Origin of the sequence: Streptomyces sp. NPDC005494 (assembly GCF_042872025.1) — a bacterium.
Classification (GTDB): Bacteria; Actinomycetota; Actinomycetes; order Streptomycetales; family Streptomycetaceae; genus Streptomyces.
Genome location: NZ_JBIAJR010000003.1, coordinates 225,743 through 283,413 on the forward strand (window position 1 = coordinate 225,743; position 57,671 = coordinate 283,413).

Sequence of the window (57,671 nt, forward strand, 5' to 3'; positions counted from 1 at the left end):
GACGCGAAGAAGCGGGCGGGGGAACTCCTGGAGAGGTTCAACCTCGCCGACGCGGCCGACCGCACCGCGAAGACCTACTCCGGGGGCATGCGCCGCCGCCTCGACCTGGCGGCGGCGCTCGTCGTCTCCCCGCCGGTCATGTTCATGGACGAGCCCACCACCGGACTCGACCCGCGCAACCGGCAGCAGCTCTGGGAGGTCATCCAGGAGCTCGTCGCCGGCGGTACGACGCTGCTGCTCACGACGCAGTATCTGGAGGAGGCCGACCGCCTCGCCCACGACATCTGCGTCATCGACCACGGCAAGGTGATCGCCCGCGGCACCTCCGACGTGCTCAAGGCCCGCACGGGCGGCGAACGCGTCGAGGTCGTCGTCCACCAGCCCGACCAGATCGACCCCGCCCGCTCGGTGCTCGCCACGTACGGCAAGGGCGAGATCTCCGTGGCGGAGCACACCCGCAAGCTGACCGTCCCGGTCACCGGCGGCGCCAAGCTGCTCGCCGAGGTCATCCGCGAGCTCGACACCCACGGCGTGGAGATCGACGACATCGGGCTGCGCCGCCCCACGCTCGACGACGTCTTCATCTCGCTCACCGGCCACGCCGCCGAGCTGGAGAAGAACGGCCGCGACGCATCGACCGAGGCCGCCCAGGGCCGGAAGGAGGACGGCAGGTGACCACCACCGTCCCGCACACCCCGGCCGTGACGCCGCTCAAGTCCCGGAGCGCGATCAGCCGGTCCGTCGCCGACTCCCTCGTCGTCGCCAAGCGCAATCTGATCCGCATGGCCAGGATCCCCGAGATGGTGATCTTCGGCCTGGTGCAGCCCATCATGTTCGTGGTGCTGTTCACGTACGTCTTCGGCGGATCCATCAAGGTGGGTGACTCCACCTCCCCGCAGGCCTACCGCGAGTTCCTCATGGCGGGCATCTTCGCGCAGACCGTCACCTTCGCCACGGCGGGAGCCGGCGCGGGCATCGCCGACGACATGCACAAGGGACTCATCGACCGGTTCCGGTCCCTGCCGATGGCCCGGGGCGCCGTTCTCACGGGACGTACGATCGCCGACCTCGTGCAGACCGCGCTCACGCTCGTCGTGCTCGCGATCGTCGCCCTCATCGTGGGGTGGCGCACCCACGAGAACATGGGCAAGGTGCTGCTCGGCTTCCTGCTGCTGCTCCTGCTCGGCTACGCGTTCTCCTGGATCGGCGCCTTGATCGGGCTCGTCGTCCGGACCCCGGAGGCCGCCACGTCCGGCGGGCTGATCTGGCTCTTCCCGCTGACGTTCATCTCGAACGCCTTCGTGGACGCCAACCAGATGCCGACGTTCCTGCGCGTCATCGCGGAGTGGAACCCCTTCAGCGCCACGGTGCAGGCCTGCCGTGTGCTGTTCGGCAATCTGCCGCCGGGCTTCGTGACCCCGGACGCCTGGCCGATGCAGCACCCGATCCTGGCCTCGGTCATCTGGTCCGTGGTCATCGTCGTGGTCTTCCGCACGCTGGCGGTCCGTAAGTACCGCTCGGCGACCGCCTGACCCCGCGCACGACGGAGCCCCGGCCGCACCTGCGGCCGGGGCTCCGTCGTCGCGGATCAGCCCTGGTACGGCTTCGCGGAGATGATCTTCACGGTGGCCTTCTTGCCGTTCGGCAGCTCGTACTCCGCGTCGTCGCCCACCCGCTTGCCGTTCACGCCCGTGCCGAGCGGCGACTGGGGGGAGTACGTCTCGATGTCGGTGCTCGCGTACTCGCGGGAGGCGAGCAGGAAGGTGACCGTGTCGTCCGGGTCGCCGTCGAAGGCGATCGTCACGACCATGCCGGGCTCGACCACGCCGTCGTCGGCGGGGGCCTCGCCGACCTTCGCGTGCTCCAGGAGCTGGGTCAGCTGACGGACCCGGAGCTCCATCTTGCCCTGCTCCTCCTTCGCGGCGTGGTACCCGCCGTTCTCGCGGAGGTCACCCTCCTCACGGGCCGCCGCGATCTTGACGGAGATCTCCGTGCGCGCGGGACCAGACAGGTACTCCAGCTCCGCCTTCAGCTGGTTGTACGCCTCCGGCGTGAGCCAGGTGACGTTATCGCTGGTCTGGGTCACAGGGTGCTCCTCGTCGGTGCTGGGAATACAAAGCAACGCCCTACCCCAAGCATGCGCTGCCACGGGTGGGCGAAACAACGAGCCTAACAATTCCGCGCGAAAAGGGGGAGAAGGTAAAACGTCACACGCGCGTCCGCGCAGGTCGGCGGGGGCGCGTGCGGGGCGGCGGCGGCGCGCTCCCCGGTGGTGCGGTCAGCCGCCGGCGGTGCAGGCGACGAGCTCCACGGCGGTCGCCCGGGAGGTGGTGCGCAGGGACACGACCTCGTCGATCCGCTCGGTGCGCGCCTCGAAACGGAAGTCCGCGCGTCCCACCTCGGCGCCGTCCTCGCTCAGGGCGCGGAGGGTGCAGTGCCCGTCGGCGTCCCGCTCCTTGCGCACCTCGAGGTGGGCCTCGGCTCGGCTGTCGGAGGCGATCCGGGACTTGATGACCTCGGCGCTGATGTCCTGGCCGGTGACGTAGTCGTAGCCGAACCAGCCGATCATGCCGACGAAGGCCACACCCAGCACGGAGCCGATGATCTTCAGCTTGCGGTCCGCGCGCCGGTCCCGGGACCGGCCGTAGCGCTCCTCGGGCAAGGCCTCGCGCACCGCCGCCATGATCGTTCCTCCAGTACAGGGGATCGTGGAATTTTCCACCCCCCGGTTCAGTCACTATAGAAGCCGACCCACGCGACCGATGACTGAGGACCGAGTCTTGACCGAGCAGCTGAGACTGATGGCCGTGCACGCCCACCCCGACGACGAGTCGAGCAAGGGCGCGGCCACCATGGCCAAGTACGTGTCCGAGGGGGTGGACGTCCTGGTCGTCACCTGCACAGGGGGCGAGCGGGGATCCATCCTCAACCCGAAGCTCCAGGGGGACGCGTACATCGAGGAGCACATCCACGAGGTGCGCAAGAAGGAGATGGACGAGGCCAGGGAGATCCTGGGCGTCAAGCAGGAGTGGCTCGGCTTCGTCGACTCGGGTCTGCCCGAGGGCGACCCGCTGCCGCCCCTGCCCGAGGGCTGCTTCGCCCTGGAGGACGACGAGACGGCGGCGGGGCGTCTCGTCGCGAAGGTGCGTGCCTTCCGGCCGCAGGTGATCACCACCTACGACGAGAACGGCGGCTATCCGCACCCCGACCACATCAAGACGCACACCATCTCGATGATCGCCTTCGAGGGGGCGGCGGACACCGAGAGGTTCCCGGAGCCGGAGTTCGGCCCCGCGTGGCAGCCGCAGAAGCTCTACTACAACCAGGGCTTCAACAAGCCGCGCACGGTGGCCCTGCACGAGGCGCTGCTCGCCCGCGGGCTGGAGTCCCCGTACGGCGACTGGCTGGAGCGCTGGAAGGAGTTCGAGCGCGCGGAACGCACGCTGACCACGCACATCCCGTGCGACGACTTCTTCGAGATCCGCGACAAGGCGCTGATCGCGCACGCCACGCAGATCGATCCGGACGGCGGCTGGTTCCGCGTCCCGATGGACGTCCAGCGGGAGGTCTGGCCGACCGAGGAGTACGAGCTCGCCAAGTCTCTGGTCGATACCTCCCTCCCCGAGAGCGACCTCTTCGCGGGCATCCGCGACAATGCCTGATATGTACGCGACCCAGGCACTGACGCAGCTCGTCCCGCTCGCCGCCGATGAGCTCGACAAGAACAAGGTGACTCCCGGCGTCCTCGGCTTCCTCGTCTTCGCGGCCCTGGCCGTCGGGGTCTGGCTGCTGATGAAGTCGATGAACCGCCACATGGGCAAGGTCAACTTCGAGGAGGCTCCCGACCCGGAGGCGAAGCCGGACCAGGAACCGGCGGCCACCGCAGGCGGCCAGGCCCCGAAGAGCTCCGCGGGCAAGGGCTGACACGGCGGGGCGGGGCGAACAAGCCCCGGCCCGGCGCCGCCGCCCCGCTCCGGGCCCCTCAGGGGCGTACGCCCACCGGTACCCCCATGACCTCCCGGGCGTGCCGGGACGGGGTCAGGCCGAGGCGCCAGGCCTGCCAGCCGTCGTCCAGGTCCACTCCGCGGTTCAGGACGACCCGGAATGCCTCCGCGCAGTCCTCCAGCTTGGCGTCCCGCAGCGGGTGGGCCGCCTCCAGCAGGTCCGACAGCTCCTGCTGGGCCACGGCCGTGCCCACCTCGCTGCCGCCGGGTGAGGCGTACGGCAGGAGGGTGCACCGCAGGAACGCCGCCCAGTCGCCGCCCCGGACGTCGCCGTACGAGGCGAACAGGGTGATCGCCTCGCCGCACAGCTCCAGCGCCTGGGCGGCGCGGTTGTTGCCGCCGTCGATCAGGGCCAGCTCCAGGCAGGTCCACGCCTCCCCGTGTGCCACCCCGATGCGCCGGAAGTCGGCCCGGGCGTCCACGAGGAGCTGCCGGGCGAAGCCGGAGTTGCGCAGGTTGCCGGTCTGCGCGGCGCGCTGGTCGCGGGTGACCCGGCCCGAGTGGTGGCGGGCGCACGCCAGCCCGTAGACGTCCCGCATCCGCGAGAACATCGTGCGGGACCGCTCCAGTTCCCGTACCGCCTGGTCGGTGTCGCCGTCCTCCTCCAGCGCCTGCCCCAGGTAGTAACGCGTCCAGGCCTCGCCCCGCGCGTCCTCGTTGCCCCGGTGCCGGGCCAGGGCCCCGCGCAGCTGCTCCACGGCGGGCGCCGTGCTGCTGACGTCCCCGTCCATCAGCCGGGCGCGGCCCAGCTGGGTCAGGGCCCAGGCCTCCCCGCGCTCGTCCCGGGTGCGGCCGTACAGGTCCAGCGCGGTGGTCAGCTCCTCCTCGGCCCTGGCGACCTCGCCCATCCGCAGACAGACCTGGCCCAGCTGGAAGTGCGACCAGGCCTCGCCGTGCAGCGACTCGCCCTCGCGGTGCAGGGCCAGCGCGGTGTCCAGCAGCGTCAGGGCCTCGGACAGATTGGCCCGGTCCCGCTCGACGGCGGCCAGGGCGTGCAGGGACCAGGCGCGGTCCTCGGCCTGTTCCGGTGACGCCTGGAGGCCGATCGCCTCCCGCAGCCGCGCCGACGCCTCGGCCAGATTGCCCTGGTGGTGCAGGGTGATGCCCAGGGAGCAGAGCGCCAGCGCGGCGCCCGCGTCGTTCTGGGCCTCGCGGTAGAGGCCGACCACGGAGGAGAGCGTGGTGCGGGCCTTGTCGAGCTCGCCGAGCTGCCGGGCCGCGATACCCGTACGCCACTGGACGGACCGTTCCAGGAGTCCCTGGTCGACGGAGCGCGTCAGCTCGCTGATCTCGCCGAGGCGGTACAGGTCGCCGCGCAGCAGGCAGTAGTCGCACAGGGCGCCCAGCAGATGGAGCACCGCCCCCTGGTCGACGCCCTCCGCGTGCCGGAGCGCCGAGGTGATGAAGCTCGACTCGTCGTCCAGCCAGCGCAGAGCCGCGTCCAGCGAGCTGAAGCCGTGGGAGCCGAACTGCCCCGCACGGGTGGACATCTTGCCGTCCACCATCCGGATCACCGCGTCGGCGAGCTCCGCGTAGTTCTGGACGAGCCGCTCCTGCGCGGCGGTACGGTCCGCCGCCGGCTCCTCGTCGGTCAGCCTCGCCAGCGCGAAGGCCCGTACGAGGTCGTGCAGCCGGTAGCGCGCACCGCGCACATGGACCAGCAGCCCGGCCCGGGACAGCGTCTCCAGCAGCCGGCCCGCCTCCTGTTCGTCCGAGGACAGGAGGGACGCGGCGGCCGCCGCTCCCAGGCTGGCACGCCCCGCCAGGGCGAGCCGGCGCAGCAGCCGTCGGGCCGGCTCGGGCTGATCGGTGTAGCGCAGCCACAGGGCGCGCTCGACGGGCTCCACCGGGCCGTACGCGCCGAGGGCGGCGGCCAGTTCGGCGCGGGTGCGCGCGCCGAGGGCGGAGCCCGCGACGCGCAGGGCGAGCGGAAGCCCACCGCACAGCTCGACGACGGCGTCGGTCGAGGGGTAGTCGTACGGACCGGCCTCCTCGTCCTGCGCCGCTTCGCGCAGCAGCTCCTCCGCGCCCGCCGAGTCGAGACCGCCGACGGGCAGGTGGTACACCCGCGCGGGGACGTCCTCGGGCAGTTCGAGCGGCTCGCGGGCCGTGACGAGCACCAGGCTGTCGGAGCGCTCGGGCACGAGGGTACGGACCTGCGCGGCGTCGGTCGCGTCGTCCAGGACGATCGTGACGGGGGTGCCCGTCAGGTGCTGGTGGTAGAGCTCGCTCAGGCGCCGTACCTGCTGCTCGGCGGAGGACCGCTCCCGGAACAGGAGCTGCTCGCGCGGGGCGCCCAGCCGGTTCAGCAGGTGCAGCAGGGCGTCCCGGGTCGGCAGCGGGCTCTCGCCCGCCACGTCACCGCGCAGATCGACCACGCACGCCCCCCGGAACTGGTCCTTGAGCGCGTGGGCGGCCCGCACGGCGAGAGCGGTGCGCCCCGAGCCCGGAGCGCCGTGCAGGACGACGACGGTCGGCCTGGTCTCCGTGGCGGCGCGGGCGGCGTGCACCCACCTTGTGATCTGGGCCAGTTCGGTCCTGCGGCCCGCGAACGAGCCTTCCGCCGACGGCAGGTGCCCGAAGGACTGCTCCAGGAGCGAGCGGGTGCGGGCAGCCGCGCTGCGGTCACCCCCGCGCAGCTGTGCCACCACGGACGCGGACGCCTTCTTGGGGGTGCGGGTCGCGGCGGTCAGCACCCGCTGCTGGTCGAGGAACGGACGGATGCCCCGTACCTCCAGGGCCGTCAGCCACTGGAGCCGCAGCTGTTCGGGGCCGCCGGGCTGGTTCAGCTCACCCGCCCTGCGGTGGGCCGCGGGCCAGTGCGAGGCGGTCACGCGGGCCACCGTCGCCGTGGTCCCCGCGACGGCGACGACGGCGCCCGCGCCCAGGGCCAGCCCGGTCGCGGTGCCGAGCGCCAGGTCCGCGCCGAAGGCGGCGGCCGCCGCGACTCCGGTCACCAGCAGGGGAGTTCCCAGGGTCGCCCGGCTGAACCGCGCCGACAGCGGCTGCCGGCCGGCCCCGGCGGCGTCCAGCGCCTGGGTGTACGCGGCGTACTCCTCGGCCGCGCCCGCCGCCATCGTGTCGAGCGCGCCCCGCCCACGCGCCAGCAGCGCGCCGGAGTCCGTCCGGCCGCCGGTGCGCCGTGCCTCCTCCTCCACGGCACGTACCAACAGCCTTTCGGCTTCCGCCCGATGGCTGTCCCGCATGCGTCCCCCTCGTCCCCGGCCTCGGCCTCGACCGGAACCACTGTGTGGACCGTCCAGTGTCCCCGGTCCGGCGCTCCGGCGACAGGGAGTCCACGAGACTGTCCGTCGAACGGGCCGTGGGGGAGGGGGAGTACCGGACCGCGAGGGATCGGGCGAGGCGCGAGGGACGGCGCCCCGGGCGGGCGCCGCGACGGGTACACCCCGGGCGGCGCGGACGGGCACCACATGGCGTGGTGCCTGTCCAGTAGATGATCTCCATCTCGTCGATCCGGGACGGCGAGATTTTGAAGAACATGAACCCGCCCGGCTCCAGCTCGTAAGTGATCCCGAGCGGCTCGATCATCAGCGTGAACCCGGCGGTCGGATCAGCGTCGACCTTGATCCTGCTCATATGCCACTCGCTCCGCTCCCCGGGCGCACGAAGGTTCCGACAAATACGGTGAGCCGCCCACACGTGTGGGCGGCTCACCGTTCTTCTCTGCCAGGTCGGGCGACGAGCTAGGGAGCCCCTATGCGCAGAAATTCAGCATAGATCTGATGCAGCAGAACTGCATATCGATGATGGGCGTCGACAACCTCTCGCTCTTCGGCGGCCATGCTTTCACCGAATCGCTCCAGGCGAGAGATGACCTCCTCAAGCAACCCCATGACGTCCGCCCGGCTCGGCCTGAATATCCCCTCTTCGACGAAAAGGATCACCTGGGTCACATGTTCGTCGGCGAGAGCCAGATCGCCATGAATGAGTGCAAGGTTCTCTCCTGCGCGCAACAGATTCTCACCGCGGCGTAGACCGGGAAACGGCAATGATCGCCAGAGGGCGTAGCGCTCCATGAAATCCGACAACGGCTCGTCCTCTCGTCAGTCGGCGCCATACCAGAAGGTTACGGCCTTGCCGCCGGGGCCGATGATCCCGCCCTTACCCGTCTGGGGGTCCACGTACTTTATCCCGCGCGAACCGTCCGCCAGTGTCTCCAAGCTGGCGTTGAGCCCCCTCTTCCCTCCGGGCTGGGCAATTCCCGCCGCCCAGTCCTGCGCATCCTGGAGGTACTGCTCGCGCGTGACACTGCGCCCCTTTGCATGCTTGTCCCAGTGGTATTCAAACTGATCCTGGGAAGATCTGCCGCTGGGGTTATGGAAGACGTCGTCGATCTTCTTGGAGCACAATCCCGAATTGTGCACCAGTACGGGCACTGTGCCGGCGAGCACATAGTACGTATGCAGGTGCGCGACGGTGAGGTTGTGGACCGTGGCCGGCCGCTGGAGGGCGTGCACCGATGCGACGCGGACGGTCCCGCCGCTGCGGGTGCGCAGGTCCTGGCCGGCCGCCAGCTCGCCCGCGTCGATCCAACGGCCGAGGGCCGCGACCCAGAACGGGTGGCCGGCCGTCGCGGTGATCCGTACCGGTTCGCCGTCCACGGTGAGCGTGACGGTGACCAGGTCCTTCAGGCCCGAGCCCGTGATCTCGGCCGTGACCGTCCTGGCCACGGTCTCTCCGGTCTCCGGGTCCGTCGCCAGGACCTGGTCGCCGACGCGGACGTCCTCGATGGGCTTGCTGCTGCCGTCCGCCATCAGGACGCGCGTGCCGGGGACGAAGCTGTTGCAGGCCTTGACGACCTTCAGGCCCTTGAACACGCGGGCCCAGGGCAGGTCGAGTGCCGCCGAGCCGCAGGCCTTGAGGCTGTCGCCTCCCAGGCACTTCTTCCAGGCGTCGACGTCCGGTGCGACGAGAGCCACGACGATCCTGTCGAACATCGTGACCTCGTGCTCGATGATGCCGAGCGCCTCGGCCGCGCCGCAGAACGAGTCGGTGCTGGCGTGCGGTGTGAAGCACTTGCGCTCCGCCCAGGCCTCGATGCGCTCGCTCTCGTCGTACTGCGGGAGCATCGCCTCCAGTTCCCGTGCCGACGGCACCCGGATGTTCTCGATCCAGATCTCGCCCTTCTTCTCCGTGACGTTGACCGTCGTGGCGGGCGAGGTGTCGGACTGCTTGCCCGTGCCCTGGTCGTTCTTCTTGCCGCCACCGGTGTAGTAGAGGATGTCCTGGCCGTCGTCGCTGTAGCAGGCGTACGTGGTGCAGCCCGGGCCGTGGCCGTTCTCCGGCGCCCACACCGAGTCGGGGTTGTCGACGCTGCATCCGTCGCAGTACAGGCCCGTCGGGTCGGAGAAGGTGAGCGGGTTGTTGTTGCCGTAGGTGTAGCCGTTGATCTGCTGCGGGTCGGTCAGGTCCATGATCGGGTCGACCGAGAGGAAGCGGCCCGTCGCCGGGTCGTACTCGCGGGCGCCGAGGTGGGTCAGACCGGTGGCGGCGTCCTGGGTGCCCCCGACGAACCCCTTGGTACCGGGCCAGTCGGCCGGTTCCGCACCTCGGCTGCCGCCGAAGGGCAGCGAGCGGCGCTGGCTGAGCTTCTGCGTAGCGGCGTCGATGGCGAGCAGGGCCGTGCCGTGGTGGTCGGCCGTCGTGAAGGTGACCTTGCCGGCGTCGTCCTGGACGGCCAGGTGACCGCCGCCGAGGTCGATGTACCGGGTCGCCTTCGGCGTGGTGGCACCCTTGGCGACGGTGACCTCGGTGGAACCCAGATAGAGGGTGCTCTCGGTGGGGGTACGGGCGATCAGCCGGTTGCCGTCGGCGTCGTAGAGGTACTCGGTGACCTTCGGTGAGCCGCCCTCCACCGGCTCGGTGACCTTGGCCAGGCGGCCCTCGGCGTCGTAGTCGAGGTCCTGGGTGGTGCCGGCGCCCAGGGTGCGGGTGTCGGTGTTGCCCGCAGCGTCGTAGGTGTACGAGTCGCCGGCGGTCACCCCGCCACCGGAGCGGGTGACGGTCTTCAGACCGTGCGGGCGGACCGCGGTGGCGCCGGGGGCCGGGTAGCCGTAGATGCTGGTGACGTCCTTGGCCGCGTCACCCGTGACGTCGTGCTCGGTCTCGGTGCTGCGGTTGCCGGTCCTGTCGTAGCCGTACGACGTCCAGTACGGGGCCGGGCCTCCGAGCACCCCGGCGCCCGGGGCGCCGGCGCAGCTGGAGGTGGGCTGGGTCCAGGCTTCGGTCAGGCGGCGCAGATGGTCGTAGGTGAAGCACTGGGTGTCGGTGCCGGAGCGAGAGGTGTCGGAGACGGCGAGGACGTTGCCGGCCTCGTCGTAGCGGAAGGTGGAGGCCTGGTCGACGCCCGCCACGTCCTGGCGGTCGACGCGGGTGTAGGCCAGGCGCTGGGTGCCGGGCTCGTAGTCGTTGGTGACCCAGGCCTTCTTGCCGCCCGCGTGGGACAGCTCGTGCTGCAAGGGCTTGCCGGTCAGGCTGTAGGACGTGCTTCCCTTGATCCCTTCGCGGCCGTTGACGCTGAGGGGCCACAGGGTGTCGTCCTGGTAGGTGAACGCCACGGAGGAGGCGGCCAGGGCGCCCGCCCTGGGCAGACCCACGCTGCCGATCGCGCCGGACTCCCTGTAGTCGGTGGTCGACAGGTACGTCCCTGACAGACCCGCGTTGGCAGTGGACGCGGGGATCGTGACGGAGGTGCGTATCGGGCGGTAGAGGCGGTCGTAGCCGACCACCTTGGTGGTGTAGGCCAGACCGTCGGTGCCGTAGCGGGTGGACTCGGCGAGCTGCCCCTTGGCGCCGCTGATCGTGTCGTACGTCCACTTCGCGCGCAGGGGCCCGGTCGCGGAGCCCGACCGCAGCTCGGTCCTGCGGCCCAGGCCGTCGTGGACGCTGGCCAGTGTGGTGCCCCGGGCGTCAAGGGTGGAGGTGAGCTGGCCCCGGTCGTCGTAGAAGTACTTCAGCGCGCCCTTGTCGGGGTCCTCGGTGGCCTTGAGCTGGCCGAGCAGGTCGTACGCGAACGTCCACTCGTTGCCCGCCGGGTCGGTCGTGCGCGTCAGCGCGCCGGCCGGGCTGAAGGCGTATCTCGTGGCGTCGTAGGCGGACGTGGCGCTGCGCTCGTGGTGCTGGCGCAGTTCGGTGGTGCGGCCGCGGGCATCGGTGAGGGTGGTGACGGCGGTGCCGCCGACAGGCGGGATCACGGTGGTGCGGTCGCCGCCGTAGACGGTGCGTGTGATGCCGAGGACCTTGCCGCCGTCGCCGTTGCCGAAGATCTGGCGGTGTTGGGTCTGCCGGCCCAGGCCGTCGTGGACGTAGCGGTTCTGCGTCTCGACGCCGAGGGCGTCCTGCGGCCTGACCAGGGTCGTGGAGGGCTTGGTGGTGGCGTAGTAGGAGAGGAACTCCTTGGTCTTCTGACCGCGTTCGTCGTAGAAGGTGTCGGTGAGCAGCCGTCCGCCGTCGGGGCCGGGGTCCTGACTCTGGCGGGGGCGCAGGAGCCCGTCGTACAGGACGTAGGAGGTGACCTGGGCGCCGTTGTTGCCGATGGTCTTCGTGCCCACCGCGATCGGGCCGTTCTCGGCGACCGTGTAGGTGTACTCGTAGGTCGGGACGTCGGAAGTGGTGCGGTCGGCGAGCCAGACCTTGGTCTTGCGGCCCAGCGCGTCGTAGGCGAACTGGGTGACCTTCTCGTTGGTGTCGGTCTGCGTCAGCGGCACCCCGCGCAGCGGGTCGTTCGTGGTGACCGTGTACTGGGCGGTGGCGCTGTTCCCCGCGGTCGCGGGCGGGGTGGTCACCTTCGCGGAGGCGGGGAAGCCGCTGCTCGGGGTGTAGGCGGTGGTGGTGGTACGGCCGTCGGTGCGGGTGGCGCGGCTCAGCGTCCCGGCCTTGACGGTGACCGTGGCGCTCAGGTCCGTGCTGCTGGTCCTGCGGCCGTAGCCGTCGTAGCCCGCCGCACTCTCGGTGTAGGTGGCGGTGGTGCCGTCGTGCGACTTCAGCATCGCCGTCGCCGTGGGGTCGCCCTTGACGGGTGCCGCGTCGTAGGCGAGGCCGTCGTAGGCGGTACGCACGTCGGAGACGACGTCCTCGGCACGGTCCGGGGTCGTGCCGCAGGGCTTGGCGACCGTCTCCACCCGGGCGGGCAGCGTCAGCAGGGCCCCCGCCGCCGGGTACGACGTACGCGTGCACGTGTCGTCGGTGGTGACGGCGTCGTCACCACGGTCGTCGGTCTGGGTGATGCGCCCGGCGACCGTGTCGTAGCTGGTGGCCTCCGTGGTCGTGCGCCACTTCGCGCCCGCCCCGTCGTCCAGCGAGGTCCACGTGCGGGTCTGCGCGGTACCGGTCAGGTCGGCGGTCACCGTGCCCCAGGGGCGGACCTTCTTCGCCGTCTCGTGGTGCCAGGGCCGGTTCACGGTCTTGCCCAGCACCTGGCCACCGGGACCGGAGTACTGCACGCTCCGGTAGGTGAACCCGGCCGCCGACTCGTGGTCGGTGATCGGGTCCCCCTCACCCGTACCCAGGGTGAGGCTGACGGACTTGGTGCCGCCGGAGGGCTCCTTGCGGTCGCCGTCCATGCCGCGCAGGAAGTAGGTGTCGGCCTGCGTGCGCATCGCCGCCGCGCCGCCCTGACCGCCGGTCCTCACCCGGACATGGCCGTAGCCGCGCCACTGCGACCAGGTCTTCTCCTTCTCCTCCGTCAGCCCGTCGTCATCGTCGTAGTGCCAGGCGGCACCGTCCAGGTACTCGTACATGGTGACCTGGTCCGGGGCTCCGCCGGTGCGGTCGGTCCGGGTCACCGTGGACGTGACGTACTTGTTGAACCAGTGCAGATCCGGGTCGTCGGTGTCGGAGCCGCCGATGTACTGCGGGAAGCAGCGGGTGGTGTTGGTCTGAGGCGTCGGCAGCGCACCCGCGTCGCACACGGGGGCCGAGTACCCGACGTCGATCTGCCCGCCCGCCTCGTCCGCGACCGTGGCCAGGCGCTCCTTGATGTACGGCGCGAAGCCGTCACCGGTGCGGTCGAGGCGGTTTGCGAGCTGCGCGTAGGTGAACGTCGTCCTCGGGAGCGTGACCGCCGGCGTGCCGGTGTGCCCGGTGCGCTGCACGGAGTCCAGCAGCAACTGGTAGTCGGTGTCCGCCATGCCCCAGCGGTGCGTCAGCTTCCAGGAGTCGACGTTCGCGTAGGCGCCCGCCTTCAGCACCTGCGTCGAGACGGAGGCGAGCCGCTTGCGGGTGAAGAAGACCGGCGAGAGCCGGCCCTGGTCACACGTGGCCCCCGCCTCGCAGTTCAGGTCCCACGGAGTGTCGTACCAGTGGAAGGCGTCCTTGCCGATGTCCGCGCACGCCGTGGCCCCTTCGGACAGGCAGCGCTCACCGCTGGTGAAGTCGACCTTGGCCAGCGCCTGCGCCGAGTACATCGCCGTGTTCTTCAGGCCGTACTCGATCCGGTCCAGGAATCCACCCCGTACATAACGGGTGTTGAGCTTCTCGTCGAGGTTGCGGCCGTAGGAGTTCCACTCCTTGTCGTAGTAGTACGCGATCGCGTTGCCGTGGGGGTCGACGACGTAGTCCAGGTTCCAGCGCCAGCCCTGCTGGCACCAGGAGTCCGCGAACGCGTCCGCGTGGCACGGCTCGTCGGCGTCGTCGCCGAAGACCGGCGCCGTCCATGCCGAGTCGGTGGTCTCCTTGCCCTCCGCCCAGCCCGGCAGCCGGTTGTAGCCGAAGTAGTACTGCACCCCGTCCGGAGTGGTCACCTTCCAGTACTCGTCGTCACGCGCGCCGTTGGCCCGTACGTCCGTGCCGGAACCGTGCAGGCGCCGCACCTTCGTGCCGTCGTCGTCGCGCAGCCGGAACGCGTCGGTGCCGTCCGGGACCAGCTCGCCGCCCTTGCCGTTGAACGAGATGAACGCGTTGTCGTAGGCCCAGCACTGGTCGGCCGGTTTGCCGCCGTCGGGCCGCTCGACGCCGTCGTCGGCACACGCCTTGTAGCGCCGCTCGATGAATCCGGGCCACAGGTCGAAACCGTCACCCGCCCACGAACCCTGGTTGTTGCTGTTGCCGGTGCGGCCGTCGACCGAACCGGACGAGTACGACAGGCCCACGCTCGGCGTCAGCGCGCCCGGGACCTCCGGCACGTTCATCCCGTACGACCATGAGAAGTCCCCGGTGTTCAGGCTGGTGCTCCACTGCGCGGACGGAGCGAGCGGGGTCGCCTTGTAGTCGCCGCCCATGCTCGCGTCGTCGGCGACGGCTGCGAGGACGGTGGCGCCGGAGGCCCGCAGGGCGACCGCCGGGGCGGTGAGTGTCTGCGCTTCGGTGTCGTTGACGGCCTCGACGGGCTCGGCGTCGCGGCAGGCCGCCTTCTGCGGCGTGGTGAGCGCACAGGACGGCAGCTCCACCAGCCGCAGGCGGTCGGCGTAGCCGCCGCCGAACGATCCGGCGAAGGAGGAGTAGTCCAGGCGTGCGCGCACCGACGAGGCCTTCGTGCCCGCAGGTGCGGAGGCCGGCTCGAGGGTGAACACAGGTCCGTCCGCCCCCACGCGCTCGGCGGACGCGCGGTCCAGCAGGCGGGTGCGTACGGCGTCGGGGGCCCGGGTGCCGCCGACCGCGAGAGGCAGGTTCCTCGCCCGCACGACCGCGGAGGAGGTGCCGGACAGATCGACCGTGGCCGCCCCGGCCGCCGGCCATTTCGCGCGGGGCGCGGCTACGGGAGCCCTCGGGCCCTTCATGGCCGCGCGAGGGGTGACCGCGACCGGCGAGACCGCAACCGGCTTCTCGGAGGCGGGCAGGTCAGGGCGGCCTGTGCCGCGGTCGGCCGCGACGGAGGCCGGCTCGGCCACCGCCTGGAGCAGGGTGCCGAGCAGAACCGTGGCCGAGGCCAGGGCCACATGGCGGCGCAGGGCACGGACTCGCGTCCGGGGTCTACCGTTCATCCTCGTCCTTCATCCCTCGCAGGAGGCAACCCGGCCGGGTTGCGCGTCCGGTGTCGTTCGGATCGGTCGGCGTACGTGCGGTGGGCAGTCCGGACAAGGGGACGGGCCCGCCGCTCCGACGCGGTCGGGCCCGCCGTGCCGGCCGGGGCCGGTCAGTCGTCACCGGGGACGGTGGTCGCCGTGCCCGGCTGTCCGGTCGCCAGGTGCTGGATCTGCGTGTCGTCCAGAGCGCCCTGGAACGTCCACACGTCCGACACGGCGCCGGGGAAGTAGGCACCGCCCCGGTCACGGCCGATCTGGAGCGACTGCGTGGCCTTGAAGGTCACGACGTTCTCGGAGTGCGAGACCCGGTCGGTGCAGCCGGTCACGTCGGGCACACCGTCCTCGTCGGCGTCCTGGCAGGCGACCTCCTCCAGCTCGCCATTGACGTAGAGCCGCAGTTCCCGGGCGAAGCCGTCGTAGACCAGCGCCAGGTGGGTCCAGTCCTCGGGCCCGTAGAACCGTCCGTTCTCCACCTCCGCGGACTCGGCGTTGCCGGTGTCGCCGTTGCTGGTGCCGATGCGCCAGCGCCCGCCGTCGCTCTGCGGGGTGCCGGAGGGCACGTACCGCAGGGAGAAGGCGTCCTTGAGTACGCCGGACGCGCTGAGCAGCGCGACCTCGGAGGTGGGCACGCCAGCCGTGTGGGCGAAGGCGCTGACCGTGAAGCTGGCGCCGGTGTCGACGGGCACCACGCCGCTCGCGGTGGTGGCGTAGTCGTCGATGCCGTCGAGCGCGAGACCCCCGTCGACCCAGGGCTCGCCGAGCGTGGCTCCCCGGTTGAGCGTCAGTCCGGCCGCGGCGGGGCCGGAGTCAGGCGTGACGGGCGGCGTGGCAGTCGACGCGGTCTCGAACTTCCAGCGGCTCTTGACCACGGGGTGCTGCTTGAAGAGCTGGCGCACCTCGTCGTCGGAGACGGCCCGGTCGTAGAGGCGTACGTCGTCCATCGCGCCCTTGAGGGGGCTGACCAGCTTGCCCCCGTGATACGTGCCGCCGACGGAGACCTCGCCGCCGGCCACCCACGGGGTGGTGAAGGCCTCGGTGGCCACCAGGACGCCGTTGACGTACAGCCGGATCTGCGACGTATCGATGTCGTAGACGCCGACGACGTGGTTCCACTCGCCGTGCCGGGCCGCGGCACATGAGGTGTTCGCCGGACACGCGGTCTGGGTGGCACGGACCACCGTGGACTCGGCCTGGTCGCTCTGCTCCCGCATGAACACCCAGCCGCCGAGCGCCGAGGAGTGGTACAGCTCGAAGCCAGGGTTGACGGCGCTCGACTGGGCGATGGCGGACATCGCCCGCCCCTCCTTGTCCTTGGGCAGCTTCACCCAGGTGGACACCGTGAAACTCTGGTACGTGTCCATGATCGGCCGACCGGTGGTGGCGTAGTCGTCGACCCCGTCGAACTCCAGGGCCTTGCCGTCCACGCCCGTGGCGCCGCTGACGGTGCCGCCCTTGAGCTCGGCGGGCGCCTCCTGGGCACGCCCGGTCAGGGCGACGGCTTCGGCGTTCTCGTCCAGCGGGAAGACCAGCTTGGCGGGCCGCGCCGAGGTGACCGGGCGGCGCTCGAAGAGCTGGGTCACCTGCCCGTCGTTGACCTGGTAGTCGAAGAAGTGCACCTCGTCCACGGCACCCTTGAAGAAGTTGGACACGGTCCCGTAGTGCGAGGCGGCACCGATCAGGGTGCGGCCCCGGGCGTCCCAGGCGGTTGCCGGGGCGGGGGTGGTGGCGACGAGCACGCCGTCGACGTACAGCTTCATGGTCTGGGCGGGCACGCTGTAAGCGGCGACCAGATGGGTCCACCGGTCGGTCCGGGCGCTCTGACAGGTGGTGTTGCCGGTGGGGCAGGCCGGCTGACCTGCGCGCAGCGTGGTGGTGCCGGCCGCGTCGGTGGCGTGCTTGAGGAACTGCCAGCCGCCGAGCGCCACCGAGTAGTAGACCTCGTAGCCACTGGTGCTGGAGCCCGCCTGTGCGACCGCCACGGGCGCGCCGGAGGGGTTCGCGGGCAGCTTCGCCCACGCCGACACGGAGAAGCTCTTGGCGGTGTTGAGGACCGGTGAGTCGCTGGCGGCGTAGTCATCGGTGCCGTCCAGCTCCAGGGCCTTGCCCGTCACACCCTCGGCGCCGGGCCGCAGACCGCCGTACAGCGCGGCGGGCCAGCTTCCGCCGGTGCCCGCGACCCGGGAGGCGCCGGCGCCCTCGTCGAGCTGCCAGGACAGCCGGTCGGGCTGGCCGGAGCGGACCCGGAAGTAGTAGGTGCGGGTCTCGGAGCCGTTCCCCGCGGCGTCGAAGGCCTTGGCGGTGACGAAGTTGACGCCGGGTCTGGTCGGCATGAACTTGATCGTCTTGGCGCCGCCGCCCGACGTGGTCAGGGAACGGGCACTGCTGGGCGCTGCGTTGACCCCGAACCAGTACTTCGTGACGTCCGTGGAGCTGGAGTCGATGGTGAAGGTGCCGTACCGGCCGACACCGTCCCACCACGGGTCGTCCGGGTCGGCGTCGTCGGAGCGCGGGTACTGCGTCGAGCCGATCGCGGGACCGGCGGGCACGGAGGTGTCGTAGACGAAGTAGCAGCCGTGCGCCTTGTCCGAGCTCCACGGCGACCACTGGCCGCCGTCCCAGGCCCGCGCCTCCCACGCCACCGTCCGGTTCTGCGGTACGGACGTGGGCAGCTGGACGGAGAAGTCGGAGCCGGAGGCCTTGGCGGTGCTCTTGGCCGAGATCCAGCGCTGCTTCCAGCCGTCACCGCTGTCCCACAGGGCGCGGAACTGCACCTGGAGGCGGTCGCCGTCCGGATCGGTCACGTCGCCGGCCCGGACGGTCGCCCGGGAGCGGACCCGCACCGCGCCGGAGCTCGTCGCGCAGGGGCCGCCCGGGTCCATCGTGAGTTTGGAGGTGCTGATCCTCGACGGCGGGCGGTTGTACTGGACCCTCAGGTAGGCGTCGTCGGAGAAGCGCTTCCAGGTGTAGCGGTCCTCCTCGCTGGTGGCACGCAGGCCGAAGGTCAGGGTCGGCCACTTGCCGGCCGCCGCCTGGGCGACGGCGCCCTTCACGTCGAACTCGGCGTCGGCCGCGGCGCACCCGTCGTGGCCGTGGGCGAAGCTGCGGGTCTGCAGGTGGTCGACCCAGAAGCCGGAGGCGTTCTGACTGTTCCAGGTGGTGCCGGAGTTGATGCCCTTGGTGCGCCAGAGCTGCACCTCGCGGGCGTCGCAGGAGGCGGCATGCGTCTCGCGGACGACGAACTCCGCGGAGAGGATGCTGCGGCCCGCGAACTTGGTGGTCGGGATCTGGTAGAAGAGCCGTTTCGTGTCGTAGGGCATGCAGTAGTTCCAGCCGCAGTACCCGAGGCCCGCGTCCGGGTCACCGTTGAACTTCCACTGCGGCGAGGAGTCCCAGTACTTGGAGGCCATCGTCCAGGCGGTGCCGCGCGGCGTGTACCACTGGGGGTCGATGAAGACGGGGTAGACGGTGTCGGGGCCCGTGAGGAGTTCCTGGTCCGGGGTGAGCACCAGTTCCTCACCACCGGAGGACACGTCGACGCCGACCGGTGTCAGCCGGGCCGATTCGGCGGCGGTGGCCTCGGAGCCGGCCTCGCTCGCGGATGAGGCGGTGCGCGCGGCGGAAGCGGGTTCGGTGGCAGCGCCCTCCGGCGCGTCCTCCGTCTCGGCGCCGGTGCTGGAATCCCACATCATGGGGCGCGGTGCCTCGAACACGACGCCGCCCGCACCCCTGTCGACCGCTTCGAGGCCGCCGTCCGCGGTCTCCCGGGTGGCCAGCCCGTCCGCCCCGAGCCGCAGCCTGAGCCGGTCGAGCTCCTCGTTCCCCGCCGCCTCGGCGGTCCTGACGACCAGGAGCTGGGTGAAGCCCTCGGGACGCGCGGCCAGCCGCAGGTCGACGTCGGGAAGTATGTCCCGGTACGTCGCCGTGTCACCCTCCAGGACCGGCGCCGGTACGCTGCCCGGCCACGACAGCTCCAGCGCCCGGCCTGCTCGCTCCATGCGCACCAGCGGCCCGTCACCGCCGCCGGAGAACGCCAGCCCGACCGCGGCCGCCGCAGGGGCGATCATGCCCTGGTCAGGCCCCGATCCGACGGCGGCGAGCCTGGTGTCGACCGGGTGCCACTCCCCGTCGATCCGGGTCCGCACCGGCCGGAGGTGCTCTCTGGCCTCCAGGGCGCCCGACGGGGTGGCGTACACCTCCGAGGACTCGCCGCGCAGGGCGAGCACCTCGACGTCGCGGCCGGTGCGCCGTGCCAGGGCGAGCGCCTCCGCCTCGGTGGCGGCGGCCCCGGCGCTCTCCCCGGCGTCGCCGACGCGCTCGCTCACCTGGGCGGCGACCTGCCGATCCGGCGCGGGCTCGGCCCCGGCGAGGGGCGCGCCCCACGGCAGCAGGCCGATGGTCACTCCGACCGCCGCGCAGACCGCCACCGCCCCGACCGATCCACCAGCTCTCGCGCGAGTGCGCGCACGACGAAACATTCCGGCCCCTCCCCGTCCGGCCACCCCGAGCGACCGTGCTGTGGCCACGTCAAGCTAGGTGCCGGTGGGGCAGGAAGTGTGAATTCCGCATGGCGGAACCAAGAAGTCGATCTGGACGGAAGTGAAGGAAGTGAAAAGGGGTGTTGGTGGGGCTGACGTCAGGAGTGGCGCACCGATTCGGGGCAGCCACCGTCCTGGAGGCCGGTGGCCGGACGGGTCGACCGCCGGGTCACTTTCTTCCGCCGAGCCGGTGCGCGCCACCGGCACCGGGAGACCGCAACTCCGAGCCGGGTGCCGTCAGACAGTTCCCAGGTCCACGGTTTTCAGGAGCCGGTGCTGCGGGAGCCGGCGTGCTGTCCGCCGATGCCACGCCGCCCGGCGTCCGAAGCGCCCGTCCGTCCCGCGTGTCCGTTCACGCACCGCCCCGGTGAGCCCGTCCCCCCGCCGCCGTCCTCGGTGCGCAAGGATTGGGGTATGGCCAACCGACTTGCGCAGACCACCTCCCCGTACCTCCGCCAGCACGCCGACAACCCCGTCGACTGGTGGCCGTGGTCGCCCGAGGCGTTCGAGGAGGCCCGCCGCCGCGGCGTGCCCGTGCTGCTCAGCGTCGGGTACGCCAGCTGCCACTGGTGCCATGTGATGGCCCACGAGTCATTCGAGGACGCCACCGTCGCCGACTACCTCAACGCGCACTTCGTGCCGGTCAAGGTCGACCGCGAGGAGCGGCCCGACGTGGACGCCGTGTACATGGAGGCCGTGCAGGCCGCGACCGGTCAGGGCGGCTGGCCGATGACCGTCTTCCTGACCGCCGACGCCGAACCCTTCTACTTCGGCACCTACTTCCCGCCCGAGCCCCGTCACGGCATGCCCTCCTTCCAGCAGGTTCTGGAGGGGGTCGTGGCCGCCTGGACCGACCGGCGCGAGGAGGTCGCGGAGGTGGCCGGGCGCATCGTCCGGGACCTCGCCGGCCGCTCCCTGGCCGCCGGGGGGACGGAACTGCCCGGCGAGCCGGACCTGGCGCAGGCCCTGCTGCGGCTGACCCGGGACTACGACGAGAAGCACGGCGGCTTCGGCGGCGCCCCCAAGTTCCCCCCGTCCATGGTCATCGAGTTCCTGCTGCGCCACCACGCCCGTACGGGGGCCGAGGGCGCCCTGCAGATGGCCGCCGACAGCTGTGCGGCCATGGCGCACGGCGGGATCTACGACCAGCTCGGCGGCGGTTTCGCCCGCTACTCGGTGGACCGCGAGTGGGTCGTCCCGCACTTCGAGAAGATGCTGTACGACAACGCCCTGCTGTGCCGCGTCTACGCCCATCTGTGGCGGGCCACCGGATCGGACCTCGCCCGCCGGGTGGCCCTGGAGACCGCCGACTTCATGGTGCGCGAGCTGCGGACGGCCGAGGGCGGCTTCGCCTCCGCGCTGGACGCCGACAGCGAGGACGCGCAGGGGCGGCACGTCGAGGGCGCGTTCTACGTGTGGACCCCCGCGCAGCTGCGCGAGGTGCTGGGCGAGGAGGACGCGGCCTTCGCCGCCGGGTACTTCGGCGTCACCGAGGAGGGCACCTTCGAGGAGGGCTCGTCGGTCCTGCGGCTCGCCCGGAACGGGCAGGAGCAGGACGCCGGCCCGGCGCGGGTCGCCGACGTGCGAGCCCGTCTGCTGGCGGCGCGTGAGCTGCGCGCCCGCCCCGAGCGGGACGACAAGATCGTGGCCGCCTGGAACGGCCTGGCTATCGCGGCGCTGGCCGAGACCGGGGCGTACTTCGACCGTCCTGACCTCGTGGAGCGGGCCACCGAGGCCGCCGACCTGCTGGTACGCGTGCACATGGGCGACGTCGCCCGCCTCTGCCGCACGTCGAGGGACGGCCGGGCCGGGGACAACTCCGGGGTGCTGGAGGACTACGGCGACGTGGCCGAGGGCTTCCTCGCGCTCGCCTCGGTCACGGGCGAGGGGGTCTGGCTGGAGTTCGCGGGGTTCCTGCTGGACATCGTCCTCGCGCACTTCAGGGGCGAGCACGGGGAGCTGTTCGACACCGCCGACGACGCGGAGCAGCTGATCCGGCGCCCCCAGGACCCCACCGACAGCGCCACCCCGGCCGGCTGGACCGCGGCCGCGGGCGCACTGCTCTCGTACGCCGCCCACACCGGCTCCGAGGCGCACCGCTCGGCGGCCGAGGGAGCGCTCGGGATCGTCGCGGCGCTGGGCCCGAAGGCGCCCCGGTTCATCGGCTGGGGGCTGGCCGTCGCCGAAGCCCTGCTGGACGGGCCGCGTGAGGTGGCGGTGGCGGGCCCGGTCGCCGGGGAGCTGCACCGCACGGCGCTGCTGGGGTCGGCTCCCGGCGCCGTGGTCGCGGCGGGGGAGGGGCCGGACGCGGGGGCCGAGTTCCCGCTGCTGGTGGACCGGCCGCAGGTGGGCGGTGAGCCGACCGCGTACGTCTGCCGCCACTTCGTGTGCGACGCGCCGACGACGGACGCGGGGGAGCTGGCCGTGAAGCTCGGCGGCTGACGCGAGCCGTACGGCGTGGGGCCCGGCCGTGGCGGCCGGGCCCCACGCCGTACGGGACCGTTCAGTTCTGCTGGTAGGCGACCAGTGAGATGCCGACGTAGTGCGCGACGAACGCCGCCAGCGTCAGCGAGTGGAACACCTCGTGGAAGCCGAACCAGCGCGGTGACGGGTTCGGGCGCTTCAAGCCGTAGATCACGCCCCCCGCGCTGTAGAGCAGCCCGCCGACGACGACGAGGACCAGCACCGCGACGCCGCCGGCGCGCATGAAGTCCGGCAGGAAGAAGACGGCGGCCCAGCCCATCGCGATGTAGCAGGGGGTGTAGAGCCAGCGGGGGGCGCCGACCCAGAAGACGCGGAAGGCGATACCGGCCGCCGCGGCGCCCCAGATCGCCCACATGAGCGGGCGGCTGGTGGACTCGGGCAGCAGCAGGAGAGCGAGCGGTGTGTAGGTGCCCGCGATGATCAGGAAGATGTTCGCGTGGTCCAGCCTGCGGAGCACCGCCTCACCGCGCGGGCCCCACGTGCCGCGGTGGTAGACCGCGCTCACGCCGAAGAGCAGGCAGGCCGTGAGTATGTAGACCGCGCAGGCGACCCGCGCGCGCGTGCCGTCGGCGAGGGCGATGAGGGTGACTCCGGCGATCACCACGGCGGGGAACATCCCCGCGTGCAGCCAGCCGCGCATGCGTGGCTTCACGGGGACTGGGTCGGTGAGCTCGACGGGTCCGGACGTGGCGGCAGAAGTCATGTCCAGCATGTTACCTACGCTTCCGTAGGTAACCGATCCGAGTGGCGATGCTCACGTGTGCGGCCCTCTGGACATATGGGCAAGATGGTCGGATGATCAAATGAGTGCGGTCGGCACCGGATGAGCGCCAGGGGTAGTTGAAGGGGTAAGCATCCGGGTCGCAGCCCCCACGGGGCCTGACAACACACCCTCTCTACAAGGAGCGATCGTGGCGCGAGACATCGCGGCTCCCCTCACTGTCCCCACTCGGCACCAGGAGCTCGTCTCCTGGGTGGACGAGATCGCCGCTCTCACCCAGCCGGACCGCGTGGTCTGGTGCGACGGCTCCGAGGCCGAGTACGAGCGCCTGTGCGAGGAGCTCGTCGCCAAGGGCACCTTCACGAAGCTCGACCCGGTCAAGCGCCCGAACTCGTACTACGCCGCCTCCGACCCGAGCGATGTCGCCCGCGTCGAGGACCGCACCTACATCTGTTCCGAGGAGGAGCAGGACGCGGGCCCGACCAACCACTGGAAGGACCCCGCCGAGATGCGGGAGATCTTCGCCGGTGAGAACGGTGTCTTCCGCGGCTCCATGCGCGGACGCACGATGTACGTCGTCCCGTTCTGCATGGGCCCCGTCGGCTCGCCGCTCTCCGCGATCGGCGTCGAGATCACCGACTCCGCGTACGTCGCCGTCTCGATGCGCACCATGACGCGCATGGGTCAGGCGGTCCTCGACGAGCTCGGGACCGACGGCTTCTTCGTCAAGGCCGTCCACACCCTCGGCGCCCCCCTGGCCGAGGGCGAGGCGGACGTCCCGTGGCCCTGCAACTCCACGAAGTACATCTCGCACTTCCCCGAGGACCGCGAGATCTGGTCCTACGGCTCGGGCTACGGCGGCAACGCCCTGCTCGGCAAGAAGTGCTACGCCCTGCGCATCGCGTCCGTCATGGCCCGGGACGAGGGCTGGCTCGCCGAGCACATGCTGATCCTGAAGCTCACGCCGCCGCGCGGCGAGAGCAAGTACGTCGCCGCCGCCTTCCCCAGCGCCTGCGGCAAGACCAACCTCGCCATGCTGGAGCCCACGATCTCCGGCTGGACCGTCGAGACCATCGGCGACGACATCGCCTGGATGCGCTTCGGCGAGGACGGTCAGCTGTACGCGATCAACCCGGAGGCCGGTTTCTTCGGTGTCGCGCCCGGTACCGGTGAGCACACCAACGCCAACGCCATGAAGACCATGTGGGGCAACTCCGTCTTCACCAACGTGGCGCTCACCGACGACGGTGACGTGTGGTGGGAGGGCATGACCGAGGAGCTTCCCGCGCACCTCACGGACTGGAAGGGCAACGACTGGACCCCGGAGTCCGGCACGCCCGCCGCCCACCCCAACGCCCGCTTCACCGTGCCGGCCGGCCAGTGCCCGATCATCGCGCCGGAGTGGGAGGACCCCAAGGGCGTGCCGATCTCGGCGATCCTCTTCGGTGGCCGCCGCGCCTCCGCCGTCCCGCTGGTCACCGAGTCCTTCACCTGGCAGCACGGCGTCTTCCTCGGCGCCAACGTCGCCTCCGAGAAGACCGCCGCCGCCGAGGGCAAGGTCGGCGAGCTGCGCCGCGACCCGTTCGCCATGCTGCCGTTCTGCGGCTACAACATGGGCGACTACATGCAGCACTGGATCGACGTCGGCGCGGACAAGCCGGACCAGTCCAAGCTGCCGAAGATCTACTACGTCAACTGGTTCCGCAAGGACGAGGCCGGCAGGTTCGTGTGGCCCGGCTTCGGTGAGAACAGCCGCGTCCTGAAGTGGATCGTCGAGCGCCTGGAGGGCAAGGCCGAGGGGGTCGAGACGCCGATCGGAATCCTCCCGGCCAAGGGCTCCCTGGACACCGAGGGCCTGGACCTGTCCGAGGCCGACCTCGACTTCCTGCTCGACGTCGACAAGGAGGTCTGGCGCGAGGAGGCGGCGCTGATCCCCGGGCACCTCGAGACCTTCGGCGACCACGCGCCGAAGGAGCTGTGGGACGAATACCGCTCGCTGGTCCGCCGCCTGGGCTGACCCGGCTCCCCGTCCCCGTGGCGGGTCCCGTCGACAACCGCCCTGACCTGTGGGGGTCAGCGGCCCGCCGCGGTACGGCACCCGGAGCCCAGGTGGCTCCGGGTGCCGCTTTCTTCCCCGCAGGCCGGCGGAGGCGCGACGACGTCCTGATTGGGCGAGAACGTCCATACATCGCCGACAACTTGCGCACATAACCTTCACATCTGTTGCATGATGCCCACAGGGGCGCCCGGGGAGACAGGGGTGCCGACAACTCTGTGGGGGAACAAAGTTGAACAGGTCAGGGAACACAGGACGCGGCATCGCGGCGCTCGCCGCGCTCGTCATCGCCGGCGCGGGTCTCACCGTCCTCACCGCGCCCGCCGCGCACGCGGCGGATGACGACGTGGCCAAGCTGCCGATCACGTCGTTCTCCAGCATGGTGGTCGACTCCGTGCACGAGCGCGTCTACATCAGCGACGACACCCGGAGCCTGAACACCAAGTCGTCGGTGCTCGTCTACAACTTCGAGGGCCAGCGGGTGGCCACGCTCACGAGCTCACAGGGCGCCGTGGGCGGCATGGCGCTCTCCGCGGACAGCACGAAGCTCTTCGTGTCGGAGATGGGCCGGATCGCCGCGTACGACACCGAGACCTACGTGAAGTCCTTGCACACGTCGACCAGTTACTGGGGCGAGTGCGGGCGCCAGGTCGCCTATTCGGGCGGCAAGGTGTGGCACACCGAGACGCCCACCGCCAGTGGGTGCGAGCAGTACCGGAGCTTCCTCTACGGCAGCACCCTCGGCGCGCCCACCGCCACAGGCTGGGACGGCACCGGGAAGCTCTACTTCGCGACGACGCCGGAGGTCCCGGACACCCTGGTCATGGGCCAGACGCTGAGCACGGCCGGGCCGAATCCCTACCTCACCACCTTCGACAGCAGCGGCGACACGCTCGTACGGGGGCCGCAGCGCCGGTTCGCGGACAGCGAGGGGGCGGGTGGTCTCGACCTCAAGGACGTGGCGCTGTCCCCGGACGGCAGCCGGATCGCGGTCGCCGACGCCGCCCACGGCACCCGGCTGCTGGAGGCGGCCGACCTGTCCGACGCCCCGACGCCCTACGGCCCGCTGCCGCAGGGGGCGAAGGCGTCCGCCGTCGCCTTCAGCGGTGACGGCGAGTACGTCGCGCGGGGTGCCGAGGCCACCGGTTCGGTCCCCGACCTGCTGATCCAGAAGGCGGACCCGGAGGAGGGCACCTCGGCGCTCGAGTTCGCCTTCGAGGGCGAACTCGACGGAGCCCGGGTCGTGCCGCGCGGGCTCGGCTGGTCGAAGGACGGCTCCAGACTCTTCGCCCTCACCATGAACGCGTCCGCCACGTCCTTCTGGCTGCACGTGATCCAGCCCCCGGCCGCCCAGCACGACTCACGCTTCACCGGGTCGCTGTCCACCAGCCCCGGCGCGCCGGTCGTCGGGGAACCGCTCGGCATCCGGGGCAGGCTCGAACTCGACGGCCCGGCCCCCGCGGAGCCGGTCAAGGTGTCGGCCGTACGCCACGACGCCGCCGGCGACCGCAAGCTGGCGGCCGTGGAGGTCGCGGCTGACGGTACGTTCACCGTCCTCGACGTCCCCTCGCTGGTCGGCGAGGCCACGTACACCCTGTCCTTCATGGGTGATGTGACCCACCGCCCGGCCGAGGACGTCACCCTCCCCGTGACGGTGGCCAAGGCGCCGACGGCCATCACGCTCACGGCTCCGGCGGAGACGACGAAGAACCAGAGCGTGGAGATCACCGGCACCCTGACCGGCCAGGGCCGGGCGCTGCCCCCGGGCATCACCCTGTCGGTGCAGCGAGCCGACAAGAAGGGCACCGGCGCCCTCACCTCCGCGGCGGTCGCGGCCGACGGCACCTTCACGATCAGGGACCTCGCGTCCGTCCGGGGCGAGGTCGTCTATACGGTCGCCTACGCCGGTGACGACCTGCACACCGCGTCGAGCGCCACGGCCACCGTGCGGGTGCGCGCCGCCGTCTGACCGCTCGCACGCCGAACCTCCCGGACGGCGTGAGGCCCGCGCGGCCCTTCCGGGCGGCGCGGGCCTCACGTGTGTGGCACCCGGTCCACGCGTCTTCGCGACCCGTGGACCGGGGCCGTCAGGGCGCGCCGACCAGATCGGTCCGCGCGGGTGTGCCCGACAGGGCCGCGGTGTGCGCGTCCATGGCCTCGGCCGCGAGGATCGCGACGGCCGTGTCGGCGCGGGACGCGGCCACCACGAGGGCCCGGCCCGCGAGGGCGTGGGCGCGACGGTGGAGAGCGGCCGGGGACGCGCCGCTGCTGCCGGCGTGCCGGGCGGGCGGTGCGGTGCGGAGCCGGGCGACCTGCTCGGCGATCCGGTCGCCGTCTGCGGTCAGCCCCAGCTCGTCGGTGACGGCGAGCAGGGCGGCGAGGTGTCCGGCGAGCTGGATGTCGAGCTCGTCCTCGCGGCTGCGGTGGGGGAAATCGGCGTCGTCGGCCGATGTGTGGACCGATTTGGTGCGGATCGGCTCGTACATGGATGGCCTCCTGGCGTTGCAGTAAGGCCATCCTATCTTAGATTCAGTCTAAAGTTGTGCCGGGTCCTGCCGGCCGGGTGCGGGGTGCCACCCGCCGAATCCTGCCGACAGGGTGCGGGGTGCCACCCGCCGGGGGTCACGGCTGGCTGTAGCCGTCCAGGAACTTCCCGATCCGGGTCACCGCGTCGGTCAGGTCCTTGGCCGGCGGCAGCGTGACCACGCGGAAGTGGTCGGGCTCCGGCCAGTTGAAGCCCGTGCCCTGCACCACCATGATCTTCTCGGCCCGCAGCAGGTCGAGGACCATCTGGCGGTCGTCCTTGATCTTGAAGACCTTGGGGTCGAGCCTCGGGAAGAGATACAGCGCCCCCTTCGGCTTCACGCAGGTCACACCGGGGATCTGCGTCAGCAGGTCGTACGCCACGTCCCGCTGTTCCAGGATCCGCCCGCCCGGCAGCACCAGCTCGTTGATCGACTGCCGGCCGCCGAGCGCGGTGGCCACCGCGTGCTGCGCGGGCATGTTGGCGCACAGCCGCATGTTGGCGAGCACCGTCAGCCCCTCGATGTACGAGGAGGCGTGGGCCTTCGGGCCGCAGACCGCCATCCACCCGGAGCGGTAGCCCGCGATCCGGTAGTTCTTGGAGAGCCCGTTGAAGGTGAGGACCATCAGATCGGGGGCGATCGCGGCGGTGGGCGTGTGCGTCGCGCCGTCGTAGAGGATCCGGTCGTAGATCTCGTCGGAGCAGACGACCAGGTTGTGGCGGCGGGCGATCTCCGTCAGCCCGCGCAGCATCTCGTCGTCGTAGACCGCGCCCGTCGGATTGTTCGGGTTGATGATCACGAGCGCCTTGGTGCGGTCGGTGATCTTCCGCTCCAGGTCCGCGAGATCGGGCATCCAGTCGGACTGCTCGTCGCAGCGGTAGTGCACGGCCGTGCCGCCGGCCAGCGAGACCGACGCCGTCCACAGCGGGTAGTCCGGAGCGGGGACGAGCACCTCGTCGCCGTCGTCGAGCAGCGCCTGCATCGACATCTGGATCAGCTCGGACACGCCGTTGCCGAGGTAGATGTCCTCGACGCCGAGGTCGATCCCCTTGGTCTGGTAGTGCTGCATCACCGCGCGGCGCGCGGACAGCAGGCCCTTCGCGTCGCCGTAGCCGTGCGCGCCCGAGAGGTTGCGCAGGATGTCCTCGAGGATCTCCGGCGGGCACTCGAACCCGAACGCGGCGGGGTTGCCCGTGTTGAGCTTGAGGATGCGATGACCTGCCGCTTCGAGCCGCATGGCCTCTTCGAGCACGGGGCCGCGGATTTCGTAACAGACGCCGGAGAGCTTCGTGGACTGGATGACCTGCATGTCTGCGAGCTTACGACCGTGTTTCGCGCGGTGCTCCCGGTTTGCCTGCCGGTTGCTCCCTCCGGGAGCGCGCGCCGGGGGGCCGGGTCTTCCATCGGCATGCCACCCCCGGTCGCGGACCGTGGGAACGGCCGGTCGGGGAGGGGTGGCGGCTTGGAATGCGGGCGTGGGGCGCGGGACCGGGTGAGATGCGCCACGCGGGGGCGCGGGCGTGACCCGGGGGGCGTGGTGCGGGGCCCGGGCGCCGGCCCGGTACGGGCAGGCGCCCGGGCCCGCCGTCGCCTGCCCGTACCGGGGCGACGGCGAGGTGCGCCCCCTGGTCAGCCGGGCAGGACCGTCCCCTCGGGGAGGCGTACGCCGAAGTCCTCGGCCAGCACCCGGAGGACCTCCGCGGAGTCGCTCAGCTCGCGCTCCTCGACCGTGCCGTCGTCGGCCGTCTCCACCAGCGTCCGCCCGGACAGGGCGCGGTGCAGCCCGGGCAGGGTGCGCTGGGCGTAGACCGCCTGCCGGAACGGGGAGCGCGGGTTCGTCGCGATGTGCCAGTTGATGACCTCGTAGTCCGGAGCCTCGAACGGTTCCAGGGTGAACTCGTACTGCGGCTCCCAGTAGCCGCCCTTGTCCGCCTGCAGCTCCCACATCTCCAGCGGGCCGTCGTGCGGGGCGTGCACGAGCCGGTGGCGGCGCGGGGTGTCGAGCAGCTCGGCGTCGGCCACCAGCGGGATCGGCTCCAGCAGCGCACCGTGCGAGCCGAAGCCGACGTCCGCCAGCCAGGGGGCCGCCTCGCCCTCCACGTCCACCTTCATCAGCATGTGCGTGCGGGGCCGGATGTCGCCGGGCGCGGCACCCAGGACGACCCGCGCGGCCAGCAGCGTGACGTGGAACCCGAGCTGGGTCAGGGCGGCGGCCAGGAGGGTGTTCTGCTCGTAGCAATAGCCGCCGCGTTCACCGCGTACGAGCTTCTTCTCCAGGTCCGGGAGCGCGAGGGACGGGGCGCTGCCGAGGAGGGGTTCCAGATTCTCGAAGGGGATGCCCAGCATGTGGGCGCGGTGCACGGACCGCAGCACCTCCGCGGTGGGGCGGCGCTCCCCGGACCAGCCGATGCGGGCGAAGTAGGCGTCGAGGTCGAGTGTCATGGTCCGACAGTACGCAGACACCCCGGGGGTTTCTCACATGCCCTGACGGCGCAGGAGATACGGGGAAGTCGGTCCCCGTGTGCCGTGCGACGGGCCCGCCCGTACCGGCGGGCCCGTGCGCGTCACGCGGCGAGTGCGGAGCCGGGTGCGGCGGAGACGACCGAGCCGCCCTGGACGACGCCCACCATGCCGGCCGGGTCCGCCAGGAAGCCGATGTCCTCCAGCGGGTCGCCCGCCAGCACCACCAGATCGGCGTACGCGCCCGGCTCCAGGGTTCCGATCTCGCCCGTCAGGCCGAGGAGTTCGGCGGCCGTCGAGGTGGCGGCGCGGATCACGTCGATCGGTGCCTGAACCTCGGCACGGATGCGGAACTCCTCGTTCTGGTGGCGGTGCATCCCGCCCAGGAGATCGCTCCCGTACACGGTCCGCACCCCGCCCCGTGCGGCTCGCTCCAGCGCCGCGAGGCCCTCGCCGAGCACCTCGTCCACCTTGCGGTGGCTGTCGGCGGGGAGACCGAACTCGGGCCCCTCCTTCTTCAGCGCCCAGTACGTCACCAGCGTCGGCACCAGGAAGGCGTCGTACTCGGCGAACAGCCGCACGCTCTCGTCGTCCAGCAGATTGCCGTGCTCGATCGACCGGATGCCCGCCCGCAGTGCCCGGTTGACCGCGCGCGCGGTGTAGGCGTGCGCGGCGACGTAACGGTTCGCCGCCTCCGCCTCCTCGACCACCGCGCGCAGCTCGTCCATGGAGTACTGGGTGGAGTCGATGCGGTCGGTGGGCGAGGCCACACCGCCGGAGGCCATGACCTTGAGGTGATGGGCGCCCTTGCGGAGCTCGTCGCGAGCCGCCGCCCGCACCGCGTCGACACCGTCGGCCACCCTGCCGAGCCCCGCGCAGCAGGGATGGTCGTCGCTGACCCGCGTGCCACGGCCCCGGCTGTCGCCGTGCCCGCCGGTCTGACTGAGCGCACGGCCGCAGAACAGCAGCCGGGGGCCGCGCACGAGCCCTTCCTCCTGGGCGTCGCACAGGCCGTAGTCGGCGCCCGAGGCGTCCCGCACGGTGGTGAACCCGCGGTCGAGCATGCCGCCCATGATCCGGGCGCTGTGGGCGGCGACGTAGCTGGGTGAGGACGAGGGCAGCGCGCCCAGGTCGGCGGTGGAGGCCGTCACATGGACGTGGGCGTCGATCAGCCCCGGCAGCACGGGTGCGCCGGCCAGGTCGACCGTCCTGACGCCGTCGGGTGCGCTCAGCCCGGTGCCCGTCTCCACGACGCGCCCGTCGGCGCACCGCAGATCGGCCTCCTGGTAGTCGCCGGTGGCCACGTCGAGCAGTCGGGCGTTGCGCAGCAGCAGGGACACGGTGTCTCCTCGGTGAATCCGGTGCAGTGGGTGGTGGGTGCGGTGCCCGCGGTCAGGGAGCGGTCCGGCCCGACCGCGCGGCGGCGGCCCGCAGGTCCGGTACCGCACGGGCCGCGAGGGCACTCAGGGCCCGGACGGTCTCCTCGTCGTAACGTCCCTCCGCGTCGAGGGCGTTGAGCATGCCCAGCGTGCGCCCGTCGTCGACGACGGGGACGTTGACGACCGCTCCGCAGCCGAGCTCGTCGATGGTCAGGTGATCGGCGAAGACCTCGCGTACGGCGGCCCGGTCGGCTCCCAGGTAGGGCAGCTGCCGTTCGATGCACTGCTCGAGCCAGCCGCCGGACACCTCGACGGACTTCTCGCCGCCGACCGGGTACGGGCCGGGGTGGCTGCTGTGGACGCGGTGCAGAACGCGCCGCTCGGGGAACCAGGCCAGGACGGTGAAGAGGCGGACGCCCACCGTGGAGCGGATCTCCTCCTCCAGTGCGGGAAGCAGGCCGGTGGCCGTGTACGTGTCGTCGCTCATCGGGAGGTCACCTCGGATGCGGAGGATGCGGAGGATGCGGTGGACGTGGTCGATGTGGTCGGGGCGGGTGACGTGGTGCCTGCCGGGGCCCCGGTGCCGGAGGAGGCCGGTCCCGGTTCGGTGAGCTCCTCCAGGGAGCGTCCGGCGGTGCTCACGCCGAACAGCAGCGTGCAGATCACTCCGACCGCCAGCACGGCCGTGGTCAGACCGAAGACACCGGCGAAACCGAAGCTCGCCGAGGAGACCCCGATGATCACCGGGGCGAGGATGGAGCCGACCCGGCCGAAGGCGCTGGACAGGCCCGTCCCGCTGGCCCTGATCCAGGTCGGGAAGACCTCGGGGGTGTACGAGTAGACGCCCGCGTAGGTGCCGTTGAGGAAGAAGGAGAGCACCGCTCCGGCCAGGGTGATCGACACCGGCGTGGTGGTCTGGCTGAGCCAGAAGGCGCTGAGGGCCGAGCCGGTGAGGTAGAGGGCGATGACGTTCTTGCGGTCGAGCCGCTCGGAGAGCCAGGCGGCGGAGAAGTATCCGGGGACCTGCGCCAGGTAGATGATGATCGAGAACTCGAAGCTCTTGGTGACCGTGATGCCGCGCTGGATCAGCAGCGTCGGGATCCACGAGAAGAAGCCGTAGTACGAGAACGTGATCACGAACCAGATCAGCCAGGTGATCGCCGTACGGCGGGCCATCGCGCCGCTCCACAGGTACTTCAGCGCGGCGAACAGGCCGAGCGCGGGCCGTGCGGGAGCGATCGCGGCCTTCGCCGCCACGGTGTCCTCCACCGGTACGGGAGGCAGCGGCTTGCCGATGGCCTTCTCGACCTTGCGCTCCAGATCGGAGACGACCTTCTCCGCCGCCGCGAGCTCACCCCGGGCGATCAGATAGCGCGGGGACTCGGGGAGCGAGCGCCGCCACCAGAGCAGCATCACCACCGGCAGCGCGGTGATCACCTGGGCGACGCGCCAGCCCTCGGGGAGGGTCGGGACGACGAATCGGCCGATGAGCGCGGCGGCGACGAAGCCGAAGGAGAAGAAGCCGGCGAGTGCGCCGACGAACCAGCCCCGGCGTGCGGCAGGCACGAACTCGGAGAGGAACGGGGCGATGATGGCGCTCTCGGCGCCCGCCCCGGCGCCGGCCAGGATCCGCGCTCCGAGGAAGAGCTCGTAGTTGGGCGCGAAGGCCGCCACCAGGGAGAAGAAGGCGTAGAAGGCGAGCGCCCACATCATGACCTTGCGCCGGCCGATCCGGTCACCCAGCAGTCCGGCGGCGACGGCGCCGAAGAGGAAGCCGAAGGGCGAGGCGGAGCCGATGAGCCCCAGCGCGCCGTTGCTGAGGTCCCAGGTCTCCTGCGCGCTCGGCATCAGGAAGGCGACGACGGCCGAGTCCATCCCGTCGAAGGTGTAGCCGAGGCCGCCGATCAGGAGCAGGGCGTAATGGGGCTTGCTCAGCGGCAGCCGGTCCAGTCGGGCCAAAAGCGTCATGCCGCACCTCCAGGTCTTCGAGTTGGAGGCAACGTAATATGCAAAATGAATGAACTGCAATGGTTGTTGCAGAATTTTTTGATCGTTACACCGGTAACCTGGGCCGGAAACACGCCGGAGGCCCGTAGTGCGGGACGCCGTGTCGTGCGCGGGTGCGGAGAGCGGAGGGGGAGACCGGTGGCGGCAGCAGGGTCCGAGGCCGACGCGGATGTCACCGAGGGTGCCGACGGGGGGAAGGAACCCGGCGACGGGCGGGACGCCCCGGACGTGGGTGACAGCTTCGAGGACTGGCTGCGCGGCCGGCTCCCCGCGCGCGGCCTGCGCAGCAAGGGCACCGCCGTCCTGGACGTCCTGCTCACCCAGCCTCGCCGGGCCTCGTTCGCCTCGACCGCCGAACTCGCCTCCCTGGCCGCGGTGAACATCGCCACCGTCACCCGCACCGCCCAGACCCTCGGCTTCGCCGGCTGGCCCGCGCTCCAGCAGGAGCTGAGGGCCCGCTATCTCTCGGCCCTCAGCGCCCCGGACGTAGCCGCGGAGCACCATGCGACGGACGGGGTGGCGGACGCGTCCCTGCGTCGCGACCTGGACAGTGTCGCCCTGCTGACGCGCCGGCTGGACGGCGGCGCCGTACGGCGCGTCGCCGAGGCCGTGGCGGCGGCCCGGCACACGGTGGTGGTCGCCGACGGCAGCTACGCGGCGACCGGCATCGCCTTCGCGCACAACGCGCGGCTGGCCGGCTACCGCGTTACCGCGATCACCGGCGGGGACGCGCAACTCGCCAACGTCATCTCCGACATGACGGACGAGGACGCGCTCGTCGCCATCAGTTTCTGGCGGCTGTACGCGAGCACCGTCCTCGCGGCCGGTGAGGCGCACCACCGCGGCGCCAAGGTCTTCGCCCTCACGGACGCGGCGAGCCCGGCGCTCACCGAGGCCGCGGACGAGGTCCTCCTCGTGCCCGCCGAAGGCGTCTCCTTCTTCCCCTCGCTCACAGCCGGGACGGCGGTGGTGCAGGCCGTCGTCGCGGAGCTGGCCGCCATCGATCCGGAGCGGACCCGCCTGGCCATCGAGGCCGCCGAAGCCCAGTGGGACCGCTTCGGCCTGCTGCACCGGCGCCCCCGGCCGCGTAACGGGTCCGCCGAGCACTGAGGGCCCGCGTCCGGGGAGGGCTGGGCGCGTGAGCCCGGCGCCGCCCTCGCCGGGCCCCGTCGTGGGTCAGGAGCCAGGCGGTGGCTCGACGCGGGCCAGCCAGGCGGTCAGCAGTGTCTCCAGGTGCGCGGCCTCCTGTGGCGACAGTGCGTCCAGCAGGCGGCGTTCGTTCTGCATGTGCGCGCCGAAGGCCTGGTCGATCAGGTCCCGCCCCGCCGGGGTGAGCGCCACCACCCGCCCCCGGCCGTCGGCCGTCGAGCGGCGGCGCGTCACGAGCCCGTCGCGCTCCAGGCGGTCGATCCGCTTCGTCATGGCGCCCGTCGTGACCATCGTGTGTGCGGCCAGTTCCCCCGGAGCGCGCTCGTACGGCTCGCCCGCGCGCCGGAGGGCCGCGAGCACGTCGAACTCGCCCTCGCCCAGGCCGTGGCGGCGGTACACGGCGGTCAGTTGCTCGGTGAGCAGCGCGCCCAGCCGGTGCAGCCGCCCGATCACGGCCTGAGGGCTCACGTCCAGATCCGGGCGCTCCCTGGCCCATTCGGCCTGGATGCGTGCCACGTGATCCGGCTGTCCCTCGGGGTGTTCCGCCATGACATCACTATAGCTTCCCGGGAAGGCATAATGGCTTCCATGGAAGCTAATATGCGCTGGACGCTGGTCACGGCGGTGGCTCCTGTCTCCTGGGGCACGAACTACTACGTCACCCACGCCTATCTGCCCGCCGGTGAGCCCCTGTACGGCGCCGCGATCAGGGCCCTGCCCGCCGGACTGCTGCTGCTGGCGGTCCGGCGGGAGCTGCCGCGGGGTTCGTGGTGGTGGCGCAGCGCCGTGCTCGGCCTGCTCAACGCGGGCGCCTTCTTCGCCCTGGTCTACATCGCCGCCCAGACGCTCCCGACCAGCCTCGCCTCGACGATCATGGCCACCTCGCCCATGGTCATGATGGCGGTCGCCTGGGGGCTCGTCGCGGAACGTCCGCACGCGCGGCACCTTGCCGGGGCGGTCGTCGGGGCCGGGGGAGTAGCGCTCATGCTGCTCGGCGGCGACGCGTCGGCCTCGCCCGGCGGGGTGGCCGCCTCGGTGGCGGCCATGCTGCTGTCGTCCGTGGGGTACGTCCTGGCCAAGCGGTGGGGCGGCGGGGTCGATCTGCTCGCCTCCACCGCCTGGCAGTTGACCGCCGGCGGTCTGGTGCTGCTGCCGTTCGCGGTCCTCGTGGAGGGCGCGCCGCCCGCCCTGGACGGTCCGGCCCTGCTGGGTTTCGCCTATGTCGCCGTGGTGGCGACGGCCCTCGCCTTCGCCGCGTGGTTCGCCGGTCTGCGGCACCTGCCCGCCGCCACCGTCGGCCTGGTGGGGCTGCTCAACCCGGTGACGGGTGTGCTGCTGGGCACGCTGATCGCCGGCGAGGTGCTGACGGTCCGCCAGTTCTGCGGGACGGGACTCGTGCTCGCCGGAGTCCTCCTCGGGCGGCCGATGGTCAGGCGTGCGGCCCGGTCGCGCGCGGCCGCGGGGGCGGCCGGGCCGGTCCGCTGACCCGGCGACGGCTTGATCCCGCCCCTTGTCGGGCACTCCTCCATGCGCAAGCATGCGCATGTCAAAACCGGAAGAACTCCGGTCACTGGCACCTCTGGAGGGGACCCCACATGAACAAGCCTCTCGTCGGCGCACTTCTTTCCGTTCTGGTCCTCGGGGCGGGCGTCGCGCCCGCGGCGGCGTCCACGGCCACGAGCCCGGACGAGGCCGGGGTCCGGGTGAAGGCCGTGACCTTCGCCGGGACCGTCGCGCTCAGCAACTGCTCCGGCTCCGTCGTCCGGACGCCCTCGTCACAGCCGGGGGACCCGGCCCTCGTCCTGTCGAACGGTCACTGCCTGGAGACCGGTTTCCCGGACCCGGGCGAGGTCGTGCTCAACAGGTCCTCGACCCGCAGCTTCACCCTGCTGAACGCCGCGGGCAGCGGGGTCGGCACCCTGCGGGCGTCCAAGATCGCGTACGGGACGATGACGGACACCGACGTCTCGCTGTACCAGCTGACCAGGACCTATGCCCAGATCGAGAGCTCCTACGGCATCAAGGCCCTCGAGCTCGACACCGCCCGCCCGACGCAGGGCAGGGCGATCACCGTCGCCTCCGGCTACTGGAAGCGCACCTACAGCTGCGCCGTCGACGGGTTCGCCTACCGCCTGAAGGAGGGTGCCTGGACCTGGAAGGACTCGGTCCGCTACACCTCCGCCTGCCGGACGATCGGCGGTACGTCGGGATCCCCGGTGATCGACGACGCGACCGGCAAGGTCGTCGCCGTCAACAACACCGGCAACGAGGACGGGCAGCGGTGCACGGACAACAACCCGTGCGAGGTGGCCGAGAACGGCACCGTGACCGTGCGCGAGGGCATCAACTACGCCCAGCAGACGTACACCTTGGTGCCGTGCATCGGCGCCGGTAGCCAGATCGACCTGAACCGGTCCGGCTGCACGCTGCCCAAGCCGTAGGGACGGGGCGGGTGCGGCCGCGCCGGCCGCACCCGCGTTCCCTCAGGCCCGCGCGCGGCCCGTGCCCCGTACCGCCCGGCCCGCGAGGGTGGGAGTGCGCTTCCCGTCCTCGATGACGAAGCGCCCGTCGATCAGGACGTGCGGGATGCCGACCGGCAGGACACGCGGCTCCTCGAAGGTCGACCCGGCCGCCACGGTGGCCGGGTCGAAGAGGACCAGGTCCGCACGGTATCCCTCGCGGACGAGGCCGCGGTCCGGCAGTCGCAGACGCGCGGCCGGGCGGGAGGTGAGGTGGGCGACGCACTCCTCCAGCGGGAGGATGCCCAGCTCCCTCACGTAGCGGCCGAGGTACTGGGGGAACGTCCCGTACGCCCGGGGGTGCGGCTTGTCGCCCTGGAGGATGCCGTCGCTGCCGCCGGTGTGCACCCGGTGGCGCATGATCTGCCGCACGTTCTCCTCATGGCCCACGTGCTGGAGGATCGTCGTGCCCAGCCGGTCCCCGGTGAGCAGCCGACGGGCCGTCACCCACGGTTCCTCGCCGCGGAGCCGGGCGGACTCGGCCACCGTACGGCCGACGTGGTCCGACAGGTCCGGGTTGCCGACGCCGGAGATCTCTATCGTGTCCCACTCGATCGGGACACCGTGGCAGCCGTCGGATCCCAGGACCTCCATGTGGTGGCGGATCCGTTCGGCCGTCGCCTCGTCGGCGAGCCGGGTCAGGATCGGCTCCGGACCGCCCTCGCTCGCCCAGCTGGGCAGCATCGCCACGAGAGTCGTGCAGCCGGGCGTGTACGGATAGGTGTCCAGGGAGATGTCCGCGCCCCCCGCGAGGGCCTCGTCCAGGAGGGCGAGGAGTTCCGGGGCCCTGCCCTTGTTCACGCCGAAGTTCATGGTCGCGTGCGCGAGATGGAGGGCGCAGCCGGCGTCGCGGGTGAGCCGTACCATCTCCTCGTACGCCTGGAGGGCCCCGGCCCCGTACGAGCGGTGGTGCGGGCAGTAGTAGCCGTCGTTGGCGGCCACCACCCGGCAGAGCGCGGTGAGTTCGGCGTCCTTCGCGTACATCCCCGGTGTGTAGGTCAGGCCCGAGGACATGCCGACCGCGCCCTCGGCCATGCCCTGGGCGACGAGCTCCTTCATGCGGTCCAGCTCGGCCGCGGTGGCGGGACGGTCGTCCCAGCCGACGGCGAGCATCCGGACCGTGCCCTGCGGGATGAGGTAGGCGGCGTTGACGGCGATGCCCTGGCCGCCGAAGTTGCGGTCGAGGCGGTCCAGGTAACCGCCGACGGTGCGCCAGTCGAAGTCGATGTCGCCGCCGTCGCCGTTCCATCCGGCGATGGAGCGGCGGACCTCGGCGAGCGTGCGGTCGTCGGCGGGGGCGTACGACAGGCCGTCCTGGCCGAGGACCTCCAGCGTGACGCCCTGGGCCGCCTTCGCGCTGTGGTCGGGGTCGCGCAGCAGGGCGAGATCGCTGTGCGCGTGCATGTCGATGAAGCCCGGCGAGAGCGCGAGCCCGTCGGCGTCCAGGATGCGGGAGGCCGACGGGCGGGGGCCGTCGCCCTCCTCGCGGATCTCGGTGATCCGGCCGTCCGTGATGCCCACGTCGGCGCGGTAGGAGGGGTTACCGGTGCCGTCGACGACGCGGGCGTCGCGGATGACCAGGTCCATGGGAGTGCCGCCTTTCGGGTGGTGAGGGCTCCGCCGGCTCAGAAGAAGGTGCGGATGTAGTCGGTGACGGTGCCGTCCGCCTCGACCAGCGGGATCAGCTGCCACTTGTCGAACGAGGTGCAGGGGTGCGAGAGGCCCATGCCGAGCCAGTCGCCGACCTCCAGCCCGGCGTCCGCGTCCGTGCGTACCCAGCCGTGCTGGTCGGACAGCCCGCTCACGGTGATGCCGGTGGCCGGCCGCACCGAACCGTCGCGCGCGGAGCGGACGGCCTGCGCCTCGGGCAGGTCCAGGTCGTAGGCGGCGTCACGCTTGCCCGCGTTCACGAAGGCCTGCTCGGCGGTGGGGCGGGAGACGACCTGCGCCCAGAGCCGGAAGGCCGGTTGCAGTGCGCCCTCCTCGGGGACCCGGTTGAAGGGGGTGAGGTGGCGGTAGTGGCCGTCGTCGTGGCTGACGTACGCACCGGAGCGCAGCAGCTTGAGGGCTGGCCGGCTCAGCGCGGGGATCTCGGCGAACACGTCGGCGACGGCGTCGAACCACGCGCTTCCGCCCGCGCTGACCACGATCTCCTCGCCGTCGGCCAGCGCGGTGAAACGGCCGGCCGCGTCGAAGTCGGCGGCGAGCGCGACGAGCCGTCGCAGCCACTCACGCACCCGCTCCGGAGTGGCGTCGGGCACCTCGCCCTCGTAACCGGCGACGCCCACCAGGCGCAGGGTGGACGCGGCGGCCACCGCGTCGGCGACCGCCGCGCAGTCGGCCTCCGTGCGGGCGCCGGTGCGGGCACCCTGGCCGGCGCCCAGCTCCACCACGACGTCGACGGGGCGCACCGCGCCGGCCGCGCGCAGGGCCTCGTCCATCAGCTCGACCCCGCGCACGGAGTCGACGTAGCAGGCGAAGGCGAAGTCCGGGTCGGCGTCCAGCTCGCCGGCCAGCCAGCGCAGGGCCACCGCGTCGACGAGCTCGTTGGCCAGGAAGATCCGGCGGATGCCGTGGGCGCGGTACACCCGGGCCTGGTGGGGGACCGCCGCTGTGATGCCCCAGGCGCCGTGCTCCAGCTGGCGGGCGAAGAGCTGGGGGGACATCGACGTCTTGCCGTGCGGCGCGAAGGCCAGACCGTGCCGCTCCGCGTACGTCTCCAGGAGGGCGAGGTTGGCCTCGACCGATTCGGCGGACAGGGCCAGCACGGGGGTGGTGAAGCCGCCCGTGAAGAGGTTGCGGCGCTCGGCGGCCAGGGCGCCGACGGTCAGCCCCTCGGCGTCGGGCGGCAGCGCCTTGAAGCGGTGGTCGACCACTTCGCCGGCGAGTGCCTTCGCGGACTGTTCGGCGGACTGCTGGGCGGCCAAGGGATCCTCCTCGGAGACTTGCCGTTGCATTATCTGCAACGGCCATTGCGCATATCGCTCAAGGCTGTCTAACATCCGAGCCGATGCCGGGTCAATGGTGTGCACCGGCGCCCACGGCCGACCCAGAGGAGCCCAGAGTGTCCGGACACGCAGCCAGGACAGCCACAGCGGACGTCGTCTGCCTCGGTGAGTCCATGGTGACGTTCCTGCCCTCGCAGCCGGGCCGCCTCGCCGACGTCCCCTCCTTCGGCCGGGGTATCGGCGGCGCCGAGTCCAACGTCGCCTGCGCGCTGGCCGCCGCAGGCCACCGGGCGGCCTGGGTCGGCCGGGTCGGCGCGGACGGCTTCGGCGACCACCTCGTCGAGGCCATCGCCGGCTACGGCGTCGACACCTCCGCCGTACGCCGCGATCCGGACCGCCCCACCGGCATCTACTTCCGCACGGCGACGGACAGGGCCACCGACGCCCACGAGGTGGCGTACTACCGGGCCGGGTCCGCCGCCTCGGCGATGTCCCCGCACAACGTCCCGTACGAGGACGTCCTCGGCGGCCGTGTCCTGCACCTGTCCGGCATCACCGCCGCGCTCTCCGCCGACTGCCTGGCGCTCCTCGACGACCTCACTGCACCCCGGGAGAACCGCCCGCTGATCTCCTTCGACGTCAACCACCGGCCCGGCCTGTGGCGCGGCGGCGACGCGGGCCCCGAAGTGCTGCTCGGCCTCGCCCGCCGCAGCGACCTCGTCTTCGTCGGCGAGGACGAGGCGGAGGAGGCGTGGGGCCTCCACGGAGCGGAGGCGATCCGCGCGGCCCTGCCGGAGCCGGACGTGCTGGTCGTCAAGCGGGGATCCGACGGCGTCACCGTCTTCTCGCGCGACGGCGACCCGGCGCAGGACACCGTCACCGACGTCCCCTCCCTCCGCGTGGACGTCGTCGCCGCCGTCGGCGCCGGTGACGCCTTCGCCGCCGGGTTCCTCTCCGCCACCCTGCGCGACCTGCCCGTACGCGACCGGGCCCGGCACGGCCACCTCATGGCCGCGGCCGTCCTCACCGTCCCCGGCGACCTCACGGGCCCCCCGCCCCGCGCACACGCCGACCGGCTGGCCGCCCTGGACGACGAGGCCTGGGGCACACTTCGTCTCGGCCCCGGCTGGACAGCCGCCGCAGGGGCGAACGAGGAGGTACGTGTCACATGAGCCAGACCGTCGACCGCGCGCTGAGCATCCTGCCGCTGCTCGCCCAGGGCCCCGCCGACCTCGGCCAGGTCGCCGAGCGGCTCGGCGTCCACAAGTCCACGGCGCTGCGCCTGCTCCGTACGCTCCACGAGCACGGGCTCGTCTACCGCCAGGAGGACCAGCGCTACCGCCTCGGCGCGCGCCTCTTCGCCCTCGCGCAGGAAGCCGTCGAGAACCTCGACGTGCGCGAGATCGCCCACAGCCACCTCGTCGCGCTCAACGAGCAGTGCGGGCACACCGTCCACCTCGCGGTGTACGAGGAGAACGAGGTCCTCTACATCGACAAGGTCGAGAGCCGCTACCCCGTACGCATGTACTCGCGGATCGGCAAACCCGTCGCGATCACCGTCGCCGCGGTCGCCAAGCTGCTCCTGGCCGACCTCACCGAGCCCGAGCGGCGCGTGATCGCCGAACGGCTCGACTACCCCATGTACACGTCCCGTTCGGTCCCGAACGCCGGCGCCTTCCTCAAGGAGCTCGCCGTCGTACGCGAACAGGGCTGGGCCACCGACCTCGGCGGCCACGAGGAGTCCATCAACTGCGTCGGTGCCCCCATCCGGGGCGCGGACGGGCGGGTCGTCGCCGCCATGTCGGTGTCCGCGCCGAACGTGGTCGTCACGGCCGAGGAACTCCTCACCCTGCTCCCCCTGGTGCGACGCACCGCGGACACCATCAGCCGGGAGTACTCCGGCACCACCCCCACCCAGAAAGCCTGAACCACCATGACCGAGAAGACCGCCCTCACCCCCAGCACCCACACCGCCCCGCCGGCGAAGTTCTCGCACGGCGTGAAGAAGGGGAACATCCTCCAGGTCGCCGGTCAGGTCGGCTTCCTGCCCGCCGTCGAGGGCCAGGCCCCCACCCCGGCCGGCCCGACGCTCCGCGAGCAGACCCTGCAGACCTTCGCCAACGTCAAGGCGATCCTGGAGGAGGGCGGCGCGAGCTGGGACGACGTGATGATGATGCGCGTCTACCTCACGGACGTCGACCACTTCGCCGAGATGAACGCGATCTACAACGAGTACTTCGGCGAGCAGGACCTCAAGGCCCCCGCCGCGGCCCGCACGACGGTCTACGTCGGCCTGCCCGAGGGACTGCTCATCGAGATCGACGCCCTCGCCGTCCTCGGCTGATCAGCGGACCCTCCCTCCGCGCCACACCCATCTGAACCGCTCTCCCCGCCTCAGCACCCAGCACCACGGCACGGCGCCCCATCCCTTCCCCCGAGGGGCGCCGTGCCGCGCTCCCCCCTGCCCCGAAGGGCCCTGTCACCAACGGAGTTGACCGCACATGCTGCTCGCCGCCGCCCCCGCCGCCGAGGCGCCACCCCACACCGGTGGACTGCTCCTCCTCATCGGCGGCACCCCCGGTCTGCTGACCGTCGCCGCCCTCGGCATCGCGCTCCTGCTCCTCCTGATCATCAAGGTCCGGCTGCAGCCTTTCGTCGCGCTGCTCGCGGTCTCCATAGCCGTCGGCCTCGGTGCCGGTCTCTCCGTCACCGAACTCTTCGGCACGGTCCAGAAGTCGGCCGCCGTCTCGGTCATCGAATCCGGCATGGGCGGCATCCTCGGACACGTCGCGATCATCATCGGGCTCGGCACGATGCTCGGCGCCATCCTGGAGGTCTCCGGCGGAGCGGAAGTGCTCAGCTCCCGCCTGCTCAACCTCTTCGGCGAGAAGCGCGCCCCGCTGGCCATGGGCCTCACCGGTCTGATCTTCGGCATCCCGGTCTTCTTCGACGTCGGCATCTTCGTCCTCGCGCCGATCGTCTACGCCGCCGCCAAGCGCTCGGGCAAGTCGATCGTCCTGTACGCGATGCCGCTGCTGGCCGGTCTCTCGATGACCCACGCGTTCCTGCCCCCGCACCCCGGACCGGTCGCCGCCGCGGGCCTCTTCGACGTCTCCCTGGGCTGGGTCATCCTGATGGGCGCCGTCGTCGGCATCCCGTCCGTGCTCGCCGCCTGGGCGTACGCCGCCTGGATCGGCAAGCGCGTCTTCGTCGACGTACCCCAGGACATGGTCGAGGCGGCCGAGGAGTCCAAGGCCGCCGTGGTCGCCGAGCAGCGCGCGGCCGGTGTCACCCCGCACGAGAAGCCCGTCCCGCTCGGTACCGTGCTCGCGATCATCGGCACCCCGCTGGTGCTGATCCTCGCCGCGACCTTCTCGTCCATCGCGCTGGACCCCTCCACCCCGCGCTCGGTCATCGAGTTCTTCGGCAACCCGTTCGTCGCGCTGACGATCGCGCTCTTCCTCGCCTACTACCTGCTCGGCATCCGGCGCGGCTGGTCCCGCAAGTCCCTCGAATCGGTCTCCACGGCCTCGCTCAAGCCGGTCGGCAACATCCTGCTGGTCGTCGGTGCGGGCGGGATCTTCGGCGCCGTGCTGAAGGGCAGCGGCATCGCCGACGCGCTGGCCGACACGTTCAACGACGTCGGGCTGCCGGTCATCCTGCTCGCCTGGCTGATCTCCGTCGTCCTGCGCGTCGCGCAGGGCTCGGCGACCGTCGCGATCGTCACCACGGCGGGCATCGTCGTCCCCCTCGTCGAGGGCCAGGACATGTCGCAGGCGCACCTCGCCCTGATCATCATGGCGATCTCCGCGGGATCGATCTTCGCCTCCCACGTCAACGACGGCGGCTTCTGGATGGTGTCGAAGTACTTCGGCATATCCGAGCGCGACACCCTCAAGACCTGGACGGTCCTGGAGACCGTGCTCTCGGTCGCCGGGTTCGTGGTCGCGGCGGCACTCAGCCTGGTGATCTAGCGCCTCTCGTCCGGATCATGCCGGGCCGGATCACCGGGGCCGGCACCGGGCCGGATCACCCGGATCACCGGCACCGGCCCGGGTCACCGGCTCCCCTCCGGGGCCGGGGACCCGGGCCCGTCGCCGTGGCCCGCGGACGACGCGCGCCGGCTCAGACCCACCTGACGCAGAGCACCGTTCTGTCGTCGTTCACCTCGAACAGCCAGTAGTCCTCCTGGTCGGTGCTGCTCTTCGAGCAGTAGCCGGGAGGATAGGTCGACTCGGCCCGCCACCGGCCGGTGATCTGCAGGATCACGTCGTAGCCCTTGGGCACGGTGTCCTTGCCGCAGCTCCACACGGTCATGAGCCGTGCGTCCGTCATCCGGTCGCCCTGCTGCTTGGCGACGAAGCACTCGCCCACGCGGAACTGGCGCTCCACACAGAGGGTTCTGCTGAACTCCGTCACGGAGCCCACGTGCGACCAGTACGACTCGCCCGAGCCGTCCGGACAGTCGGAACCGCTGATCCCGTCGTCGGTCGAGGTGACCCGGAGGTAGGCGTTCGCGGCGTCACAGTCCACGGTCTCGGGGGTGTCGGCCGACCAGTCGCCGTATCCGTCGTCGTAGGCGGTCAGGCAGTCCCCGGTCGACACCGCGTCGAACGCCTCGTCGTCCGCGTCGGGCGTCGGCTCGTAGCCGGTTCCCGAGCCGGTGCTCGTCCCGCCGCCGGTCGTACCGCCCGTCCCGATGGTCGGCGAGGCACTGGAGGTGAGGCCGGTGCCCCCTTTGCCGCCCGAGGTGTCGGACTGCGTGTTCTGCCAGACGAAGAACCCGATGACGGCCAGCACCACCAGCAGCCCCAGCCCGGAGGAGGACTTCCTGGCCCGGGCGGGCGGGGAAGGCGGGGGGGCCGGTGCGGGGCGGCGCGCCCGGGGACGGCTCCTGGTCGAGGCCGAAGCCGACGCCGATTCCGCCCGGGGCGACTGCTGCCGGGTCCGGTCCGCCCGGTCCCGTGCGGCCTGCTGCTCGGCCCGCTCCCGCTCCTTCTTCCCGGCCTTCCCGCGTTCCTTCTCCTCGGCCTTCCTCCGGACCTCCTCGGCCTTCCTGCGCTCCAGCTCCCGCTGCCACTCCTGCTCCCGGAGCCGCTCCTGCGCGAGCCGGGCCCGCTCGCGCTCCACCCGCTCCTTCTCGGCCCGCTCGCGCTCCACCCGCTCCTTCTCGGCCCGCTCGCGCTCCACCCGCTCCTTCTCGGCCCGCTCGCGCTCCACCCGCTCCCGCTCCGCCTGTTCGCGTGCGGCGCGCTCCCTCTCCTGCGTGTACACCCGGGTCGGGTCCGGCGGCGGGACCACGTCCGTCCGCAGATCGGCCGTCAGGCCCTCCGGGCCGGTGCTCCCGGTCGCGGAGCCCGCCCCGCGCTCCAGGGCCCGGCCCTGGCGCTCGTACTCCGTGATCAGGTCCGTCCACCGCTGGGGCAGCCAGCGGCGGCCGCCCTGCGAGACCGGGAGCCCGGCCAGCGAGCGGCGGAAGCGGTCCAGCATCTCGGCCGGCACGGGCCGCTGCCGCGGATCGGCCGCGAGGCAGGGGCGGATCAGCGTCGCGAGTTCCTTGGGCAGCCCGTCCAGGTCCAGTTCGCCACGCTGAACCCGTGCCAGCAGGGCCAGGGTGTCGCTGTCGGCGCGGTACGGAGGCCTGCCGAGGGCCAGATGGAACAGCGTCGCCCCGAGCGAGTACACGTCCGAGGCCTCCGTCGAGGGCTCGCCGCGCGCCTGCTCGGGCGAGGTGAAGGCGATCGTGCCCAGGGTGAGACTCGTGCGGGTGATGTCGTTCGCGTGGGAGATGCCGAAGTCGATCACCCGGGGCCCGGCGAGCGGCAGCAGGATGTTCTGCGGCTTGAGGTCCCGGTGGATGATGCCCTCGCGGTGCAGCGTGACGAGCGCCTCGGCCGTCCCCGCCGCCAGCCACCGCACCGCCGACCCGGGCAGCACCCCGGCGCTCCGGACCAGCTCGGACAGCGACGGGGCGGCGATGTAGTCGATCGCCATCCAGGGCCGCTCCGCCCCGGGATCGGCGTCCCGGACCCGCGCCGTGAACGCGCTGTCGATGCGCTGCGCGAGCTCCACCTCGCGGGTGAAGCGACGCCGGTCGACGTCGCTCACGACGCCCTCGGCCAGCAGTGTCTTCACGGCGGCCAGTCGCCCGCCGGAGCTCCGTGCGAGATAGATCCGCCCCATGCCCCCGGAGGCCAGCCTCCCGAGCAGTTCGTACGTACCGAGTGTCGCCGGGTCCCCGCTGCCCAACGGCTCGACTCGCGCGCCAGCCATGCCACTTCCCCCGTCCCCCAGCCCTACGGTCCAGCGCGCCCAGCGTCCCACGGGCAGGGGGCCGGTGCACCACCCTCTCCTGTCACGGAACGTCCACAGCTGCTCGCGGAGAGCGTGCGTGCGGGACGCGGACGCGAACCGTGTGCGGGGCGGAGGTGCGACGCGACCCCTTGTGCGAAAACGCACGATGCGCTTCGTTGATCGACATGGCGGAGACAAGCGGAACCACAGAGACCGGGGAGCTGGACTCCCGGCCGCGTAAATCGAGTTGGAGGTACATCGGCCCCGGCATCGTCGTCGCGGCGACCGGCGTCGGCGCCGGTGACCTGGTCGCGACGCTCATCGCGGGAAGCAAATTCGGCTACACGCTCATGTGGGCGGCCGTGATCGGCTGCCTCGTCAAGATCTCCCTCGCCGAGGCGGTGGGCCGCTGGCACCTCGCCACGGGCCGCACCCTCTTCGACGGCTGGCGCACCCTCGGCGGCTGGACGACCGGCTACTTCGCGGTGTACGTCGTCGTCTGGGGCTTCGTGTACGGCGCGACGGCCATGTCCTCCAGCGCCCTGCCCATCGTGGCACTCTTCCCCGACGGGCCAGGGCTCAAGACCTGGGCGATCATCACCGGGCTGATCGGCCTGGTCTTCGTCTGGTTCAACCAGTACGCCGTCTTCGAGAAGGTCATGACGGTCCTGATCGGCGTCATGTTCGTCGTGGTCGTCTACGTCGCGATCCGGGTGGTGCCGGACGTCGGCGCCTCCTTCGCGGGGCTGCTCCCCGTGCTGCCCGACGGCTCACTGATCTACACGCTCGGGCTGATCGGCGGGGTCGGCGGCACCATCACCATGGCGGCGTACGGCTACTGGGTGAACGCCAAGGGATGGTCCGACTCCAGCTGGATGAAGGTGATGCGGATCGACAACCGGGTCGCCTACATCACCACCGGCATCTTCGTCGTCGCCATGCTGATCGTGGGCGCCGAGCTGCTGCACTCCTCGCAGATCGCGCTGACCAAGGGGGACCGGGGGCTCATCGACCTCGGACAGGTCCTGGAGGACCGGTTCGGGTCCGCCACTGCGAAGCTGTTCCTGGTCGGCTTCTTCGCCACGTCGTTCTCGTCGCTCATCGGCGTGTGGCACGGGGTGAGCCTGATGTTCGCCGACTTCGTGGAGCGGATCCGCGCCGCCGGCAGCGGCGAGGCGGCGGCCGAGCGGCCGGCGCGCGAGCGGGTCGGCCGGCAGGAGCGGTCCGTGCCGTTCCGCGCGTATCTGCTCTGGCTGACCTTCCCGCCGATGACGCTCCTGTGGCTGGACGAACCGTTCGGCCTGGTCATCGGCTACGGGGTCCTGGGGGCGTTCTTCATGCCGTTCCTGGCGCTGACCCTGCTGTGGCTGCTCAACTCCTCCCGTACACCGAGGGAGTGGCGCAACGGCTGGCTCAGCAACGGGATGCTCGGCGCCGCGGGCCTGCTGTTCGTCGTCCTGTGCGTCCAGCAGGTGCGCGACCTGCCCTGGTAGGTGTTCCGCGCGGCTGTGCGGGCGCGCAGCAGCGCCGCCGGGGGAGCGGCGGCGCTGCTGGTTCACCGGTCCTACGGGGCTACGGAAGCCCGTGGACGTGCGGGCCGACCGCGCTCGACCAGGCGTTGCCCGCCGTGGCGTCCCAGTTCGTCGACCAGGTCATGGCCCCCCGGATCTCCGGGTAGGTCCTGGACGGCTTGAAGGAGCCGCAGCTCGTGCCCTTGGCCAGGCAGTCCAGTGCCGCGTTCACGATGGACGGGGCGACGTAACCGCTGCCCGCGCCCCTGGTGGAGGCGGGGACGCCGAGGCCGACCTGCGAGGGGGCGAGTCCGCCCTCCAGCTGGATGCAGGCGAGCGCGGTGAGGAAGTCCACCGAGCCCTGGGAGTAGACCTTGCCGTCGCAGCCGAGCATCGAACCGCTGTTGTAGTACTGCATGTTGACGACGGTCAGGATGTCCTTGACGTTGAGCGCCGTCTTGAAGTACTCACCGGAGGTCGACTGCATGTCGATCGTCTGCGGTGCCATCGTGATGACGAGGCCGGAGCCCGCCTTCGACGACAGCGCGCGCAGCGCCTTCGTCATGTACGTGGAGTTGAGGCCGTTCTCCAGGTCGATGTCGACGCCGTTGAAGCCGTACTCCTGGATGAGCGCGTACACCGAGTCGGCGAACGCGGTGGCCGAGGCGTCGCTGTTGACCGCGACGGACCCCTTCTCGCCGCCGACGGAGATGATGACGTTCTTCCCGGCGGCCTGCTTGGCCTTGATGTCGGCCTTGAACTGGGCGACGGTGTAGCCGTTCAGCCCGGCGGAGTCCAGGTTGAAGGTGACGGCGCCCGGTGTGGCCGTGGCGTCCGCGAAGGACACGGCGATGATGTCGTAGGCCGCGGGCACGTCGCTGAGCTTCTGGACGGCGGCGCCGTTGTTGAAGTTCTGCCAGTAGCCGGTCACCGCGTGCTTGGGCACCGAGGTGGACGGGCCGGGGCCCGGGTCGGTGGCCTTCGCCGTACGGCCGCTGACGGTGGCGGACTTGACGGACTCACCGGCGGCGTTGGTCGCGCTGACCGAGAACTGGTACGCGGTGTCCGCGGCCAGCCCCGTCACCGTCGCGGAGGTGCCGGTGGAGGTCGTCGCCTTGGTGCCGTCGCGGTAGACGGTGTAGCCGGTGGCCCCGGACACCGCGTTCCAGGACAGGGCGACGGAGGAGGTGGTCGTCGTGCCGACCGCCAGCCCGGCGGGTGCGCCCGGGACGGTGGGGGCGGGGTCCGTGCCACCGCCGCCGTCGGGACCGGTGACCTCGACGTCGTCCGCGAAGTAGGCGGCCTGGCCGTACCAGCCGTGGGTGTAGACGGTCACCGAGGTGGTGGAGGGGCCGGTGGTGAAGCTCGTCCTGAGCTGGGTCCAGGAGCTGGAGCCGGGCGACCAGGTGGAGACGTCGGTGGTCCCGGTGCCGCTCGCCCCGATGTAGGCGTAACCGCCCTGCACCCAGGAGCTCAGCTTGTAAGTGGAGTTGGGTTTCACGGCCACGGTCTGCGTGCACTTGGCGTTGTCCTGCCCGGCCGGCGTGGCCTTGAGCGCGGAGGTGCCGCCGTGCACGGGGGAGGAGACGGTGGTGCCGCTGCCACCGGAACAGGTCCAGTTGGCGAGCCCGGACTCGAATCCGGCGTTCCTGGCCACGTTGACGTCGGCCGCCTGCGCACTGGTGGCGAGACCGGTGAGGGTCAGCGCCCCTGCCGCCACGGCGGCCACGGCCCCGCCGAGGACAGGCCGGACGCGGTGTCTTCTGTGCCTGCTGCTGCCTGCGGAGCGTTCCACTTGCTGCCTCCGGTGGGGGAGTTGGGGGTGCTGGCGGGGAACGGTGGCCACCGTTGGCCGATAAACTGGTCCAGACCAATCGAGTTGTCAAGACCTCTGGCGGCCCGGATGCCCGTCGGCGCCGAGGGAGAGGCCCTGGTGGAGGGGTGCGTCCCCCTTCGGGTGGCGGCCTCCGGACCTCGGTGCACTCGCGCGGGTGACTCTCGCGGAGGTATCCGGAACGTGACGGAGCGGATATCGGCGAGGCGCTCGGGAAAGCGGCTGCGCCCGTTCTGACGTGGGCTGATGAATTGCCGTGCATTTCAAACCGGGATGGCGGGGGTAACCCTCCGCAGTGGTACAGAAGTTAACGACTCGGCTTTTGGTCCGATTTCGTACAGGCGCGTTGCGAACGCCCGCGCAGGATGTTGTCGTACTGGGTCCAGATATCTGTTCTCTGCCTGGTATGACGTGGTTAAAGTGCTGGGGAAGAAGCACGGAGCAGGAGCGATTGCGGCCGGAGTCGTCACGGACCACGGCCGGAGCCGAACGGGGAAGAGCGTGCCGACCGCAATAGCAGTGACCAGTGCTGATCTGGTGCTACCACCCACCGATCAGCAGACACCGACCGCGGCCCTGCTGCAGGCTCCCGACGCCCAGGCCCTCGATCTCGCGATCGGTGACATGAACCTGCTCCTGGAGCAGCACGGATACGTGATCGCGGTCTACCCGGCGGGCATCAGCCCCGCCCATGAACGCAGGCTGCACGCCATCCGCTCCGTCATGGAGAGCGATCGCATCGCCCTGGTCAAGGTGGACCTCCCGCCGCTCGGCGTGGCCGTCCTGGTGCGCCAGCTGCGGCAGTTGTCGATCTGCGACTTCAGCCCGGGGGTCGTCGCCTCCGCCGCGCGGCTGCTCGCCCACTACATCCACCCCGGAGCCCTGCTGAACTCGGTGGCCCGGCTCGACCGGGTGCCCGTCAGTCTCAAGACGCACGCCAAGTCCTGGGTGCCCGGCTCCCAGTTCGTCGTACTCGCCGGTCCCAACCCGCAGCTGGTCAAGATCGGGGCGGGCGTGGAACCGCCGGCCGGACCCGAGTTCCCCACCCATCTGCTCGTGGCCAAAGGGCAGTTGACATCGGAATGGGTTCAGCAGACCCTCGCGCCCGCGTGGAAGGTACAGGCCATTCAGGAGTGTCCGCTGCCTTCCGGATCGGCGCGCTGGTGGGGGACCGGGAAGCTGGTGGAATTCGCCTCCTTCCTGCCGGACATCTCGGTGATCTACCAGCTCGTCTCCTCCGTTCGGCGGGAGAACTGCCACTGGTGCGGAATGGAGCTCATCGGCGACCGCTGCGGCTTCTGTTCCTCCCCGCTGGCCCCGGCCGAGAACCGAATGCACTCCGCCGGTGTCCTGAACCATGGAGCGCCCGCACCACCCAGCTCCTGACGTCCCCGTACCGCTCCTCAGACACCGCGCATCTCTCTGTCCGCTGCCCCACGCATCCGATTCGAACGAGGTTGTCCGGCTCATGAACTCCCGCCAGCGCCGCGGCGTGATACTCCTGCTCCTGTCGGTCCTGTGCGCCTTCGGCGCCTTCGCCGGTGTGCTCTCCGTGATCAGCGACGTCAACTCCAAGGTCGGCCCCGAGGTCACGACGTATCAGGTGAAGAGCAACGTGGCGCCCTACACCGCTCTCTCCGGCAGCCAGTTCGAGAAGATCTCGATGCCCAAGCGCTGGCTCTCCGCCAACGCGGTCACCGACATCTCCGAGGTCGACGGCAAGATCGCGGTCACCGAGCTGCGCGAGGGCTCGCTGCTCCAGTCCGACATGATGGAGAAGCGCCCCGCCCTGCGCCCCGGTGAGCAGGAGATCGCCATCCTGATCGACGCCGCGACAGGTGTCGCGGGCAAGATCACCCCGGGTTCGACGGTCAACGTCTACGCCACGTTCGCCGGTGAGAACGAGGGCGAGCCCGCCCAGTCGAAGGTCATCGTCTCCAACGCCCGGGTGCTGGACGTGGGCAAGCTGACGGCGCTGGACCCGGACAACGACAACAAGGCGAACCAGGCGAGCGAGGCCGTCCCGATCACCTTCGCGCTCAACACCCTCGACACCCAGCGCATCGCCTACGCCGAGTCGTTCGCCGAGCACGTGCGTCTGGCGCTCATCGCGTCCGGCAGCGACGGCACGATCCGTCCGGGCGACCGCACCTACACGCTCGACAAGGACAAGTGAGGATGGGATGACCACCAGGATCCTCCCGGCGGTGGGTGACGCGGACGCGGCCAGGTCCGTCACCACACTGCTCAGTCAGCTCCCCGACGCGGAGCCCGCCGCTCCCGTCGGTGACTCCACCCAGCTCATCGACACGCTCGCACGCCTCGCGGGCGAGTCCCTCGACGAGCTGCCCGAGGTCGTACTGGTCCATGAGCGGATCGGCCCGGTTCCGGCCCTGGAGCTGATCCGGGAGGTCTCCCTGCGCTTCCCCGCCGTGGGCGTCGTACTGATCACCATGGACGCGAGCCCCGGCCTCTTCTCCGCGGCCATGGACTCCGGCGCGCGCGGGCTCGTCACGCTGCCGCTGAGTTACGAGGAACTGGCCAACCGGGTGCAGGCGGCGGCCCAGTGGTCCGTCGGCGTGCGACGCCACCTCGGGTCCGGCGGCGACGTCTTCACCGGGCCCGGCGGCACCGTCGTGACCGTCACCGGGGCCAAGGGGGGCGTCGGGGCCACCGTCGCCGCCGTGCAGATCGCCCTGGCCGCACAGACGTCGGGCCACACCGTGGCACTCGTCGACCTCGACCTGCAGACCGGTGACATCGCGTCGTACCTCGACGTCCAGTTCCGGCGTTCCATCGTGGACCTCGCCGCGATCTCCGACATATCGCCCCGGGTCCTGTCCGACGCCGTCTACTCCCACGACACCGGCATGGCCCTTCTGCTGGCGCCCGGAGAGGGCGAGCGCGGCGAGGAGGTCAGCGACCGCTCGGCCCGCCAGATCGTGAGCGCACTGCGCTCGCGGTACGAGGTGGTGGTCATCGACTGCGGCAGCCAGATGCAGGGCGCCAACGCCGCGGCGATCGAGATGGCCGACATCGCCCTGCTGGTCACGACGCCGGACGTGGTGTCCGTACGGGGCGCCAAGCGCATCGTGCGGATGTGGGACCGGCTGCAGATCCGCAAGGCCGAGGAGACGGTCACGGTCGTCAACCGCTTCAACCGCAGCACCGAGATCCAGCCGCCCCTCATCCAGAAGATCACCGGCACCCGGATGGCCGGCACGGCCGTACCCGCGAACTTCAAGGAGCTGCAGGGCGCGGTCGACGCGGGGCGGATGCACGAACTCGACGCCAAGAGCGTCGTCAAGCAGGCGCTGTGGGCGCTGGCCGGAGAACTGGGGCTGGTGAAGGTACCCGCGGGCGCCGAAGGCAGTGGCAAGTTCCGGAACGACCGGGGTTCGATCGGGCGCGGCCGCAGGCGGCGCGACGGCGGGGCCGGGGCCGCGGAACGACCTAGGGGGCAGGCCGACCGATGACATCCACCGACAGAGAACGCCCGGTCATACGGGCGGGGCGGCTCCGCCTCCGCCCCGGTGAACAGGACCGCGGACAGACCGCGGTCGAGTTCGTGGGCGTCACCCCGCTCATCATCCTGCTGCTCGTCGCCCTGTGGCAGTGCGCGCTGATCGGCTACACGTTCAGCCTGGCGGGCAACGCCGCCGATGTCGGCGCACGGGCCGGCACCGGAGCGCGCTGGCAGCAGAGCCAGGTCTGCGGCGACGCGGCGAGGGAGGACCTGCCGGACGCGTGGTCCTCGGCCGCGACCGTGCGCTGCTCCACCGAGCGGGGGCTGTACAGGGCGGAGGTCGACCTCAAGGTGCCCGTACTCGTGCCCGGCGTACTCGACTTCCCCATGACGGTCACCGGCGACGCCGCCTCGGTGAAGGAGGGCTGAGAGATGAAGCGGAAGCCGCAGACAGCACGCCGCGAACGCGGCCAGGTCGCCATCGAGTACATGGGCTTCATCCCCCTGCTGCTCATCGTCGGCCTCTGCGCGATCCAGCTGGGAGTGGCGGCGTACGCGGCCAACCAGGCGGGCACCGCCGCGAGGGCCGCCGCCCGCACCGCCAGCCACGACCGGCCCGAGAGCTCCCCCGAGGACGCGGGGCGCCGGTCCATCAGCGGCTGGCTCGCCGACGAGTCGACCTTCACCCCGCGCTGGGGCGGCGACGAGGTCACGTACACGGCCAGGGTCAAGGTCCCCTCGGTCATCCCGGGGATGGAGGACGCCTTCGGCTGGGCAGAGCGCAGTTCCACCATGCCCCGCGACTGAGCGGAGCCGCCGGCGACGGCACGTACGACCACACGGAGCGCGTCCGCCGGCGACGGCAGCACGGACGAGCGCACCGAGCAGGACCGCCGGCAACGGCTCCGGCACCACCGGCACGTCTGACCGAGGAGTTACGGAAATGAGCCTGCGGGCACGCATCACCGCCCCCGAGGAGCAACCCGGAGGGCGGGAGGACGGCCACCTGGTCGCCACCTACCGGGCCAAGCTGCTCGAGGAGATCGACCTCGCGGAGATGTCCTCGCTGGCGGCGGCGGACCGGCGGGCCCGGCTGGAGCGCGTACTCGGCCACATCATCAGCCGTGAGGGGCCGGTCCTCTCCACGGTCGAACGCTCCCAGCTCATCCGCCGCGTCGTCGACGAGGCCCTCGGCCTCGGCATCCTGGAACCGCTCCTGGAGGACGCCTCCATCACCGAGATCATGGTCAACGGTCCGGACCAGATCTTCGTCGAGCGCAGCGGCCGGGTCGAGCAGCTCCCCATGCGCTTCGGCTCGCACGAACAGCTGATGCAGACCATCGAGCGCATCGTGTCGACCGTCAACCGCCGCGTCGACGAAGCCAACCCGATGGTCGACGCCCGCCTGCCCAGCGGCGAGCGTGTCAACGTGATCATCCCGCCGCTCTCGCTGACCGGTGCGACGCTCACCATCCGCCGGTTCCCGCGTGCCTTCACGCTCCAGGAGATGATCGGCTTCGGCTCGCTGGACGAGCAGATGCTGATCCTGCTCTCCGGACTGGTCCAGGCGAAGCTCAACATCATCGTGTCCGGCGCCACCGGCACCGGCAAGACGACGCTGCTCAACGCCCTCTCGGGACTGATCCCGAACAACGAACGCATCGTCACCATCGAGGACTCCGCCGAACTCCAGCTCCAGCAGAACCACGTGATCCGGCTGGAGTCACGCCCGGCGAACGTGGAGGGCAAGGGCCAGATCACCATCCGCGACCTGGTCCGCAACTCCCTGCGTATGCGCCCCGACCGGATCGTCGTCGGTGAGGTCCGAGGCGGGGAGTCCCTCGACATGCTCCAGGCCATGTCGACCGGTCACGACGGGTCGCTGGCCACGGTCCACGCCAACAGCGCCGAGGACGCCCTCATGCGCCTCCAGACCCTGGCCTCGATGTCCGAGATCAAGATCCCCTTCGAGGCACTGCACGACCAGATCAACAGCGCCGTCGACGTCATCGTCCAGCTCACCCGGTTCGCCGACGGCGGGCGCAAGGTGACCGAGATCGCGGTGCTCGACTCCCACGGCCGCGACAACTACCGCATCGTGAGCGTCGCCCGCTTCAACGCCCAGCCGATGGCCGCCGACGGGCGGATCCACGGGCAGTTCCAGTATCTCCCGCTCCCGCGCAAGGTCGCCGAGCGTCTCTACATGGCCAGCCAGCCCATCCCGCAGGCCTTCGGGGTCGCCTCGTCCGAAGAACAGCTCGCCACCCGAGAGGCCAAGTAGGTACCGCCCCATGACCAATCTCCCCCTGCTCACCGTCGGCGTCACGCTGCTGTGCTGCGTGCTGGGCGTCGTCGGCCTGCACGCGTACTCCGGCGGTAAGGCCGACCGCGAAGCCCTCGTCGACCGGCTCTCGCACACCGGACAGATCCCTCAGGAGGGCCGGCACCGCCGGTTCCGGGGGATCGACCGAAGGCTGCGGTCCACGTCTCTCGGCCGCAAGATCGAACTGAAGCTCGCGGCCACCGGCCTGGAGATCACCCCGGGTGAGTTCTTCGTCTACGCGATCGTGGCCATGGCCGGGCTCTGGATCATCGCCTCGTCACTGCTGGCCAGCTTCTTCGGACCGGTCGCCGCGCTCATCGGCCTCTGGGGCACGAACGCCTTCCTCGAATGGCAGCGCACCAAGCGCACCGACCGCTTCATCAACCAGCTCCCGGAGCTCTCCCGCATCCTCGCCAACGCCACCCAGGCGGGCCTGGCCCTGCGTACCGCGATCGGCATGGCCGCCGAGGAGCTGGAGAACCCGGCCGGTGAGGAACTGGCCCGGGTCGCACGCCGGCTCTCCGTGGGGGAGTCCCTGGACGACGCGCTGAGCGAGCTCACGGACCGCCTGCCGTCACGGGAGCTGGTCGTCCTCGTCACGACGCTCGTGCTCTCCAACCGGGCCGGCGGTACGGTCGTCAGCTCCCTGCGCAACCTCACCGAGACGCTGGAGGAGCGCAAGGAGACCCGACGCGAGGTCAAGACCCAGCTGTCGCAGGTGACGGTGACCGCCTACGCGGTACCGGGCTTCGGCATCGGCGCGATGCTGCTGATGAACGCGGTCATGCCCGGCGCCCTCGACCGCATGACCGGCGCCCTCATCGGCCAGGCCGCGGTCATCGTGTCCATCGTGCTGTACGCGATCGGGTTCATCGTGATCCGTCGCCTGTCCCGTATCGACGTCTGAGAGGGGGACCGTCATGGATCTGCTGCTCGCCCTCGTCGTGGGCCTCGCGGTGTACGGAGCCATCGCCGGCATCCGGATGTACCGGGCCGACGCGAAACTGCCCGGCGACCTCGCCATCGCACTGGAGATCGGCTCCAGCCGCACCAGCGCGGTCGGCTCGGGGATCGACCGGATGGGCATGCGCTGGGCGCCGATGGTGCTCCGGCTCATGGGCCCCAAGGCCGTCAACAAGAAGCGCCGCCAGATCGACATGGCGGGCAACCCCGGCGGCCTCACCATCGACCGCTACGCCGCCCGCCGCGCCGTCTACGGAGCCCTCGGGTTCTTCGGGGCCTTCACCACGATCGTCCGGGGACAGCTCTTCGTGTCCCTGCTGCTGATCGCCTTCGGCCTGTTCTGGGTCGAGGTCGGCATCTGGTCCGCGATCCGCGTCCGCAAGGACCACATCGAACGGACGCTCCCCGACTTCCTCGACGTCCTCGCGGTCGTCGTCTCGGCGGGCCTCGGTTTCCGCCAGGCACTGGAGCGCGTCGCGGAGAAGTACGAAGGCCCCTGGGCCGACGAACTGCGGATCACACTGCGCCAGATGGACATGGGCGTCAGCCGGCGCCAGGCCTTCGAGGAACTGCGCAAACGCAACGACTCCGAACAGGTCGCCATGTTCGTGACGACCCTCCAGCAGGGTGAGGAACTGGGTGCGCCCATCGTCGACACGCTGATCCAGATCGCCAACGACATGCGGCGTACCGACGCCCAGAACGCCCGCCGCAAGGCGGCCAAGGCCGTACCGAAGGCGACCTTCGCGGTCACCTCGTTCCTGCTGCCCGGCACGCTCGTTCTTCTGACGGTGGGCTTCGTCTACGGAGCGAACGTCGACTTCAGCTTCATCTCGGGCTGATGTCCTGCGGGAGGAGCAGGAGTTGGGGAGGATGGGCATGACAAGCGAGGGGAGGCGAGGGGACCGGTGTCCTACCCACTGGGCAGTGGCCACAAGGGACTGACCGGAGAGGTGCGCCAGGCGATGGCCGACCCCGGCGCCCGCCCGGCGTTCGCCCTCCAGGTGAACGCCCTCCAGGCGATGTGCCGCCAGGTCTTCGGGTTCCGCCTCGCCATGATCGCCATCGCGACCCCGTACGCCGTGAGCCGCACGGCACCGGGGCTCGCCACCTGGCTCGTCGGCTCGGCCGTCCTCGTCACCTTCATGGGTTCCTACGTCCTCTTCCGGGACTGGGAACGCTTCGGTCCCCTCTTCCTGCGCCACCCCTGGCTCCTCGGCATCGACGCGCTCTTCGGCGCACTGCTCCTCGTCACCGCGACCCCCGAGTCCACGCTCGCCTACGTCACCGTCTGCACCCCGCTGCTGGCGGGACTCGTCTACGGCTGGCGCGGGGCCGCCGCCTTCGCCGTGCTCCAGGCCCTGATCGTCTCCGGCGTGTACGCCACCGACGTCCAGCTGGAGGCGAGCGACGGCACGGCGCTGCTGCTCCCCGGCTTCTGCGTGATCTCCGGAGCGGTGGGTGTCACGCTGCGCAACCTGCTCCTCCGCTTCGGGGCGGCCAGCCAGGCC

Annotated in this window: 42 protein-coding genes (2 of these 42 running past the window's edge); 24 read left to right on the top strand and 18 right to left on the bottom strand. The window is 71.2% G+C overall.

The genetic code is table 11. The annotated features are described in order from the left end of the window. Both ACFYQ6_RS11040 and ACFYQ6_RS11045 read left to right on the top strand, forming a co-directional pair. Window positions 1–675, top strand: the 3' portion of a protein-coding gene (locus tag ACFYQ6_RS11040) for an ATP-binding cassette domain-containing protein (RefSeq protein ID WP_361582509.1). 330 nt of this gene lie to the left of the window's left edge; the window shows 675 of its 1,005 coding nt (coding positions 331–1,005); its start codon lies beyond the left edge, outside the window; it ends in the stop codon at window positions 673–675. A gap of 26 nt (window positions 676–701) precedes the next feature. After that, complete coding sequence (locus ACFYQ6_RS11045) at window positions 702–1,532, top strand: ABC transporter permease (RefSeq protein WP_361582563.1); 831 nt, start codon at window positions 702–704, stop codon at window positions 1,530–1,532. Window positions 1,533–1,588: 56 nt separating this feature from the next. On the opposite strand, the gene greA is transcribed toward ACFYQ6_RS11045, so the two are convergent. Together greA and ACFYQ6_RS11055 are read right to left on the bottom strand one after the other, a co-directional pair. After that, window positions 1,589–2,086, bottom strand: coding sequence for a transcription elongation factor GreA (greA, locus tag ACFYQ6_RS11050; RefSeq protein ID WP_145803723.1), 498 nt, complete (start codon window positions 2,084–2,086; stop codon window positions 1,589–1,591). A 192-nt stretch (window positions 2,087–2,278) separates the two neighbouring features. Beyond that, window positions 2,279–2,683 (bottom strand): DUF4307 domain-containing protein, encoded by a 405-nt coding sequence (locus ACFYQ6_RS11055; RefSeq protein ID WP_361582512.1) that lies wholly within the window; start codon window positions 2,681–2,683, stop codon window positions 2,279–2,281. 97 nt (window positions 2,684–2,780) lie between these two features. Between ACFYQ6_RS11055 and mca the strand changes: the two genes are divergently transcribed. Together mca and ACFYQ6_RS11065 are read left to right on the top strand one after the other, a co-directional pair. Next, window positions 2,781–3,662 (top strand): mycothiol conjugate amidase Mca, encoded by an 882-nt coding sequence (gene mca / locus ACFYQ6_RS11060; protein WP_361582515.1) that lies wholly within the window; start codon window positions 2,781–2,783, stop codon window positions 3,660–3,662. Between the two features lies 1 nt (window position 3,663). Next, window positions 3,664–3,924, top strand: coding sequence for a hypothetical protein (locus ACFYQ6_RS11065; RefSeq protein WP_388762498.1), 261 nt, complete (start codon window positions 3,664–3,666; stop codon window positions 3,922–3,924). A gap of 58 nt (window positions 3,925–3,982) precedes the next feature. Here ACFYQ6_RS11065 and ACFYQ6_RS11070 read toward each other — a convergent pair whose 3' ends face one another. From ACFYQ6_RS11070 to ACFYQ6_RS11085, 4 genes are all read right to left on the bottom strand, one after another. Next, a complete protein-coding gene (locus tag ACFYQ6_RS11070) occupies window positions 3,983–7,210 on the bottom strand; it encodes a tetratricopeptide repeat protein (protein ID WP_388762501.1) in 3,228 nt (1,075 codons plus the stop codon). A 498-nt stretch (window positions 7,211–7,708) separates the two neighbouring features. Further along, the gene (locus ACFYQ6_RS11075; protein ID WP_361582522.1) at window positions 7,709–8,053 is read right to left on the bottom strand and encodes a hypothetical protein; all 345 of its coding nucleotides are present in this window, start codon (window positions 8,051–8,053) and stop codon (window positions 7,709–7,711) included. 15 nt (window positions 8,054–8,068) lie between these two features. After that, window positions 8,069–14,944 (bottom strand): polymorphic toxin-type HINT domain-containing protein, encoded by a 6,876-nt coding sequence (locus tag ACFYQ6_RS11080; protein WP_388762504.1) that lies wholly within the window; start codon window positions 14,942–14,944, stop codon window positions 8,069–8,071. 152 nt (window positions 14,945–15,096) lie between these two features. Then, entirely contained in the window at window positions 15,097–19,410 is a 4,314-nt protein-coding gene (locus ACFYQ6_RS11085) for a LamG-like jellyroll fold domain-containing protein (protein ID WP_388762507.1), read from the bottom strand. 525 nt (window positions 19,411–19,935) lie between these two features. Between ACFYQ6_RS11085 and ACFYQ6_RS11090 the strand changes: the two genes are divergently transcribed. Beyond that, window positions 19,936–21,963 (top strand): thioredoxin domain-containing protein, encoded by a 2,028-nt coding sequence (locus ACFYQ6_RS11090; protein WP_388762510.1) that lies wholly within the window; start codon window positions 19,936–19,938, stop codon window positions 21,961–21,963. 61 nt (window positions 21,964–22,024) lie between these two features. On the opposite strand, the gene ACFYQ6_RS11095 is transcribed toward ACFYQ6_RS11090, so the two are convergent. After that, window positions 22,025–22,708 (bottom strand): hemolysin III family protein, encoded by a 684-nt coding sequence (locus ACFYQ6_RS11095; protein WP_361582534.1) that lies wholly within the window; start codon window positions 22,706–22,708, stop codon window positions 22,025–22,027. Between the two features lie 208 nt (window positions 22,709–22,916). Between ACFYQ6_RS11095 and ACFYQ6_RS11100 the strand changes: the two genes are divergently transcribed. Further along, window positions 22,917–24,743: a phosphoenolpyruvate carboxykinase (GTP) gene (locus tag ACFYQ6_RS11100; protein ID WP_388762513.1), complete on the top strand. Its 1,827-nt coding sequence runs from the start codon at window positions 22,917–22,919 to the stop codon at window positions 24,741–24,743. Between the two features lie 271 nt (window positions 24,744–25,014). After that, window positions 25,015–26,751 carry an Ig-like domain repeat protein gene (locus ACFYQ6_RS11105; protein ID WP_361582540.1) on the top strand — a complete coding sequence of 579 codons (1,737 nt, stop codon included), beginning with the start codon at window positions 25,015–25,017 and terminating at the stop codon, window positions 26,749–26,751. Window positions 26,752–26,869: 118 nt separating this feature from the next. Here ACFYQ6_RS11105 and ACFYQ6_RS11110 read toward each other — a convergent pair whose 3' ends face one another. The 6 genes from ACFYQ6_RS11110 to ACFYQ6_RS11135 all read right to left on the bottom strand — a co-directional run bounded on the left by ACFYQ6_RS11110 (window position 26,870) and on the right by ACFYQ6_RS11135 (window position 33,114). Further along, window positions 26,870–27,268, bottom strand: coding sequence for a hypothetical protein (locus ACFYQ6_RS11110; RefSeq protein ID WP_388762516.1), 399 nt, complete (start codon window positions 27,266–27,268; stop codon window positions 26,870–26,872). A gap of 136 nt (window positions 27,269–27,404) precedes the next feature. Beyond that, window positions 27,405–28,616 (bottom strand): pyridoxal phosphate-dependent aminotransferase, encoded by a 1,212-nt coding sequence (locus ACFYQ6_RS11115; protein ID WP_361582546.1) that lies wholly within the window; start codon window positions 28,614–28,616, stop codon window positions 27,405–27,407. A 320-nt stretch (window positions 28,617–28,936) separates the two neighbouring features. Next, entirely contained in the window at window positions 28,937–29,749 is an 813-nt protein-coding gene (locus ACFYQ6_RS11120; protein WP_361579888.1) for an arylamine N-acetyltransferase, read from the bottom strand. Between the two features lie 122 nt (window positions 29,750–29,871). Beyond that, window positions 29,872–31,107, bottom strand: coding sequence for an amidohydrolase family protein (locus tag ACFYQ6_RS11125; RefSeq protein ID WP_361579890.1), 1,236 nt, complete (start codon window positions 31,105–31,107; stop codon window positions 29,872–29,874). 52 nt (window positions 31,108–31,159) lie between these two features. After that, complete coding sequence (locus ACFYQ6_RS11130) at window positions 31,160–31,633, bottom strand: GAF domain-containing protein (protein WP_361579892.1); 474 nt, start codon at window positions 31,631–31,633, stop codon at window positions 31,160–31,162. Continuing rightward, window positions 31,630–33,114, bottom strand: coding sequence for an MFS transporter (locus ACFYQ6_RS11135; protein WP_361579894.1), 1,485 nt, complete (start codon window positions 33,112–33,114; stop codon window positions 31,630–31,632). Before ACFYQ6_RS11135 ends, ACFYQ6_RS11130 begins: the two co-directional genes overlap by 4 nt. A 177-nt stretch (window positions 33,115–33,291) precedes the next feature. On the opposite strand from ACFYQ6_RS11135, the gene ACFYQ6_RS11140 reads away from it, so the two are divergent. Further along, window positions 33,292–34,263 carry a MurR/RpiR family transcriptional regulator gene (locus tag ACFYQ6_RS11140; RefSeq protein ID WP_361579896.1) on the top strand — a complete coding sequence of 324 codons (972 nt, stop codon included), beginning with the start codon at window positions 33,292–33,294 and terminating at the stop codon, window positions 34,261–34,263. Between the two features lie 66 nt (window positions 34,264–34,329). Here ACFYQ6_RS11140 and ACFYQ6_RS11145 read toward each other — a convergent pair whose 3' ends face one another. Next, window positions 34,330–34,851 carry a MarR family transcriptional regulator gene (locus ACFYQ6_RS11145; protein WP_361579898.1) on the bottom strand — a complete coding sequence of 174 codons (522 nt, stop codon included), beginning with the start codon at window positions 34,849–34,851 and terminating at the stop codon, window positions 34,330–34,332. 39 nt (window positions 34,852–34,890) lie between these two features. Between ACFYQ6_RS11145 and ACFYQ6_RS11150 the strand changes: the two genes are divergently transcribed. Both ACFYQ6_RS11150 and ACFYQ6_RS11155 read left to right on the top strand, forming a co-directional pair. After that, window positions 34,891–35,787 carry an EamA family transporter gene (locus ACFYQ6_RS11150; protein ID WP_361579900.1) on the top strand — a complete coding sequence of 299 codons (897 nt, stop codon included), beginning with the start codon at window positions 34,891–34,893 and terminating at the stop codon, window positions 35,785–35,787. A 110-nt stretch (window positions 35,788–35,897) separates the two neighbouring features. After that, window positions 35,898–36,743 carry a serine protease gene (locus ACFYQ6_RS11155; RefSeq protein ID WP_361579902.1) on the top strand — a complete coding sequence of 282 codons (846 nt, stop codon included), beginning with the start codon at window positions 35,898–35,900 and terminating at the stop codon, window positions 36,741–36,743. Between the two features lie 42 nt (window positions 36,744–36,785). Here ACFYQ6_RS11155 and ACFYQ6_RS11160 read toward each other — a convergent pair whose 3' ends face one another. Beyond that, window positions 36,786–38,408 (bottom strand): amidohydrolase family protein, encoded by a 1,623-nt coding sequence (locus tag ACFYQ6_RS11160; protein WP_388762526.1) that lies wholly within the window; start codon window positions 38,406–38,408, stop codon window positions 36,786–36,788. 38 nt (window positions 38,409–38,446) lie between these two features. Further along, on the bottom strand, window positions 38,447–39,778 hold the full coding sequence (locus tag ACFYQ6_RS11165; RefSeq protein WP_388762528.1) for an alanine racemase: 1,332 nt from the start codon (window positions 39,776–39,778) through the stop codon (window positions 38,447–38,449). A 107-nt stretch (window positions 39,779–39,885) separates the two neighbouring features. Here ACFYQ6_RS11165 and ACFYQ6_RS11170 point away from each other — a divergent pair, with 107 nt between their 5' ends. The 4 genes from ACFYQ6_RS11170 to ACFYQ6_RS11185 all read left to right on the top strand — a co-directional run bounded on the left by ACFYQ6_RS11170 (window position 39,886) and on the right by ACFYQ6_RS11185 (window position 43,743). After that, window positions 39,886–40,941 (top strand): sugar kinase, encoded by a 1,056-nt coding sequence (locus ACFYQ6_RS11170; RefSeq protein ID WP_388762531.1) that lies wholly within the window; start codon window positions 39,886–39,888, stop codon window positions 40,939–40,941. After that, a complete protein-coding gene (locus ACFYQ6_RS11175; protein ID WP_361579910.1) occupies window positions 40,938–41,696 on the top strand; it encodes an IclR family transcriptional regulator in 759 nt (252 codons plus the stop codon). Before ACFYQ6_RS11170 ends, ACFYQ6_RS11175 begins: the two co-directional genes overlap by 4 nt. Window positions 41,697–41,702: 6 nt before the next feature. After that, complete coding sequence (locus tag ACFYQ6_RS11180; protein ID WP_361579912.1) at window positions 41,703–42,113, top strand: RidA family protein; 411 nt, start codon at window positions 41,703–41,705, stop codon at window positions 42,111–42,113. 157 nt (window positions 42,114–42,270) lie between these two features. Continuing rightward, window positions 42,271–43,743, top strand: coding sequence for a GntP family permease (locus ACFYQ6_RS11185; RefSeq protein ID WP_388762535.1), 1,473 nt, complete (start codon window positions 42,271–42,273; stop codon window positions 43,741–43,743). Between the two features lie 151 nt (window positions 43,744–43,894). Here ACFYQ6_RS11185 and ACFYQ6_RS11190 read toward each other — a convergent pair whose 3' ends face one another. Then, the gene (locus ACFYQ6_RS11190) at window positions 43,895–46,042 is read right to left on the bottom strand and encodes a protein kinase (protein ID WP_388762538.1); all 2,148 of its coding nucleotides are present in this window, start codon (window positions 46,040–46,042) and stop codon (window positions 43,895–43,897) included. 206 nt (window positions 46,043–46,248) lie between these two features. Between ACFYQ6_RS11190 and ACFYQ6_RS11195 the strand changes: the two genes are divergently transcribed. Further along, the gene (locus tag ACFYQ6_RS11195) at window positions 46,249–47,556 is read left to right on the top strand and encodes an Nramp family divalent metal transporter (protein ID WP_361579918.1); all 1,308 of its coding nucleotides are present in this window, start codon (window positions 46,249–46,251) and stop codon (window positions 47,554–47,556) included. Window positions 47,557–47,635: 79 nt separating this feature from the next. Here the strand turns inward: ACFYQ6_RS11195 and ACFYQ6_RS11200 are convergent, their stop codons facing one another. Next, window positions 47,636–49,369 (bottom strand): glycoside hydrolase family 18 protein, encoded by a 1,734-nt coding sequence (locus ACFYQ6_RS11200; RefSeq protein WP_361579920.1) that lies wholly within the window; start codon window positions 49,367–49,369, stop codon window positions 47,636–47,638. A 558-nt stretch (window positions 49,370–49,927) separates the two neighbouring features. Between ACFYQ6_RS11200 and ACFYQ6_RS11205 the strand changes: the two genes are divergently transcribed. From ACFYQ6_RS11205 to ACFYQ6_RS11245, 9 genes are all read left to right on the top strand, one after another. After that, on the top strand, window positions 49,928–50,794 hold the full coding sequence (locus tag ACFYQ6_RS11205; RefSeq protein ID WP_361579922.1) for a hypothetical protein: 867 nt from the start codon (window positions 49,928–49,930) through the stop codon (window positions 50,792–50,794). A gap of 82 nt (window positions 50,795–50,876) precedes the next feature. Then, window positions 50,877–51,584, top strand: coding sequence for a Flp pilus assembly protein CpaB (gene cpaB, locus ACFYQ6_RS11210; protein ID WP_356737742.1), 708 nt, complete (start codon window positions 50,877–50,879; stop codon window positions 51,582–51,584). Window positions 51,585–51,591: 7 nt separating this feature from the next. After that, window positions 51,592–52,884, top strand: coding sequence for an AAA family ATPase (locus tag ACFYQ6_RS11215; RefSeq protein WP_361579924.1), 1,293 nt, complete (start codon window positions 51,592–51,594; stop codon window positions 52,882–52,884). After that, window positions 52,881–53,303, top strand: coding sequence for a TadE family protein (locus tag ACFYQ6_RS11220; RefSeq protein WP_361579926.1), 423 nt, complete (start codon window positions 52,881–52,883; stop codon window positions 53,301–53,303). The genes ACFYQ6_RS11215 and ACFYQ6_RS11220 overlap by 4 nt, the downstream gene beginning before the upstream one ends. Before the next feature lie 3 nt (window positions 53,304–53,306). Further along, window positions 53,307–53,681 carry a TadE/TadG family type IV pilus assembly protein gene (locus tag ACFYQ6_RS11225; RefSeq protein ID WP_361579928.1) on the top strand — a complete coding sequence of 125 codons (375 nt, stop codon included), beginning with the start codon at window positions 53,307–53,309 and terminating at the stop codon, window positions 53,679–53,681. 136 nt (window positions 53,682–53,817) lie between these two features. Next, window positions 53,818–55,155, top strand: coding sequence for a CpaF family protein (locus ACFYQ6_RS11230; protein WP_356737750.1), 1,338 nt, complete (start codon window positions 53,818–53,820; stop codon window positions 55,153–55,155). Between the two features lie 10 nt (window positions 55,156–55,165). Continuing rightward, the gene (locus ACFYQ6_RS11235; protein ID WP_361579929.1) at window positions 55,166–56,104 is read left to right on the top strand and encodes a type II secretion system F family protein; all 939 of its coding nucleotides are present in this window, start codon (window positions 55,166–55,168) and stop codon (window positions 56,102–56,104) included. Between the two features lie 13 nt (window positions 56,105–56,117). After that, window positions 56,118–57,002 (top strand): type II secretion system F family protein, encoded by an 885-nt coding sequence (locus ACFYQ6_RS11240; RefSeq protein WP_145803672.1) that lies wholly within the window; start codon window positions 56,118–56,120, stop codon window positions 57,000–57,002. Window positions 57,003–57,068: 66 nt separating this feature from the next. Continuing rightward, window positions 57,069–57,671 carry the beginning of a sensor histidine kinase gene (locus ACFYQ6_RS11245; protein ID WP_388762546.1) on the top strand. Its footprint extends 747 nt past the window's final position, so 603 of the gene's 1,350 nt are visible here — the first part of the coding sequence; it begins with the start codon at window positions 57,069–57,071; the stop codon falls past the right edge of the window.

Excerpts from the sequence above, each read along its gene's own strand:
- ACFYQ6_RS11080 (WP_388762504.1), bottom strand. The coding sequence starts at position 14,944 with ATGAACGGTAGACCCCGGACGCGAGTCCGTGCCCTGCGCCGCCATGTG.
- ACFYQ6_RS11220 (WP_361579926.1), top strand. The coding sequence starts at position 52,881 with ATGACATCCACCGACAGAGAACGCCCGGTCATACGGGCGGGGCGGCTC.
- ACFYQ6_RS11165 (WP_388762528.1), bottom strand. The coding sequence starts at position 39,778 with ATGCAACGGCAAGTCTCCGAGGAGGATCCCTTGGCCGCCCAGCAGTCC.
- ACFYQ6_RS11145 (WP_361579898.1), bottom strand. The coding sequence starts at position 34,851 with ATGGCGGAACACCCCGAGGGACAGCCGGATCACGTGGCACGCATCCAG.
- ACFYQ6_RS11175 (WP_361579910.1), top strand. The coding sequence starts at position 40,938 with ATGAGCCAGACCGTCGACCGCGCGCTGAGCATCCTGCCGCTGCTCGCC.
- ACFYQ6_RS11180 (WP_361579912.1), top strand. The coding sequence starts at position 41,703 with ATGACCGAGAAGACCGCCCTCACCCCCAGCACCCACACCGCCCCGCCG.
- ACFYQ6_RS11185 (WP_388762535.1), top strand. The coding sequence starts at position 42,271 with ATGCTGCTCGCCGCCGCCCCCGCCGCCGAGGCGCCACCCCACACCGGT.
- ACFYQ6_RS11215 (WP_361579924.1), top strand. The coding sequence starts at position 51,592 with ATGACCACCAGGATCCTCCCGGCGGTGGGTGACGCGGACGCGGCCAGG.
- ACFYQ6_RS11110 (WP_388762516.1), bottom strand. The coding sequence starts at position 27,268 with ATGTACGAGCCGATCCGCACCAAATCGGTCCACACATCGGCCGACGAC.
- ACFYQ6_RS11135 (WP_361579894.1), bottom strand. The coding sequence starts at position 33,114 with ATGACGCTTTTGGCCCGACTGGACCGGCTGCCGCTGAGCAAGCCCCAT.
- ACFYQ6_RS11120 (WP_361579888.1), bottom strand. The coding sequence starts at position 29,749 with ATGACACTCGACCTCGACGCCTACTTCGCCCGCATCGGCTGGTCCGGG.
- ACFYQ6_RS11095 (WP_361582534.1), bottom strand. The coding sequence starts at position 22,708 with ATGACTTCTGCCGCCACGTCCGGACCCGTCGAGCTCACCGACCCAGTC.
- ACFYQ6_RS11190 (WP_388762538.1), bottom strand. The coding sequence starts at position 46,042 with ATGGCTGGCGCGCGAGTCGAGCCGTTGGGCAGCGGGGACCCGGCGACA.
- ACFYQ6_RS11155 (WP_361579902.1), top strand. The coding sequence starts at position 35,898 with ATGAACAAGCCTCTCGTCGGCGCACTTCTTTCCGTTCTGGTCCTCGGG.
- ACFYQ6_RS11090 (WP_388762510.1), top strand. The coding sequence starts at position 19,936 with ATGGCCAACCGACTTGCGCAGACCACCTCCCCGTACCTCCGCCAGCAC.
- ACFYQ6_RS11240 (WP_145803672.1), top strand. The coding sequence starts at position 56,118 with ATGGATCTGCTGCTCGCCCTCGTCGTGGGCCTCGCGGTGTACGGAGCC.
- ACFYQ6_RS11115 (WP_361582546.1), bottom strand. The coding sequence starts at position 28,616 with ATGCAGGTCATCCAGTCCACGAAGCTCTCCGGCGTCTGTTACGAAATC.
- ACFYQ6_RS11160 (WP_388762526.1), bottom strand. The coding sequence starts at position 38,408 with ATGGACCTGGTCATCCGCGACGCCCGCGTCGTCGACGGCACCGGTAAC.
- ACFYQ6_RS11225 (WP_361579928.1), top strand. The coding sequence starts at position 53,307 with ATGAAGCGGAAGCCGCAGACAGCACGCCGCGAACGCGGCCAGGTCGCC.
- ACFYQ6_RS11055 (WP_361582512.1), bottom strand. The coding sequence starts at position 2,683 with ATGGCGGCGGTGCGCGAGGCCTTGCCCGAGGAGCGCTACGGCCGGTCC.
- ACFYQ6_RS11065 (WP_388762498.1), top strand. The coding sequence starts at position 3,664 with ATGTACGCGACCCAGGCACTGACGCAGCTCGTCCCGCTCGCCGCCGAT.
- ACFYQ6_RS11235 (WP_361579929.1), top strand. The coding sequence starts at position 55,166 with ATGACCAATCTCCCCCTGCTCACCGTCGGCGTCACGCTGCTGTGCTGC.
- ACFYQ6_RS11195 (WP_361579918.1), top strand. The coding sequence starts at position 46,249 with ATGGCGGAGACAAGCGGAACCACAGAGACCGGGGAGCTGGACTCCCGG.
- ACFYQ6_RS11150 (WP_361579900.1), top strand. The coding sequence starts at position 34,891 with ATGGAAGCTAATATGCGCTGGACGCTGGTCACGGCGGTGGCTCCTGTC.
- ACFYQ6_RS11130 (WP_361579892.1), bottom strand. The coding sequence starts at position 31,633 with ATGAGCGACGACACGTACACGGCCACCGGCCTGCTTCCCGCACTGGAG.
- ACFYQ6_RS11070 (WP_388762501.1), bottom strand. The coding sequence starts at position 7,210 with ATGCGGGACAGCCATCGGGCGGAAGCCGAAAGGCTGTTGGTACGTGCC.
- cpaB (WP_356737742.1), top strand. The coding sequence starts at position 50,877 with ATGAACTCCCGCCAGCGCCGCGGCGTGATACTCCTGCTCCTGTCGGTC.
- ACFYQ6_RS11230 (WP_356737750.1), top strand. The coding sequence starts at position 53,818 with ATGAGCCTGCGGGCACGCATCACCGCCCCCGAGGAGCAACCCGGAGGG.